Annotated in this window: 46 protein-coding genes and 1 pseudogene (2 of these 47 running past the window's edge); 26 read left to right on the top strand and 21 right to left on the bottom strand. The window is 72.7% G+C overall.

Annotated elements, in window-relative coordinates; genetic code table 11:
• Nucleotides 1–699, bottom strand: partial view of a polysaccharide pyruvyl transferase family protein gene (locus ABD998_RS10985; RefSeq protein ID WP_345439025.1) — the 5' portion only. Its footprint begins 357 nt before the window's first position; only the first 699 of its 1,056 coding nucleotides appear in the window; the start codon lies at nt 697–699; the stop codon falls past the left edge of the window.
• A gap of 380 nt (nt 700–1,079) precedes the next feature.
• Between ABD998_RS10985 and ABD998_RS10980 the strand changes: the two genes are divergently transcribed.
• The 5 genes from ABD998_RS10980 to ABD998_RS10960 all read left to right on the top strand — a co-directional run bounded on the left by ABD998_RS10980 (nt 1,080) and on the right by ABD998_RS10960 (nt 7,311).
• Nucleotides 1,080–2,105, top strand: a complete 1,026-nt coding sequence (locus ABD998_RS10980; protein ID WP_345439023.1) for a glycosyltransferase family 2 protein — start codon at nt 1,080–1,082, stop codon at nt 2,103–2,105.
• Between the two features lie 88 nt (nt 2,106–2,193).
• Entirely contained in the window at nt 2,194–3,192 is a 999-nt protein-coding gene (locus ABD998_RS10975) for a glycosyltransferase (RefSeq protein WP_345439021.1), read from the top strand.
• A gap of 9 nt (nt 3,193–3,201) precedes the next feature.
• Complete coding sequence (locus tag ABD998_RS10970) at nt 3,202–5,265, top strand: glycosyltransferase (protein ID WP_345439019.1); 2,064 nt, start codon at nt 3,202–3,204, stop codon at nt 5,263–5,265.
• A gap of 26 nt (nt 5,266–5,291) precedes the next feature.
• The gene (locus ABD998_RS10965) at nt 5,292–6,602 is read left to right on the top strand and encodes a UDP-glucose dehydrogenase family protein (RefSeq protein ID WP_345439017.1); all 1,311 of its coding nucleotides are present in this window, start codon (nt 5,292–5,294) and stop codon (nt 6,600–6,602) included.
• Between the two features lies 1 nt (nt 6,603).
• Nucleotides 6,604–7,311, top strand: a complete 708-nt coding sequence (locus tag ABD998_RS10960; RefSeq protein ID WP_345439015.1) for a YdcF family protein — start codon at nt 6,604–6,606, stop codon at nt 7,309–7,311.
• Between the two features lie 4 nt (nt 7,312–7,315).
• Here the strand turns inward: ABD998_RS10960 and ABD998_RS10955 are convergent, their stop codons facing one another.
• The 6 genes from ABD998_RS10955 to ABD998_RS10930 form a co-directional block, all read right to left on the bottom strand.
• A complete protein-coding gene (locus ABD998_RS10955; RefSeq protein WP_345439013.1) occupies nt 7,316–7,798 on the bottom strand; it encodes a hypothetical protein in 483 nt (160 codons plus the stop codon).
• Nucleotides 7,795–8,958: a CvpA family protein gene (locus tag ABD998_RS10950; RefSeq protein WP_345439011.1), complete on the bottom strand. Its 1,164-nt coding sequence runs from the start codon at nt 8,956–8,958 to the stop codon at nt 7,795–7,797. The genes ABD998_RS10955 and ABD998_RS10950 overlap by 4 nt, the downstream gene beginning before the upstream one ends.
• Before the next feature lie 96 nt (nt 8,959–9,054).
• The gene (locus ABD998_RS10945) at nt 9,055–9,234 is read right to left on the bottom strand and encodes a hypothetical protein (RefSeq protein WP_345439009.1); all 180 of its coding nucleotides are present in this window, start codon (nt 9,232–9,234) and stop codon (nt 9,055–9,057) included.
• A gap of 258 nt (nt 9,235–9,492) precedes the next feature.
• On the bottom strand, nt 9,493–13,368 hold the full coding sequence (rpoC, locus tag ABD998_RS10940; protein ID WP_345439007.1) for a DNA-directed RNA polymerase subunit beta': 3,876 nt from the start codon (nt 13,366–13,368) through the stop codon (nt 9,493–9,495).
• A 41-nt stretch (nt 13,369–13,409) separates the two neighbouring features.
• Nucleotides 13,410–16,910, bottom strand: a complete 3,501-nt coding sequence (gene rpoB / locus ABD998_RS10935) for a DNA-directed RNA polymerase subunit beta (protein WP_345439005.1) — start codon at nt 16,908–16,910, stop codon at nt 13,410–13,412.
• A 562-nt stretch (nt 16,911–17,472) separates the two neighbouring features.
• A complete protein-coding gene (locus ABD998_RS10930; protein ID WP_345439003.1) occupies nt 17,473–18,633 on the bottom strand; it encodes a benzoate/H(+) symporter BenE family transporter in 1,161 nt (386 codons plus the stop codon).
• Nucleotides 18,634–18,704: 71 nt separating this feature from the next.
• On the opposite strand from ABD998_RS10930, the gene ABD998_RS10925 reads away from it, so the two are divergent.
• The 3 genes from ABD998_RS10925 (at nt 18,705) to ABD998_RS10915 (ending at nt 20,652) form a co-directional block, all read left to right on the top strand.
• Entirely contained in the window at nt 18,705–19,112 is a 408-nt protein-coding gene (locus tag ABD998_RS10925) for a GIY-YIG nuclease family protein (RefSeq protein ID WP_345439121.1), read from the top strand.
• A gap of 60 nt (nt 19,113–19,172) precedes the next feature.
• Complete coding sequence (locus ABD998_RS10920; RefSeq protein WP_345439001.1) at nt 19,173–20,033, top strand: spermidine synthase; 861 nt, start codon at nt 19,173–19,175, stop codon at nt 20,031–20,033.
• Between the two features lie 91 nt (nt 20,034–20,124).
• Nucleotides 20,125–20,652: a hypothetical protein gene (locus ABD998_RS10915; protein WP_345439119.1), complete on the top strand. Its 528-nt coding sequence runs from the start codon at nt 20,125–20,127 to the stop codon at nt 20,650–20,652.
• 46 nt (nt 20,653–20,698) lie between these two features.
• Here ABD998_RS10915 and erm read toward each other — a convergent pair whose 3' ends face one another.
• Entirely contained in the window at nt 20,699–21,460 is a 762-nt protein-coding gene (erm, locus tag ABD998_RS10910; protein WP_345438999.1) for a 23S ribosomal RNA methyltransferase Erm, read from the bottom strand.
• A gap of 251 nt (nt 21,461–21,711) precedes the next feature.
• On the opposite strand from erm, the gene ABD998_RS10905 reads away from it, so the two are divergent.
• On the top strand, nt 21,712–22,206 hold the full coding sequence (locus ABD998_RS10905) for a SprT-like domain-containing protein (RefSeq protein WP_345438997.1): 495 nt from the start codon (nt 21,712–21,714) through the stop codon (nt 22,204–22,206).
• Nucleotides 22,207–22,231: 25 nt separating this feature from the next.
• On the opposite strand, the gene ABD998_RS10900 is transcribed toward ABD998_RS10905, so the two are convergent.
• Nucleotides 22,232–22,924 carry a response regulator gene (locus ABD998_RS10900; protein ID WP_345438995.1) on the bottom strand — a complete coding sequence of 231 codons (693 nt, stop codon included), beginning with the start codon at nt 22,922–22,924 and terminating at the stop codon, nt 22,232–22,234.
• Nucleotides 22,921–25,176 (bottom strand): sensor histidine kinase, encoded by a 2,256-nt coding sequence (locus tag ABD998_RS10895; RefSeq protein ID WP_345438993.1) that lies wholly within the window; start codon nt 25,174–25,176, stop codon nt 22,921–22,923. Before ABD998_RS10895 ends, ABD998_RS10900 begins: the two co-directional genes overlap by 4 nt.
• 139 nt (nt 25,177–25,315) lie before the next feature.
• Between ABD998_RS10895 and ABD998_RS10890 the strand changes: the two genes are divergently transcribed.
• A complete protein-coding gene (locus ABD998_RS10890; protein WP_345438991.1) occupies nt 25,316–26,734 on the top strand; it encodes a cation:dicarboxylate symporter family transporter in 1,419 nt (472 codons plus the stop codon).
• A gap of 207 nt (nt 26,735–26,941) precedes the next feature.
• Here ABD998_RS10890 and ABD998_RS10885 read toward each other — a convergent pair whose 3' ends face one another.
• A complete protein-coding gene (locus tag ABD998_RS10885) occupies nt 26,942–27,295 on the bottom strand; it encodes a nuclear transport factor 2 family protein (RefSeq protein ID WP_345438989.1) in 354 nt (117 codons plus the stop codon).
• A gap of 102 nt (nt 27,296–27,397) precedes the next feature.
• On the opposite strand from ABD998_RS10885, the gene ABD998_RS10880 reads away from it, so the two are divergent.
• Nucleotides 27,398–28,276 carry a LysR family transcriptional regulator gene (locus ABD998_RS10880; RefSeq protein ID WP_345438987.1) on the top strand — a complete coding sequence of 293 codons (879 nt, stop codon included), beginning with the start codon at nt 27,398–27,400 and terminating at the stop codon, nt 28,274–28,276.
• A 9-nt stretch (nt 28,277–28,285) separates the two neighbouring features.
• Here the strand turns inward: ABD998_RS10880 and ABD998_RS10875 are convergent, their stop codons facing one another.
• The gene (locus ABD998_RS10875) at nt 28,286–28,915 is read right to left on the bottom strand and encodes a 2-phosphosulfolactate phosphatase (RefSeq protein ID WP_345438985.1); all 630 of its coding nucleotides are present in this window, start codon (nt 28,913–28,915) and stop codon (nt 28,286–28,288) included.
• 159 nt (nt 28,916–29,074) lie between these two features.
• Between ABD998_RS10875 and ABD998_RS10870 the strand changes: the two genes are divergently transcribed.
• Entirely contained in the window at nt 29,075–29,575 is a 501-nt protein-coding gene (locus tag ABD998_RS10870; protein WP_345438983.1) for a GNAT family N-acetyltransferase, read from the top strand.
• A 4-nt stretch (nt 29,576–29,579) separates the two neighbouring features.
• Entirely contained in the window at nt 29,580–30,065 is a 486-nt protein-coding gene (locus ABD998_RS10865; protein ID WP_345438979.1) for a hypothetical protein, read from the top strand.
• Nucleotides 30,066–30,189: 124 nt separating this feature from the next.
• Here the strand turns inward: ABD998_RS10865 and ABD998_RS10860 are convergent, their stop codons facing one another.
• Together ABD998_RS10860 and add are read right to left on the bottom strand one after the other, a co-directional pair.
• Entirely contained in the window at nt 30,190–31,224 is a 1,035-nt protein-coding gene (locus tag ABD998_RS10860; RefSeq protein ID WP_345438977.1) for an ABC transporter substrate-binding protein, read from the bottom strand.
• Nucleotides 31,221–32,288 (bottom strand): adenosine deaminase, encoded by a 1,068-nt coding sequence (gene add / locus ABD998_RS10855; RefSeq protein ID WP_345438975.1) that lies wholly within the window; start codon nt 32,286–32,288, stop codon nt 31,221–31,223. The genes ABD998_RS10860 and add overlap by 4 nt, the downstream gene beginning before the upstream one ends.
• 61 nt (nt 32,289–32,349) lie before the next feature.
• On the opposite strand from add, the gene ABD998_RS10850 reads away from it, so the two are divergent.
• Nucleotides 32,350–32,925, top strand: coding sequence for a helix-turn-helix domain-containing protein (locus ABD998_RS10850; protein WP_345438973.1), 576 nt, complete (start codon nt 32,350–32,352; stop codon nt 32,923–32,925).
• A gap of 164 nt (nt 32,926–33,089) precedes the next feature.
• On the opposite strand, the gene ABD998_RS10845 is transcribed toward ABD998_RS10850, so the two are convergent.
• From ABD998_RS10845 to ABD998_RS10830, 4 genes are all read right to left on the bottom strand, one after another.
• On the bottom strand, nt 33,090–34,583 hold the full coding sequence (locus ABD998_RS10845) for an ABC transporter permease (protein WP_345438971.1): 1,494 nt from the start codon (nt 34,581–34,583) through the stop codon (nt 33,090–33,092).
• Nucleotides 34,580–35,425: an ABC transporter ATP-binding protein gene (locus ABD998_RS10840; protein ID WP_345438969.1), complete on the bottom strand. Its 846-nt coding sequence runs from the start codon at nt 35,423–35,425 to the stop codon at nt 34,580–34,582. Before ABD998_RS10840 ends, ABD998_RS10845 begins: the two co-directional genes overlap by 4 nt.
• A gap of 80 nt (nt 35,426–35,505) precedes the next feature.
• Nucleotides 35,506–36,141 carry a response regulator transcription factor gene (locus ABD998_RS10835; protein WP_345439117.1) on the bottom strand — a complete coding sequence of 212 codons (636 nt, stop codon included), beginning with the start codon at nt 36,139–36,141 and terminating at the stop codon, nt 35,506–35,508.
• A gap of 172 nt (nt 36,142–36,313) precedes the next feature.
• Complete coding sequence (locus ABD998_RS10830) at nt 36,314–37,564, bottom strand: sensor histidine kinase (RefSeq protein ID WP_345438967.1); 1,251 nt, start codon at nt 37,562–37,564, stop codon at nt 36,314–36,316.
• Between the two features lie 220 nt (nt 37,565–37,784).
• Here ABD998_RS10830 and ABD998_RS10825 point away from each other — a divergent pair, with 220 nt between their 5' ends.
• The 8 genes from ABD998_RS10825 to ABD998_RS10790 all read left to right on the top strand — a co-directional run bounded on the left by ABD998_RS10825 (nt 37,785) and on the right by ABD998_RS10790 (nt 45,578).
• Nucleotides 37,785–39,512, top strand: a complete 1,728-nt coding sequence (locus ABD998_RS10825; RefSeq protein WP_345438965.1) for a nitrite/sulfite reductase — start codon at nt 37,785–37,787, stop codon at nt 39,510–39,512.
• Complete coding sequence (locus ABD998_RS10820; RefSeq protein ID WP_345438963.1) at nt 39,509–40,252, top strand: phosphoadenylyl-sulfate reductase; 744 nt, start codon at nt 39,509–39,511, stop codon at nt 40,250–40,252. The genes ABD998_RS10825 and ABD998_RS10820 overlap by 4 nt, the downstream gene beginning before the upstream one ends.
• The gene (gene cysD, locus ABD998_RS10815; RefSeq protein ID WP_345438961.1) at nt 40,249–41,172 is read left to right on the top strand and encodes a sulfate adenylyltransferase subunit CysD; all 924 of its coding nucleotides are present in this window, start codon (nt 40,249–40,251) and stop codon (nt 41,170–41,172) included. The genes ABD998_RS10820 and cysD overlap by 4 nt, the downstream gene beginning before the upstream one ends.
• Nucleotides 41,172–42,482 carry a sulfate adenylyltransferase subunit 1 gene (locus ABD998_RS10810; RefSeq protein ID WP_345438959.1) on the top strand — a complete coding sequence of 437 codons (1,311 nt, stop codon included), beginning with the start codon at nt 41,172–41,174 and terminating at the stop codon, nt 42,480–42,482. The genes cysD and ABD998_RS10810 overlap by 1 nt, the downstream gene beginning before the upstream one ends.
• Complete coding sequence (cobA, locus tag ABD998_RS10805; protein WP_345438957.1) at nt 42,475–43,266, top strand: uroporphyrinogen-III C-methyltransferase; 792 nt, start codon at nt 42,475–42,477, stop codon at nt 43,264–43,266. Before ABD998_RS10810 ends, cobA begins: the two co-directional genes overlap by 8 nt.
• Complete coding sequence (locus ABD998_RS10800; RefSeq protein ID WP_345438955.1) at nt 43,263–44,615, top strand: FAD-dependent oxidoreductase; 1,353 nt, start codon at nt 43,263–43,265, stop codon at nt 44,613–44,615. The genes cobA and ABD998_RS10800 overlap by 4 nt, the downstream gene beginning before the upstream one ends.
• On the top strand, nt 44,612–44,932 hold the full coding sequence (fdxA, locus tag ABD998_RS10795) for a ferredoxin (protein ID WP_345436258.1): 321 nt from the start codon (nt 44,612–44,614) through the stop codon (nt 44,930–44,932). Before ABD998_RS10800 ends, fdxA begins: the two co-directional genes overlap by 4 nt.
• Before the next feature lie 202 nt (nt 44,933–45,134).
• Nucleotides 45,135–45,578 (top strand): RrF2 family transcriptional regulator, encoded by a 444-nt coding sequence (locus tag ABD998_RS10790; protein ID WP_345438953.1) that lies wholly within the window; start codon nt 45,135–45,137, stop codon nt 45,576–45,578.
• A 30-nt stretch (nt 45,579–45,608) separates the two neighbouring features.
• Here the strand turns inward: ABD998_RS10790 and ABD998_RS10785 are convergent.
• Together ABD998_RS10785 and ABD998_RS10780 are read right to left on the bottom strand one after the other, a co-directional pair.
• Nucleotides 45,609–46,518 (bottom strand): annotated as a pseudogene (locus ABD998_RS10785) (sulfite exporter TauE/SafE family protein).
• Between the two features lie 89 nt (nt 46,519–46,607).
• Nucleotides 46,608–47,231, bottom strand: a complete 624-nt coding sequence (locus ABD998_RS10780; protein WP_345438951.1) for an NUDIX hydrolase family protein — start codon at nt 47,229–47,231, stop codon at nt 46,608–46,610.
• Between the two features lie 106 nt (nt 47,232–47,337).
• Here ABD998_RS10780 and ABD998_RS10775 point away from each other — a divergent pair, with 106 nt between their 5' ends.
• A complete protein-coding gene (locus tag ABD998_RS10775; protein WP_345438949.1) occupies nt 47,338–47,976 on the top strand; it encodes an alpha/beta hydrolase in 639 nt (212 codons plus the stop codon).
• A gap of 427 nt (nt 47,977–48,403) precedes the next feature.
• On the top strand, nt 48,404–50,011 hold the full coding sequence (locus ABD998_RS10770; RefSeq protein WP_345438947.1) for an ATP-binding cassette domain-containing protein: 1,608 nt from the start codon (nt 48,404–48,406) through the stop codon (nt 50,009–50,011).
• A gap of 46 nt (nt 50,012–50,057) precedes the next feature.
• On the opposite strand, the gene ABD998_RS10765 is transcribed toward ABD998_RS10770, so the two are convergent.
• Entirely contained in the window at nt 50,058–52,592 is a 2,535-nt protein-coding gene (locus ABD998_RS10765; RefSeq protein ID WP_345438945.1) for a hypothetical protein, read from the bottom strand.
• 158 nt (nt 52,593–52,750) lie between these two features.
• On the opposite strand from ABD998_RS10765, the gene ABD998_RS10760 reads away from it, so the two are divergent.
• Both ABD998_RS10760 and ABD998_RS10755 read left to right on the top strand, forming a co-directional pair.
• A complete protein-coding gene (locus ABD998_RS10760) occupies nt 52,751–57,340 on the top strand; it encodes an ATP-dependent helicase (RefSeq protein WP_345438943.1) in 4,590 nt (1,529 codons plus the stop codon).
• On the top strand, nt 57,340–57,486 hold the 5' end (the start) of the coding sequence (locus ABD998_RS10755) for a DNA-formamidopyrimidine glycosylase family protein (protein ID WP_345438941.1). It continues 633 nt past the right edge of the window; the window shows 147 of its 780 coding nt (coding positions 1–147); it begins with the start codon at nt 57,340–57,342; the stop codon falls past the right edge of the window. Before ABD998_RS10760 ends, ABD998_RS10755 begins: the two co-directional genes overlap by 1 nt.

Raw genomic sequence — 57,486 nt, 5'->3', positions numbered from 1 at the left:
CCAGCGCACGCCGGCCCATCCGCCGATCGCGCCCCAGTCGGTGACGCGCACGGGCCCGTCGCCGAGCCATCCGCCGCCGACGGCCGCGAGGCCGGATGCGCTCTCGTGGTCGGAGCGCGCGATGACGAGCACGTCGCCGTCGCGGCGGGGGCCCGCGTCGGCCGGCGCATCCCATCCCAGCGCCATGTCGGCGCAGAAGCGCACCTGGGCCGACGGCAGCTGCACGCGCGCCCGCTCGATCGACTCGTCGTCGCGCAGCAGGACGAGGGCGTCGGGGTGAGCCACGAGCGCCGCATCGGCGCGGGCGGCGCTCTCGTCCGAGGAGAACAGGATCGACTGCGGCAGCTGGACGATGCGGTAGTCGGGCAGCTCCGCGAGGATGCGCTCGCGATGCGCCTGGTGGCCCGGCCAGAGGTCGCCGAAGTTTCCGCCGCCGTGCAGCAGCACGACGCCGTGCGGCATCGCGGCGCGCACGTCCTCGGCGCGGTAGCCCCCGATGTCGGACGTGTACGCGACGCGGATGCCGATGTCGCGCAGGTAGGCGATCTCGCCCGCCCAGATGAGCGAGTCTCCGACGTTGCGCTGGTTCGGCATGTCGAGGAGCGCGACCTCGCGCACATCGCCGATCGCCTCGAGCAGCGTCTGCCGTGTGCGCGCTCTCAGCGCCTCGAGCCGGCTCCGATCGCGGCCTGTCAGCATGTGCTCTCGTTTCTCCGGTGGGGCGGGATCCGATGGGCGCGTCGCAGGACGCGAAGTGCCGCATCGCGCCCGTCGATCCCCGACCATACACACACCCCGCAACCGGGCAACGGGCGAAACGGCCGAACTACCCATGCCGACAGTGAGACACGATGCCCCGGTCAGAGGCATTTTTCCGGCTTGTATGAATTCCGATATCCGGGCATCTACCCTGCGCAGTTCTGCCGTTACGTGTTCGTTAACCAATGGAAAATCTCGTCGCGGACCGGGGTCGCATCGGGCTACGGTGCCAACCACACGGGGGTGTCGCCAACGACGTGCCGGGCCCCACGGATTCGAGCCGGATCATCCGACGGAGAACGCCGAGGAGGAAGAGCACGATGAACACGCATGCCGCGACAGCACCGGACGGAGCAGGGCGGGCGTCCCTGCGGACATCGCCCAGGGCGACCGTCGTCGTGCCCTGCTTCAACGGCGAGGAGTTCGTGGCGTCCGCCGTCGAACGGCTGCTGCGCCAGACCGCTCCGGCGCGCATCGTCGTGGTCGACGACGGATCGTCGGACGGCTCAGCCGACGTCGCCCGCGCCCTCGCCGACGTCCACGACAGCGTCGAGGCGATCGTGCTCCCCCGCAACGGCGGCGTCGCGGCGGCCCGCGAGGCCGCCGTCGCCGCCGCGTCGGGAGAGTTCGTCTGGTTCATCGACATCGACGACGAGTGGCCGGACGACGCCCTCGAGCGCATGATCGGCGCCGCCGACCGCTACGACGCCGACGTCGTCTGCGCCGCTGCCGCCGTCGTCGCCCCGGGGCGAGCCACGCGGATGCTGCAGTCGAGCGCCAGCCCCCGCGTCCTCGCCGCGCGATCGGCCCTCGCCGAGCTGCTGACGGGCGAGCTCACGGGCCACCTCTGGAACAAGCTCTTCCGACGGAAGCTGGTGGCACGCGTGCCGTTCACGCGGATCGCCCAGCACTCCGATCAGGCGATCGTCGCCCAGGCGCTCGCCGAGGCGACCCGCGTGGCGGTCGTGCCGGGGACGGTCTACACCTACCGCCTGCGGGAGGGGTCGATCATCCGCTCGAACCCGCGGCGTGCCGAGGCTCTGCGCGTGCTCGGCGACGTCGTCGGCGACGCGGCCGAGCGCGTGGGCCTCCGCGGCGGCGTGGAGCACCGCTACTACGAGGCGCGGTACCTGCACCTCTCCGGATTCAAGGACGCGACGTCCGGCGCCTACCCGGCCGCCGACGCCCGCGCCCTCCTCGCCGACGTCCGATCGCGCATGAGCCCGGCCCATGTGCGGTCGCTCCTCCGGAAGGGCGACGCGCGGCGCGCGGCGCTCTACACGGCCGGATGGGCCTGGCCCGCCCTGCTGCGGCGTCTCCTCGACCGACCAGGCGCCCGCCTCTAGACCCGAACTCGACTCGACGACCCGAACTCGACGACCCGATCCATGCCCCCGCACACCGATCCGCGAGACGACAAGGAGACCGATCACGATGGCTGGTCTGAGAGTCCCCCTCCCCCCGCTCACCGAGGAGAGGCCGCGCAAGCTGATGCTCGCGGCCTCGACGGGCGGGCACATCGCGCAGCTCGTCCGCCTGGCGCGCGGCCTCGGCGCCGAGGACGACTCCCTCTGGGTGAGCTTCGACTCCCCGCAGACGCGGTCGCTCCTGGCGGGCCGGCGCACGCTCATGGTGCCGTACATCCGACCGCGCGACTGGCAGTCGACGCTGCTCGCGCACCTCGTGGTGCGGCACGCCCTCGCCGACGAGAGCTTCGATGCCGCCGTCAGCACGGGCGCCGCCCTCGCGCTCGCCGCGCTCCCCGCAGCGCGCATGAAGGGCATCCCCTCGCTCTACATCGAGAGCGTGTCGCGCGTCGACGGGCCGTCGATGACGGGGCGGATGCTGCACGCCTCGCACGCCTTCGACGTCCGTTCGCAGCACCGCACATGGGCCCGCGGCCGCTGGGGCGTGCACCCCAGCGTGCTCGAGACGTACACGACGGTTCCGCGGCTCTACTCGCCGTCGCACCCGCTGCGCGTGTTCGTCACTCTCGGCACCATCAAGGGCTACCGGTTCGACTCGCTCGTCGACGCCGTGCTCGCCTCCGGCATCGCGGGCGACCAGACGACGTGGCAGCTCGGCTACACGCCCCGCGACGATCTGCCCGGCCGCGTCCACACCCACATGGCCAGCGAGGATTTCGACCGCGCGGCGCGCGAGGCGGACGTCGTCATCACGCATGCGGGCGTCGGCACGATCATGGGACTGCTCGAGATGGGCATCTACCCCGTCGCCGCCGTGCGCCGGCAGGCCCGCGGCGAGCACGTCGACGACCACCAGGCGCAGATCGCCCGCCTCATGAACGAGGCGGGCATCGGCGTCGCCGTCGAGACGGACGAGCTCGACGCCGCCGTGTTCGAGCGCGCCGCGGCGCTGCGGGTGATCTCCGGCACTGCCGACACCGCCGACCTGCCCCGATTCGCCGGCTGAGAGGACCCCGTGATCGAGATCTACGTCCCCGCGATCGGCCAGTACGACAACATCGGCGACGTCATCCTGCGACGCCGTCTGATCCGCTGGCTCCAGCCGCTCGGCCGGCTGCACGTCTTCGTGGGCGACTCCCCCGCGGGATACGCCGAGGCGCTCGGCCTCGCCGACGACGACATCGTGTACCGCAGCTTCGCCGCGTTCTACCGCGACGCCGTGCGCGACGCGGTGCGCGGCCGCGCCTCGTACGTCTTCAAGCCGGGGGAGATCCAGATCACGCTCGCCGGCCTCAAGGAGCATGTGAGCCTCGTGCCCCTGCAGCTCCTCGTCCGGGCGCGCGGCGGTGCCGTCGTCCGCGTCGGCGCGGGCTCGCGGGGGTTCCGCCCCCTGGCCCGCGCGCTCATGCTGCCGTCGCTCTCGCTGACGGACCTCACCGTGTGGCGCGACCACCGCACGGCGCGGTTCCTGGGGACGGGGGGCGTCGGCCCCGACCTCGCCTTCGCCGAGGGCTCCGACCATCCGCGCGGCGACGAGGAGCGGACGCTGCTCGTCGTGTCGATGCGCGGCGACCGCCCGGTGCCGCCCGATGCGTGGTTCGACGGTGTGCGCGCGGTCGCCGAGCGGCGCGGGCTCGAGGTCGTCGCGATCGTGCAGGTGGAGCGCGATCGGCTGCACTCCGCGCTGCTCGCCGAGCGCCTCGGCGGACGGGTGCATCCCTGGCCGGACGCCGACCACGGCGGGCACGAGCTCGCCCTTCGCGAGCTCTACCGGCGCGCAGCCGTCGTCGTGAGCGACCGGCTGCACGTGCTCATCGCGGCGGTGACCGAAGGCGCTCCCGCCGCAGCCGCGCTCGTCGACGCGTCCGACAAGATCGACCGGCACTTCCGCGCCGCGTCGCTGCCCGATGTCAGCCTGCCGATCGCCTCGCGGCCGGCGGAGGAGGTCGACCGCTTCGTCGACGCGGCGGCCGACGACTGGCCGCGCTTCGCGCGAGGACTCGAGACAGCGCGCGCCGAGCTCGAGGGCATCCGCGAGTCGGTCGAGCGCGTCCTCGCCCAGCCGCCGTCGCGTCGGCGCACCGTCTGGCACCTCGGCCGGCGCGGGGACGTCGCCGGAGGGATGACGCAGGTCGTCAACGCGTTCATCGCCTGGCCGTTCGAGGCGTCCCGCGTGCGGCTGCTCACGACGCGCGACGGCACCACGGGCCCGAGGGCCGTCCTGCTCTACCTGGGCGCCCTCGCGCGGCTGCCCTTCCTCGGCGCCCGGCGGAGCACCGTCGTCGCCGTGCACCTCTCGCAGGGAGGATCGTTCGTGCGCGAGGGGAGCCTGGAGCGGTTCGCGGCGCTCCTCGGCTACCGGACCGTCGTGCATCTGCACGGCAGCAGCTTCGTCGACTACGCCGAGCGTCATCCCGCCCGCGTGGCCGGAGTGCTGTCGCGCGCCGACGCGATCGTCGCGCTGAGCGCCGAGACGCGCGACGCCGTGCTGCGCCTCGTGCCGACGGCGCGGGTCGAGATCGTCCCCAACGCCGTGCCCACCGGCACGACCCGCGGCAAGGAGCGGATGGTCGTCTTCGGCGGCTCCGTCGGCCGCCGCAAGGGCGTCGACGTGCTCGTGGAGGCCTGGCGGCTGCTCGGCCCCGTCGACGGATGGACGCTGCACATCGCCGGCCCGCTCGCCGAGCCCGACGTCGTCGTCGATGCGCCGGAGGGCGTCGTCGTGCACGGGGCGCTCGCCCACGACGCGCTGCTCGCCCTGCTCGAGCGCTCGGCGATCGCCGTGCTGCCCTCGCGCGACGAGGCGATGCCCATGTTCGTGCTCGAGGCTCTCGCGCGGCGCAACGCCGTCATCGCGAGCGAGGTGGGCGGCGTGCCATCGCTGCTCGACGGGGGCGCGGGAGCCCTCGTCCCTCCCGGCGATATCGCTGCCCTCGCCGCGGCGCTCCGCCGCCTCGTCGACGACGACGACGCGCGCGCGGCGCTCGCCGACGCGGGGTACGCGCGGTTCGACGAGCAGTTCTCCGCGCGCTCCGTGTACCCGCGCGTCGAGGGCCTCTGGCTCAGCGTCCTGTCCTGATCCCCTCCCCTCTCTGAAGGAGCGCAATGCGACTTTCCGTCACCGGCTGCGGCTATCTCGGCGCCGTGCACGCCGCGGCCATGGCATCGATCGGGCACGAGGTCGTCGGCATCGACGTCGACGTGCGCAAGATCGACGCCCTCTCGCGGGGCGACGCTCCGTTCTTCGAGCCCGAGCTGCCCGAGCTGCTGCGCGCGGGGGTGGATGGGGGCACGCTGCGCTTCTCGACCGACGCGGCGGAGGCGCGCGGCGCGGCCGTGCACTTCATCGCGGTCGGCACACCGCAGCGGAAGGACGGCCATGCCGCCGACATGACGTACATCGATGCGGCGGTCGACGCCCTGCTGCCGCACCTGCAGCCCGGCGACATCGTCGCGGGCAAGTCGACGGTGCCCGTCGGCACCGCCGCCCGGCTCGCCGAGCTCATCGCGCCCACGGGCGCCGTGCTCGTGTGGAACCCCGAGTTCCTGCGGGAGGGCTGGGCCGTGGTCGACACGATCTCGCCCGACCGGCTCGTCGTGGGGGTGCCCGCAGGGCCCGAGGGCGAGCGGGCGGCCGACGTGCTGCGCGAGGTGTACCGGCCGGCGGTCGAGCGCGAGACGCCCTTCCTCGTCTCCGACTACGCCACGGCCGAGCTCGTGAAGATCTCCGCCAACGCCTTCCTCGCGACGAAGATCAGCTTCATCAACGCGATGGCCGAGATCGCCGAGGTCACGGGCGCCGACGTCACGCAGCTGGCGGACGCCATCGGGCACGACGCGCGCATCGGCCGGCGGTTCCTGTCGGCGGGGATCGGTTTCGGCGGCGGCTGCCTGCCGAAGGACATCCGGGCATTCGCGGCGCGGGCGGAGGAGCTCGGACGGGGCGAGTCGGTCGCCTTCCTGCGCGAGGTCGACGCCATCAACCTGCGACGGCGCGAGCGGGCCGTCACCCTCACGCGCGAGGCGCTCGGCGGCGATGTCGTCGGCAAGCGGGTCGCCGTCCTCGGCGCCGCGTTCAAGCCGCACAGCGACGACATCCGCGACTCGCCCGCCCTCGATGTCGCCGTGCGGCTCAAGGGGCTCGGCGCCGACGTCGTCGTCACCGACCCCGCCGCCGTCGAGAACGCGCGCCGCGCCCATCCGCAGCTCGCGTACGCCGACGCGCGCGACGATGCGCTGCGGGGCGCCGAGGCGGTCGTGGTCGTCACCGAGTGGGACGAGTACCGCCGGGAGCTCGATCCCGCCCACGCCTCGTCTCTCGCGACGGGCCGCGTCGTCGTCGACGGGCGAAACTGCCTCGACGCCGACGCCTGGCGTGCAGCGGGATGGGACTACCGCGGACTGGGGAGGCCCTGACGTGTCGGGCGCGACCCTCGAGCCGCTGTCGGCCGTCCCGGGGACCCGCCGGCGCACGCCCCCCGATCCTGTGCCGTCCGCGGGCGGTCCGCCCGGGCCCGGTTCACCGCGGGGTGCGGCATCCGGGTCGCGCCGTCGGCGTCCGCGACGGCGTCTGACGCCGCGACGGCTTGTCGCGCGCATCGTCGGATGGGCCGCCGCGGCGGGTCTCGTCGTCGCGCTCGCCGGGCTGCCGCTCTACGTCTTCCCGCCCGTCGACGAGATGCCCGCAGAGACCGACCTCGTGTACGTCATCGGCCCGCCCACGGTGCAGCGCACCTCGGCCGAGCGGGCGCTGCACCTGGAAGGCGTCTCCGACCTCGCGCTCTACTCCACGTCCGACCACGGCGGGTGGAGCGCCGAGGCGCTGCCCGTCTGCGAGGAGGAGGGCGTGGTGTGCGCGCACCCCGAGCCGTACACGACGAAGGGCGAGGCGATGTTCCTCACGGACTTCGCCGCCGAGCACGGAGTCGCGTCGACGGTCGTCCTCACCTTCACGCCGCACGTCGCACGCACGCGCTACATCTTCGACCGCTGCTACGAGGGCGACGTCACCGTCGTCGCCGTCGACCAGAAGCTCAACGTGCTCGAGTGGATGTATCAGTACGCCTACCAGACGGCGGCGTTCGTCAAGGCGATCGCGACCCCATGCGACGCGCTCGACGAGTGACGGCTCACTCCTCGCCGTCGCGTTCCCACGGCCAGCGCGGCGGGCGCGCCTGCGTGCGCCGGACCGCGATGCCGGCCCACGCCGCGATCGCCGCGGCCAGCGCGATCGCGAGCACCTGCCATCCGATCACGACCGCCCCGACGGCGGCGGTCGCCGCCGCGAGGTCGGCGCCGAACACGAGGGCGAGCAACCACAGCGCGGCGGCATAGCCCACCACGACGGCGAGCACGACGCCGACGGTCGCCGGGTATCGCGGTCGGGCGGGCCGAAGGACGGGGAGCAGGGCTCCGCCGAAGACCGCCACGCTCGCGACGACGGCGAGCACCCCCGGGACGATCTCGATGCCCGGCGTGGCGATGACGTCGGACGAGGTGAGGAGGCTGCCGAAGCCGAGCAGGCACACGACGAGTGCCCCGTACCCGGAGACGGCGAAGGCGAGGAGCATCCCCGTCGGGAGCCCCTCGCCTTCGCGACGCGGCCCGGTCACGCCGACAGCTGCGGACCGGCCTCGAGCGTGCGCTCGTACTCCTCCTGCGCCTCGGCGTTCTGCGCGGAGACCTTCGCGCCGCGGCGAGCGGCCCAGGCGCCGAACCAGATCGTGATCTCGCGCGCGATGACGAACGCGGCGATCGCGACAGGAGACACGAGCGCCGTCACGACGAGAGCCTGGCCCTGGTCGGGGCTGAGCATCCAGAACGGAGCGGCGAAGAGCTGGCCGAGCAGGTGGCCGCCGTACGCGATCACGCCGACGAAGAAGCCCAGCGTCACCCAGGTTCCCCAGCGGGCGCGGTTGACGAGGGCGCCGAGCAGCCAGAACCCGAGCCAGAACACGATGACGGGCACCCACAGCGAGGCGCTCGTCGCGAGCTGCACCGCCACGGTGCCGATCGTCGACAGGTCGACCTGGCCGAGGAAGGCCAGCCAGCCGATCGTCGCGGCGGCGTACAGGACGGCGAACACGAGGGCCGCGACGAGGCCGATGAGGCCGGCCGCCCCGCGGTTGCCGCGCACCTTGGGCGGCTCCGGCGCCTGCACGAAGATCGGCTGCGGCGCGGCGGGGGCGACGGCGGCCGCCGGCACCACCGGCTCGCTCGCGGTCACGGCCGGCTCCGGGTCGGCCACGGGCTCCGCCGTCGAGAACGTCTTCGTCTCCGCAGGCTCGAACCACGGGTCGCGGCGCGGCGCGGTCTCGACGTCGGCGGGCTCCGGCGCCGTGAGCGGCGCGCCCGTCGCCGCGGCGTGCCGGCGCTCGAACTCCTCCAGCTCCGCGGCGAGGGCGGCGTAGTCGGGCTCGCCGTCGCCGTCGTTGTCGACGGGGGTCGAGGAGGTGCCGGCGGGCGTCGCGTCGGCGGGCGTGGCGGCGGCTGCGGGCGCTGCGGCGGGCTCCGGCTCGGCATCCGCGGCGGCCGCGGGGGTCGCCTCGGGCTCGCGGGACGCCGTCGACGGGAGCACCTCGTCTGGCGTGTCGGCCGCCGCAGACCGCTGCTCGGGCTCCGAGGGGGACGCGTCCGACGCGTCCGCGTGATGGACGTCGTGCGCGTCTGCCGCGGTCGCGGACTCGACGGCGTCGGTCGAGTCGACGTCCGCCGACTCCTCGATGGGATCGCCGGTGCGCGGGTCGCGTGCCGAACCCTGGGCGTCGCTCATCAGAAGCACTCCTCACAGCGGGGACTCTCCCCTGCCGTGAGGATATCCGGCCGTTCCGGCGCGTCGACGGAGCCTCGCCGCGGAATGTCGCGGATGTCAGGCCGGCTCGGGGGTGATCGAGCGCAGCCAGTCGAAGAAGTACTGCACGGCCCCGGCGATCCAGTCGCCGACGAGATGGAGGGAGGGGAGGGCGATCCACACGATGCCCGCGATCACGGCGAGCACGATCATGCCCACGATCCATGTCGCCGCCGTGCTCCGTCCCCCGATCGCCATGGGTCCAGGGTAGGACCGTCCGCACCCGCCGCGCCGTCCGACGCCCCGTCATGTCGGGCATCACCCGTACCGCGAATCGGACCCGTGGGCCAGGAGCCATCTGGAGTGACCGGCACGCGCACACCCGCCCCGGCCATCCGAGACGCGGCCGCGTCCGCCGCCGCGACGCGACCCCTGTCGCGCGCCCCGGCCATCCGCCCGCAGACGCCGAGAGGCCCCGGGGCGGAACCCCGGGGCCTCTCGCGACTGCGCGTCAGGTCAGTTGTAGCTGCCCGGCGTGAAGTCGTCGGTCGTGAACGCGTCGAAGTCGACGAACGAGTAGTCGCCCTCCGCGTACGCGCCGTCGGACGCGAAGATGCGGTTGGGGTACCGCTCGGTCTTCGCCTCCTCCGTCGCCTCGACCACGACGTCCCGGTACTTCGAGAGCCCGGTGCCGGCGGGGATGAGCTTTCCGATGATGACGTTCTCCTTGAGACCGATCAGCGGATCGCGCTTGCCCTGCATGGCAGCCTCGGTGAGGACGCGCGTCGTCTCCTGGAACGACGCGGCCGACAGCCACGACTCCGTCGCGAGCGACGCCTTCGTGATGCCCATCAGCTCCGGACGACCCGACGCGGGGCGCTTGCCCTCGGCGATCGCCGCACGGTTGATGTCCTGGTAACGGCGCATGTCGACCATCTCGCCGGGCAGCAGGTCGGTCTCGCCGTGGTCGACCACGGTGACCTTCCGCAGCATCTGGCGCACGATGACCTCGATGTGCTTGTCGTGGATCGGCACACCCTGCGAGCGGTACACGCCCTGCACGCCGCTCACGAGGTACTTCTGCACCTCGCGGGCGCCCTGCACGCGCATGATCTCCTTCGGGTCGCGCGTGCCGACCTGGATGGAGTCGCCCACCGTGACGTGCTGGCCGTCCTCGACGAGGAGGGTCGCACGCTTCAGGACCGGGTACACGACCGGCTCATCGCCGTTGTCGGGCGTGAGGATGACCTTCTTCTGCTTCTCGGTCTCCTCGATCGTGATGCGGCCGTCCGCCTCCGCGATGGGCGAGGCGCCCTTCGGGGTGCGGGCCTCGAACAGCTCCTGCACGCGGGGAAGACCCTGCGTGATGTCGTCCGCCGACGCCGAACCACCGGTGTGGAACGTGCGCATCGTGAGCTGCGTGCCGGGCTCGCCGATCGACTGGGCCGCGATGATGCCGACGGCCTCGCCGATGTCGACGAGGTTGCCCGTCGCGAGCGAACGACCGTAGCAGCGGGCGCAGACGCCGACGGCCGAGTCGCAGGTGAGCACGGAGCGCACCTTGATCGAGCTGACGCCGGCCTCGACGAGGGCGTCGATGAGCACGTCGCCGACGTCCTGTCCGGCCTGGGCGAGGACGGTGCCGTCCTCCGCGACCACGTCGACCGCGAGGCTGCGGGCGAACACCGAGTTCTCGACGTTCGCGTCGCGCACCAGCTCGCCCGAGGCGTCTGCCGCGGCGATCGGGTACTCGAGGCCCTTCGACGTGCCGCAGTCCTCCTCGCGGATGATGACATCCTGCGAGACGTCGACGAGACGACGCGTGAGGTAGCCCGAGTCGGCCGTACGGAGGGCCGTGTCGGCCAGACCCTTGCGGGCACCGTGCGTGGCGATGAAGTACTCCGCCACCGACAGCCCCTCGCGGTACGAGGAGATGATCGGGCGCGGGATGATCTCGCCCTTCGGGTTGTTCACGAGACCGCGGATGCCCGCGATGTTCCGGATCTGCAGCCAGTTACCACGTGCACCCGACGACACCATGCGGTTGATGGTGTTGTCCTCGGGGAAGTTGGCGCGCATCTCCTTCTGGATCTCGTCGGTCGCCTCGGTCCAGATGCGGACGAGCTCCGTGCGGCGCTCCTCGTCGGTCGTGAGGCCCTTCTCGTACTGAGCCGTGACCTTGGCGGCCTGCTGCTCGTACTTCGCGACGATCTCGCCCTTGTTGGGGGGCGTGAGGATGTCGCTCAGCGCGACCGTGACACCCGAGCGGGTGGCCCAGTAGAAGCCGGCGTCCTTGATCTTGTCGAGCGTCTCGGCGACGACGACCTTCGGGTACTCCTCGGCCAGCTTGTTGACGATCTGCGAGAGCTTGCCCTTGTCGGCCTGCTCGCGCACGAAGGGGTAGCCCTTCGGCAGCTGGTCGTTGAAGATCGCCTGGCCGAGCGAGGTGTCCACGAGGCCGCGGGCCTCGTAGTCCTCGGGCGCCTGGCCCTCGAGGAAGGTCAGGCCGGGGACCTTGATGCGGACCTTCGCCTGGAGGTCGAGCGTGCCCTCCTCCTTGGCGAGCTGCGCCTCCCACACGGAGCCGAACACGCGACCCTCGCCGACCGCGCCGTTCTTCAGCGTGGTCAGGTGGTGCAGGCCGATGATCATGTCCTGCGAGGGCAGGGTCACCGGACGGCCGTCCGAGGGCTTCAGGATGTTGTTCGAGGCGAGCATGAGGATGCGCGCCTCGGCCTGGGCCTCGACCGACAGGGGAAGGTGCACGGCCATCTGGTCGCCGTCGAAGTCGGCGTTGAACGCCGCGCAGACGAGCGGGTGGAGCTGGATGGCCTTGCCCTCGACGAGCTGCGGCTCGAACGCCTGGATTCCCAGACGGTGCAGCGTGGGGGCGCGGTTGAGGAGCACGGGACGCTCGCGGATGATCTCCTCGAGCACGTCCCACACCTCGGGCCGCGTGCGCTCGACGGCGCGCTTGGCGGCCTTGATGTTCTGCGAGTGGCCGAGGTCGATGAGGCGCTTGATCACGAACGGCTTGAACAGCTCGAGCGCCATCTGCTTGGGCAGACCGCACTGGTGGAGCTTGAGCTGCGGGCCGACGACGATGACCGAACGGCCGGAGTAGTCCACGCGCTTGCCGAGCAGGTTCTGGCGGAAGCGGCCCTGCTTTCCCTTGAGCATGTCGCTCAGGGACTTCAGAGCGCGGTTGCCGGTGCCCGTGACGGGGCGACCGCGGCGGCCGTTGTCGAACAGCGCGTCGACGGCCTCCTGCAGCATGCGCTTCTCGTTGTTCACGATGATCTCGGGCGCGCCGAGGTCGAGCAGGCGCCGCAGACGGTTGTTGCGGTTGATCACGCGGCGGTAGAGGTCGTTCAGGTCGCTCGTCGCGAAGCGGCCGCCGTCGAGCTGCACCATGGGGCGAAGCTCCGGCGGGATGACCGGGACGACGTCGAGCACCATCGCGGCCGGCGACATGCCGGTGGCGAGGAACGACGACACGACCTTGAGGCGCTTGATCGCGCGGATCTTGCGCTGGCCCTTGCCCTCGGCGATCTGGTTGCGCAGCGACTCGGCCTCCGCGGCCAGGTCGAACTCGGCGAGACGGCGCTGGATGGCCTCGGCGCCCATGTGGGCGTCGAAGTACTGGCCGAAGCGGTCCTGGAGCTCCTGGAAGACGTCGTCCTCCGCCTTGAGCTCGCCGACCTTGAGGGAGCGGAACTCCTCCCACATGCGCTCGAGCTTCGCGACCGACTCGTCCGCGCGCTTGCGGATGAGGGCCATCTCCTTCTCGGCCGCGTCGCGGACCTTCTTCTTCTGGTCGGCCTTGGCGTCCTCGGCCTCGAGAGCGGCGAGCTCCTCCTCCAGCTTCTGGAGGCGGGCGGCGATGCGGGCATCGCGGCGGTCGCCGAGGTTCTTGATCTCGAGACGCAGGTTGTTCTCGTGAGTCGGCATGTCGCGGTGACGCGCCTCCTCGTCGACCGAGATCACCATGTACGCGGCGAAGTAGATGACCTTCTCGAGGTCCTTCGGCGCCATGTCGAGGAGGTAGCCGAGGCGCGAGGGCACGCCCTTGAAGTACCAGATGTGCGTGACGGGCGCGGCGAGCTCGATGTGGCCCATCCGCTCGCGGCGCACGGAGCTCTTGGTGACCTCCACGCCGCAGCGCTCGCAGACGATGCCCTTGAAGCGCACGCGCTTGTACTTGCCGCAGGCGCACTCCCAGTCGCGGCTGGGGCCGAAGATCTGCTCTCCGAAGAGGCCGTCCTTCTCGGGCTTCAGCGTGCGGTAGTTGATGGTCTCGGGCTTCTTGACCTCGCCGAAGGACCAGCGACGGATGTCGTCGGCGGTGGCCAGGCCGATGCGAAGCTCATCGAAAGTTGTTGCGTCGAGCAATTGATTCTCCTGTTTGGAAATCTCTGTGTCGGCTGACCGGGTCAGATCTCGTCGATCGAGGCGGACTCGAAGCGGCTCGAGATGTTGATGCCGAGCTCCTCCGCTGCGCGGAAGGCCTCGTCATCGGTGTCGCGGAGGTTGATCGCCTGGCCGTCTGCCGAGAGGACCTCGACGTTCAGGCAGAGCGACTGCATCTCCTTCATGAGCACCTTGAACGACTCGGGGATGCCGGGCTCGGGGATGTTCTCGCCCTTGACGATGGCCTCGTACACCTTCACGCGGCCGAGGATGTCGTCCGACTTGACGGTGAGGAGCTCCTGCAGCGCGTACGCGGCACCGTAGGCCTCGAGGGCCCACACCTCCATCTCGCCGAAGCGCTGACCGCCGAACTGAGCCTTTCCGCCCAGCGGCTGCTGCGTGATCATCGAGTAGGGGCCCGTGGAGCGCGCGTGGATCTTGTCGTCCACGAGGTGGTGCAGCTTCAGGATGTACATGTAGCCGACCGAGATGGGAGCCGGGTAGGGCTCGCCCGTGCGGCCGTCGAACAGCTGCGCCTTGCCGGAGCTGCCGATCAGGCGGTCGCCGTCGCGCGTGACGTTCGTCGAGTCGAGCAGACCCGCGATCTCCGCCTCGTGCGCGCCGTCGAACACGGGCGTCGCCACCTTCGTGCCGGGGGCGACCTCGCGGGCCTCCTCGGGCAGGTGGATGGCCCACTCGGGCTCGCCCTCGATCTTCCAGCCCTGCTTGGCGATCCATCCGAGGTGCGTCTCGAGCACCTGGCCGAAGTTCATTCGACCGGGGATGCCCATCGGGTTCAGCACGACGTCGAGCGGAGTGCCGTCCGCGAGGAACGGCATGTCCTCGACGGGGAGGATCTTCGCGATGACGCCCTTGTTGCCGTGACGGCCGGCGAGCTTGTCGCCCTCCGTGATCTTGCGCTTCTGGGCGATGTAGACGACGACACGGCGGTTGACGCCCGAGCCGAGCTCGTCGTCGCCCTCCTCGGCGTTGAACTCCTTGACGGCGATGATCGTGCCCTGCTCGCCGTGGGGCACCTTGAGCGACGTGTCGCGGACCTCGCGGCTCTTCTCGTTGAAGATCGCGCGGAGCAGGCGCTCCTCGGCCGAGAGCTCGGTCTCGCCCTTGGGGGTGACCTTGCCGACGAGGATGTCGCCGGGGCGGACCTCGGCGCCGATGCGGATGATGCCGCGCTCGTCGAGGTCCTTGAGGAGCTCAGGGCTGACGTTGGGGAGGTCGCGCGTGATCTCCTCCTTGCCGAGCTTGGTGTCGCGGGCGTCGACCTCGTACTCCTCGATGTGAATCGAGGTGAGGGTGTCGTCCTTCACCAGGTTCTGGCTGAGGATGATGGCGTCCTCGAAGTTGTGGCCCTCCCACGACATGAACCCGACGAGGAGGTTCTTGCCGAGCGCGAGCTCGCCGTTCTCCGTCGCGGGGCCGTCCGCGATGACCTCGCCGACCTCGACGCGCTCGCCGACGTTGACGATGGCGCGCTGGTTGTAGCAGTTGCCCTGGTTCGAGCGGTCGAACTTGCGCAGGAAGTAGTCGCGGCGTCCGCCCTCGTCCAGCTGGACGGAGACGTAGTCGCTCGTGACATCCGACACGACGCCCGCCTGGTCGGCGATGATCGAGTCGCCCGCGTCGACGGCCGCGTAGCCCTCCATGCCCGTGCCGACGAGCGGCGACTCGGCGACGAGGAGCGGGACGGCCTGACGCTGCATGTTCGCGCCCATGAGGGCGCGGTTCGCGTCGTCGTGCTCGAGGAACGGGATGAGCGAGGTGCCGACCGACACCATCTGGCGCGGCGAGACGTCCATGTAGTCGATCTCGGCGGCCGTGATGAGGTCGACCTCGCCCGAGCCACCGCGCTGGCGCGCGAGCACGCGCTCGTCGGCGAAGGTGCCGTCCTGCGCGAGCACCGCGTTCGCCTGGGCAACGTTGAAGCGCGTCTCCTCGGCGGCCGTCAGGTAGTCGATGTCGGTCGTGACGCGGCCGTCGACGACGCGGCGGTACGGCGTCTCGATGAAGCCGAACGCGTTGATGCGCGCGAACGACGCGAGCGAGCCGATGAGGCCGATGTTCGGGCCTTCCGGCGTCTCGATGGGGCACATGCGGCCGTAGTGCGAGGGGTGCACGTCGCGGACCTCGACGCCCGCGCGGTCGCGCGAGAGGCCGCCGGGGCCGAGCGCCGACAGGCGGCGCTTGTGGGTCAGACCCGCGAGCGGGTTGTTCTGGTCCATGAACTGCGACAGCTGCGAGGTTCCGAAGAACTCCTTGATCGCGGCGACGACGGGGCGCACGTTGATCAGGGTCTGCGGCGTGATCGCCTCGATGTCCTGCGTGGTCATGCGCTCGCGGACAACGCGCTCCATGCGCGACAGGCCCGTGCGGACCTGGTTCTGGATGAGCTCGCCGACGGCGCGGATGCGGCGGTTGCCGAAGTTGTCGATGTCGTCGACCTCGATGCGCAGGTCGACGATCTCGCCGCCCTTGCGGACGCCCTCGAACGTCTCGTCGCCGCGGTGCAGGCGGACGAGGTACTTGATCGTCGCGACGATGTCCTCGACCGTGAGCACCGAGTCGCCGAGCGGCTTGTCGATGCCGAGCTTCTGGTTCAGCTTGTAGCGGCCGACCTTCGCGAGGTCGTAGCGCTTGGGGTTGAAGTAGAAGTTGTCGAGGAGCGAGCGCGCGGCCTCTGCGGCCACCTGCTCGCCCGGACGCAGCTTGCGGTAGATGTCGCGGAGCGCCTCCTCCTGCGTGAGGATGGTGTCCTTCGCGAGCGTCTCCTCGATCGAGGCAATGCCGGCGAACTCCTCGAGGATGTCGTCGCTCGAGAGGCCGAGTGCCTTGAGGAACACCGTGACCGACTGCTTGCGCTTGCGGTCGATGCGGACGCCGACCTGGTCGCGCTTGTCGATCTCGAACTCGAGCCAGGCGCCGCGGCTGGGGATGATGCGCGACGAGACGATGTCCTTGTCGGAGGTCTTGTCTGGCGTCTTGTCGAAGTACACGCCGGGCGAGCGGACGAGCTGGGACACGACGACACGCTCGGTGCCGTTGATGATGAACGTGCCCTTGTCGGTCTGCAGCGGGAAGTCGCCCATGAAGACCGTCTGCGTCTTGATCTCACCGGTCTGGTGGTTCATGAACTCGGCCTCGACGTAGAGCGGGGCCGCGTAGGTCTTGCCGCGGTCCTTGCACTCCTCGATCGTGTACTTCTCGGGCTCGAGGTAGGGGTTCGTGAACGAGAGCTGCATCGTCTCGCTCAGGTCCTCGATGGGCGAGATCTCCTCGAAGATCTCGTCGAGGCCGCTCCGCTCGGGCACGTCCGTGCGGCCGGCGGCCTTGGCCTCGGCGACGCGCGCCTTCCAGGCCTCGTTGCCGACGAGCCAGTCGAACGACTCGGTCTGCAGCGCCAGCAGGTCGGGGACCGTGAGCGTGTCGGAGATCTTGGCGAACGAGAGGCGGGATGCTCCGCGTCCGTTCTTCGGTGTGGTGGTGGATGCGTTGCGCGCAGCAGCCAAGGGGAAAACCTCCATGAGCCCCGCTCGCGGGGCCGCTAGATTCCTTGTCGACAGGTGAGGTGCGCCGACGGTCTATCCTGTGAATCGCACGCCGCTATCTGCGGGGAGTCACGGGATCCAGCCGACCACCATATGAAGGCATGGAAAACCCATCGGAGCGCAAATATCGACTATAGCCGCTCTGACGCGCCACGGCAAGCCGGATCCTTGACCTCGGCGCGCCCCTCGGGTATAACCGCGCGCGGCCGGCGCCCGGCGGCGCTGTTCGCGCTTCGTGCTTCGCGCTCGCTTCGTGCTTCGCCAGTGCGGATGTCGGGCCCGCGCCGCTTCGCCAGTGCGGATGTCGGGCAGGAGACTCCGAATGACTCACATCCGCACTGGCGAGCGCATCCGCTGAAGAGGCGACGTCCGCCCGCGCCGCTTCGTCAGTGCGGAAGTCGGGCAAAGGCCCCCGAATGACTCACATCCGCACTGGCGAATCGGCGAGTGACGCACATCCGCACTGGCGAATCGACCGCCGCGCACCCAACGCCGCGCACCCACTCACCCACCGGGCCCGGCGTCAGCGGCGGATGGCGAGGGCCGCGTGGACGACGATGCCGGCGGCGAGCGCCCAGAACGCCGCGCCGATCCCGAACGCCGACACCCCGCTCGCGGCGACGAGGAACGTGACGACGGCGGCCTCCCTGTCGCCGCGCTCCGCGCTCGCGACCGCGCCCGTGAGCGAGGCGCCGAGCGTCGGGACGAGCGCGAGCCCCGCGACGGCGGCGAGCACGGCAGGCGCCGCACCCGTGAGCGTCGTGAGCGCCGTCGCGATCGCGGCGAGTCCGAGGTACACGACCGCGGCGACGCGCACCGCGCGCCAGCGCTGCCCGGCGTCCGGATGGGCGTCGGGCGACGCGGCGAGCGCGGCCGTGATGGCGGCGAGGTTGATGGCGTGGCCCCCGAACGGCGCGCCCGCGATCGTGCCGATGCCCGTGACCGCCATCGACTCGCGCCACGGCGCACGGTAGCCGAACGACGACAGCACGGCGACACCCGGAACGTTCTGGGAGGCCATCGTCACGACGTAGAGCGGCAGCGCGATGCCGACGACGGCGCTCGCCGACAGCGTCGGCGCGGTGAGGTCGAGGACGGGCAGGACGGGCCCCTCCGCTCCCCCGCCGAGGACGGCGTGCACGCCCAGCACGGCGAGGCCGACCGCGAAGGCGGCCGGAGACGCCCCGCGCGGCGCGACGCGCAGCAGCACAAGCCAGACGACGACGATCGGGAGCACGGAGAGCGGGTCGTCGACCACCCCGCGGACGGGCGCGAGGCACAGCGGCACGAGCACGCCGGCGAGCATCGCCTGCGCGATCGGCGCGGGGATGGCCGCGACGAGGCGCGCGAGACGCGGCCAGAGGCCGGTCAGGACGATGAGCGCACCCGCGACGGCGAAGGCGCCGACGGCGGCCGGCCATCCGCCCTCCGGCACGGCGCCCGCCGCGAGGAGCGCCGCGCCCGGCGTCGACCAGGCGAGCACGATGGGAAGGCGCGTGCGCCGAGCGAGCCACAGCATCCCGAGAGCCTGCGTCAGGCACAGCGCAACGAGGCCGCTCGCGGCCTGCACGGGCGTCGCGCCCACGGCCTGGAGGCCCGCGAGCACGACCGCCGATGAGCTCGCGAACCCGACGAGCGCGGTCGTGACGCCCGCGAGCACGACGCGGCCGCGATCATCCGTCATGCCGCCAGCGTAGGGGCGCGCGGTGTCGCGGATGTTTCGATGTCGGCGGTCGGCCGTAGCCTGCCGTCGTGATGGGGATGGCCGTGTCGTGCGCGTTCTGCGGCGAACCGGACCGCGTGCGCGTCGGCGGGCGCGCGGCGTGCGCCGCGTGCGGGTGGGTCGTGGGCGACGTGCCCGACCACGACCTGCCGCCGCCCCGCGTCGAGGTCGTCTACTACCTCCGCTATGCCGATCGCATCAAGATCGGGACGACCGCCGATCCGCGGCGGCGGCTGAAGGCGATCCGGCACGACGATCTGCTCGCGTTCGAGCGCGGCGGGCGACCGGTGGAGCAGGCACGGCACGCGCGGTTCGCCCACCTCCGGGAGGGCGGCGAGTGGTTCACGGCGGCGCCGGAGCTGCTCGCGCACATCGCCGCGCTCGGCGGCGAGCCGTGGCGGCGGCACACCCGCTGGCTCGCGGCAGCCTACCGGCGGTGACAGGCGCCGCGCGCCCGGGCCGACGCGACGCGAGCAGGCTCGACGCGAGAGGATGGGCGCATGGGACGGCAGCGACGCGACGCGCACGACGAACCGCAGGCCAGGCTGTCGGATGGCGCGATCGCCCGCATCGCACCGGGCGAGTTCGGCGGCGGCTGGGAGCTGATCGTCGACGGCACGCCGCAGTCGCACGTCGATCTCGACGACCCCTCCCATCTCCACTTCGAGTACGTGGCGCGCATGGGAGCCGTCATCGACCAGCTGCCCTCAGGGCCCCTCACGGCCGTGCACCTCGGCGGCGGAGGGCTGACCATCCCCCGCTACATCGCCCACACCCGACCCGGGTCGCGCCAGCAGGTGGTCGAGCTCGAGCAGGCGCTCGTCGACCTTGTGCGCGAACATCTCCCCCTGCCGCGCGGAGCGGCCATCCGCGTGCGCATCGGCGACGCTCGCGCCGGCGTCGCACGCCTCCCCGACAGCATGACGGGGTCGGTCGACCTGCTCGTCTCCGACGTGTACTCGGGCGCGCAGACGCCCGCGCACCTCACGACGATCGAGTTCTACCGCGAGGCGGCGGCCCTCCTCGCCCCCGCCGGCGTCCTCCTCGTCAACGTCGCGGACGGGGCGGGGCTCGCCTTCGCACGACGTCAGGTGGCGACCATCCGCGAGGTGCTGCCGCACGTCGTCGTGCTCGCCGAGGTGCAGGTGCTGAAGGGCCGCCGGTTCGGCAACCTCGTCGTCGCGGCGTCCGCCGCCCCGCTCCCCACCGAGTGGCTGCCCCGTCTCATGGCGGCGGGCCCGCATCCCGCGAAGGTGGCCGAGGGGCGCGAGATCGACGCCTTCGTGCGCGACGCCGTGCCCGCGACCGATGCCGACGCGACGGCGTCGCCCAAGCCATCGGCGACGCTCTTCGACCGGTGACTCCGATCCCGACGTGCCCGGTGTGCCGGTCGGGATGATCGCGCGACGGCATGCACACTGGATGGGCGACCGCGCGGAAGGGACCAGGGAATTGAGCTTCATCCACGGATACGACCCCGAGACCCTTCGAGAGATCGTCGACCCGGCCGAGTGCCGCGAGCGCCTGGCGGAGATCGGCGTGCAGCGCAGCCTGCCTGCGCTCCTCGAGAGGGTGTGGCTGCTCAAGGTGCTCGGCGAGCTCGACGAGGCGCTGTCCATCGCCGAGCAGGCCGTGCGCGTCGCGCGGATGGCCGGCACCCGCAAGGACCTCCTGCGCGCCCGCGTGCTGCACGCCACCGTCCAGCAGTTCCGCGGAGCGTACTCCGCGGCCGAGCACGAGCTGTCGACGTGCGTCGAGGAGGCCGAGGGGCAGGGCTGGGCGGGCATCGCCGCCTTCGCGCTGCAGCACCGCGGCAAGACCCGGTTCGATGCCGGCGACTCCGAGGGAGCACGTCGCGACTTCAAGCGCGTGCTGTTCCTCCGACAGGAGATGAACGCACCCGACGATCAGCTCGAGGCGACGATGGCCGCCGTCGAGGCCGCCGAGCTGCGACGCTCCCGCTCGGCCGTCGCCAGCTGACGTCTCCGTGCGGAGAGCCCGTCGCACGGGCCCTCCGCAGAGGCGCTCACCGGCGGGCGGCCTCCCACAGCGCGGCCCACGCCTCCGGGCCGAGGTCCCGCGGAAGGGCCCGCGGATCCACACCCGCACCGCGCAGCGCCCGCGCGAGGTCGGCGCGGCGCGCCCCGGTCGCGCGGTGCGCGATGTCGGCGACGCCCTGTCCTCGACCGGCGAAGACGAGGCCCGCGAAGCGCTCGTAGGCGCGGCGGTGCGCCGTCGCGACGAGAGGTCGCGGACGGCGCGAGATGGACAGGAGACCGCCGTCGACGGCGGGGCGCGGCACGAACCCCGCCGCAGGCACGCGACCGTGCAGCGCGAAGCGGAACCACGGAGCCGCTTGGGCGGTCATGAGCGTCGCCCCGCCCACCCCCGCGCGCTTGCGCGCGACCTCCCACTGCGTGAGCAGGATGGCGTCGCGCCAGCCGGGCCGTCCGAGGAGGCGGCGCAGGATCGGGGTCGTGAGGTGGAACGGCACGTTGCCGACCACCACCGGCACGTCGAGCGGATGGCGCAGCACGTCGCCGTGCACGACGCGCACGTCGCCGATCCGAGCGAGCCCGGGCAGCCGGGTCTCGTCGATCTCGAGCGCGGTGACGGGCCGCCCGAGGCGCGCGAGCCGTCGAGTGAGGGCGCCGTCGCCGGCGCCGATCTCGAGGACGGGGCCGTCCGCGGCGTCGACGAGACGGACCATCCGCTCGATGGTGGGCGTGTGGATGAGGAAGTTCTGTCCGAGTTCATGGCGTCCGCCATGACGGGAACGGGGTCGCATGCGAGCACTCCTGAAGACGATTCGGAGCACCCGGGCATCGGGTCGGGATGACGCGCGTCCGGGTGCGGAGACATCCGGATCGACGGCGCGCGGCGGAAGCGAGGCGCGCCGTCAGGCGCGGCGCTCGCGAACAGCCCAGAAGCACACCGCCGGTGCGCTGCACAGAGTTCCCATGGCCAACAGCGTAGGCCGGGACGCGCCGCACGTCGAGCTGGGCCGGGCTGTCGGCGGTCGCGCCTAGCATCGCTAGCATGTCGGATCTGCAGCGCGTCGAGCGATGGGCCGAGGCGCTCATCGCCCACCACCTCGACGAGTCGTGGACGTTCGGCTTCGACAACGCCAAGCGCCGTGCCGGCCAGTGCGACTACACGCGACGCCGCATCACGGTGTCGCGCTACCTCGCCGCACGCTACGACGACGACGTCAACCACCAGACGCTGCTCCACGAGGTCGCGCACGCCCTCGCCGGACGCGCGGCGGGCCACGGCCCGCAGTGGAAGCGGATCGCGCGCGAGCTCGGCTACGTCGGCGGCACGACGCACGACGGCGAGACCGCGACGGAGCTCGCTCCCTGGGTGGGCTCGTGCCCATCCGGTCACGTCGTCTACCGGCACCGCCGCCCGACGCGGGCGTCATCGTGCGTGCGGTGCGCGCCCACGTTCGACCGCCGGTTCCTGCTCAGCTGGACGCGGCGGGAGATCACGGCCGCCGACCGCCGCGCCGCGATGACGCCGCGCGATCCGTAGCGCGCGGCCTCATGGTCCGGCCGGGCTAGGCGCCCTTGCGGCGGTACTCCAGCTCGGGCCGGCCTCGGCCGCCGTGCCGGGGCGAGCGGATGGCCGTGCCCCCGTCGGCGAGGAACTCCAGATACCGACGCGCCGTGACGCGCGACAGCCCCAGCGCCTCCGCGACCTCGCTCGCCGACCGCCCGTCGGTATCGAGCAGGGAGCTCACGGCGTCGAGCGTCTCGGGTGAGAGCCCCTTCGGGAGCCCGGGGGTGTTCGACGTGCGCAGCGCGGCGAACGCCGTGTCGACCTCGCGCTGGCTGAGCGACGTCGCAGACGACCGCATCCGCTCGGCGTACTCCCGGTACGCGCGCAGCTTCGCGGCGAACACCTCGAACGTGAACGGCTTGATGAGGTACTGCACGACGCCGACGGCGACCGCCTCGCGGACGGCGTCGAGCTCGCGGACCGCGGTCACGGCCACGACGTCGACGACGATGCCCGCGGCGCGCAGCTCGCGGCACAGCTCCAGACCGTGGCCGTCGGGCAGGTTGAGGTCGAGCAGCAGGAGGTGGATGCGGTCCCTCGTGCCGTAGGCGTCGCGGATGGCACGGCGCGTGTCGGCGACGGTGTGCGCTGTGCCGGCGAGCGCGAAGCCTGCCATCCGCTCGACATACGCACCGTGCGCCGCCGCCGTGCGCGGATCGTCCTCTACGACGAGCACCCGGATGGCGGTCATCGCCCGTCCTCCTCGGCGCCCGCTCGGGCGTCGCCCGGCCTCGCCTCGCCCGCCGCGTCGCCGTCCGGCTCATCCGCATCCGGCTCTTCCGAGTCCGACTCCAACTCGCCCGACCCTCCCGTGCCGGTCCCCACCTCGCCCGACCCTCCCGTGCCGGTCCCCACCTCGCCCGAGTCGCAGTTTCCGTCCTCAACCGGCGCCCCCAGGACGGGAACTGCAACCTGGGCGAGAGACGAGCCGACCTCCACCTCGCCCGGGTCGCTCTTCCCGTCCTCAACCGGCGCCCCCAGGACGGAAACCGCGACCTGGGCGAGAGACGAACCGACCTCTGCCTCGTCCGACCCCACCTCGTCCGGGTCGCGCTTTCCGCCCTCAACCGACGCCCCCAGGACGGAAACCGCGACCTGGGCGGAAGGGCGGGCCGACGGAGGAGCGGAAGGGCGGATGGACGGAAGCACGGACGGGCGGGGCAGCGTCACGGTGAACACGGCGCCGCCCTCGCGGGTCCGGGTGATCTCGACCGCGCCGCCGAGGCCCTCGACCGTCTGCCGGACGAGCGCCAGCCCGTATCCGTGACCCTGGCCGTCCTCTCGCTTCGTCGAGTAGCCGCGGGCGAAGACGCGCTCGCGGTCGCGCGGGACGACCCCGTCGCCGCTGTCGGTCACCTGGAACACGATGCCGCCGTCCTCCGCCTCCCCGAGGTACACCTCGATCCACGCGCCCGTCTCGCCCGTCCGACGCGCCCTCGACGCCGCCGCGTCGATCGCGTTGTCGACGAGATTGCCGAGGATGGTCACGACGTCGGCGGGCGGGATCCCCTGCGTCCCCGGCGGCAGGTGCGTCTCGAAGTGCATCTCGACGGCGCGCTCGTGCGCCTGCGCCGACTTGCCGAGGAGGAGCGCCGCGATGACGGGCTCGTCCACGGCGTGCAGCACGCGATCGGCCAGCCGCTGGCCGACCGCGCGCTCCGCCGCCGCGAACCCGAGCGCCTCGTCGGAGCGTCCCAGCTCGATGAGCGAGGCGATCGTGTGCAGCCGGTTGTCGAACTCGTGCGCCTGGGCGCGCAACGCGTCCGAGATCGTCCGCACCGACGACAGCTCCCCCGTCACACGCCGCAGCTCCGTGCGGTCGCGCAGGGTGACGATCTCGGCGCTCCTCCCCGACACCACCACCTCGGATCGCGTCACGAGAAGCTCGCGACCGCCGACCCGCACGACGTCGTCCGGGCCGTCGATCGCGGAGCGCGCCGACGCGCCCAGCTCGTCCAGGTCGAACGGGGGCGTCCGCGCGCTCGCGAGCAGGACGCCGGCCTGGTCGTTCGCGAGCACCACACGCCCGGGGCGCCGGATGGCCGCGCCCGCGCCTGCCGTGCCCACACCGCCCACGCCCCCGCCATCCGCGCCCCAGCCGCCCGCGACTGCCGCGCTCCCGCCATCCGCACTCGCGCCGCCCGCGCCATCCGGGCCCGCTCCATCCGCGCCCCCGCCATCCGGGCTGGGGCGCTCGACCAGGACGAGTCCCTCCTCGAGCGAGTGGAGCACAGCCTCGTGCGCCGCGAACAGCCGCGCGAGCTCGTCGGGATCCCTTCCGTCGGTCATGCGGTACAGCCTGCGGAACAGCAGGATGGTGGCGGCCGCTCCCAGCCCGACGATCGCGAGCGTCGCGAGACCCACGATCTGCAGGCGCACGAGGATGGCCCCCGTCACGTTGTCGAGCGTCACGCCCGCCGACACGAGCCCGACGATGCGGCCATCCGCCTCGACCGGCGTCACCGCGCGCAGCGACGGGCCGAGCGTCCCCGCGTAGACCTCCGTGAAGGTCCCGCCGTCGAGGGCGGGGGCGATGCTGCCGAGGAACTCCCCGCCGATGCGCGCACGGTCGGCGTGCGTGTAGCGCGTGCGATCGGTGTCCATGATCGTGATGTAGTCGACGCCCGTCGCGGCGATGATGCGCTCGACATACGGCTGCAGCGCCGCCGACGCCCGGGCGACCGATGCGTCCCGATCCGGGTCGTCGTGTGCCGCCGACACGTCGTCGACGATCGTCGGCTCGCTCGCCAGGGTGAGCACGAGCGAGGTCGTCTGGTCCTCGGCATCCGCGAGCGCCGCCGCGCGCGCATCCCACGCGAGCGCGGCGAACACGAGCGCGCCGCCGACGAGCAGCACGGCCGACTGCACGCCGAGCACCCGCGCCGCCACGCTGCGCCGCCGCGCCCGCGGGCGACGCGCGTCCGGGGCGCCGCGTCGTGCCATCCCCCCATTGTGTCGGGCGGCGGCGCTCCATGACCCTCGCAGCCCGCGAACACTATGCACGCAACAGGGCACAGCCATCCCGCCCCGCGCACGATGGACCCCGCGTCGACCCGATCGGCGCCCCGAAGGAGGAGACCCCATGGCAACGACGCCACAGGCCGCGCAGCGTCGACGCGGCATCGACAAGCAGCACTGGCTCTACATCGCGGTCATCATCGCGGTCGCCGCCGGCATCGCCGTCGGCCTCATCTGGCCCGACTTCGGGTCGTCGCTCGCGTGGATCGGCAAGGCGTTCGTCGCGCTCATCAAGATGATGATCGCGCCCGTCATCTTCTGCACGATCGTGCTGGGCATCGGCTCCATCGCGAAGGCCGCCACGGTCGGGAAGGTCGGCGGGCTCGCGCTCGGCTACTTCCTCGTCATGTCGACGTTCGCCCTGTTCATCGGCCTCGTCGTCGGCAACATCATCCACCCCGGCGAGGGCCTCGCGCTCAGCAACCCCGGCTACGAGATCGAGGGGGAGGCGGAGACGACCACCGACTTCCTCATGGGGATCATCCCGACCACGCTCTTCTCGCCGCTCACGGGCGAGTCGGTGCTGCAGGTGCTCTTCGTCGCGCTCCTCGTCGGCTTCGCGGTGCAGCGGCTGGGCGCGAAGGGAGAGCGCATCCTCGAGGGCGTCCGCCTCGTGCAGGCGGTCGTGTTCCGCGTGCTGACGATGATCCTCTGGGTCGCGCCGATCGGCGCGTTCGGCGCCATCGCAGGCGTCGTCGGCGACACCGGATGGGGTGCGGTCGTCGCGCTCGGCACGCTCATGGTCGGCTTCTACGTGACGTGCATCCTCTTCATCGGCGTCGTCCTCGCCGCCGTGCTGTGGTTCGTCGCTCGCATCAACATCTTCTCGGTCATGAAGTACCTCGGCCGCGAGTACCTGCTCATCGTCAGCACGTCGTCGTCGGAGTCGGCCCTCCCGCGCCTCATCGCGAAGATGGAGCACCTCGGCGTCTCCAAGCCCGTCGCGGGCATCACGGTGCCGACGGGATACTCGTTCAACCTCGACGGCACGGCGATCTACCTCACGATGGCGTCGCTCTTCATCGCGACCGCGATGGGCACTCCGCTGTCGGTGCCGGAGCAGATCGGCCTGCTCGTGTTCATGATCATCGCGTCGAAGGGCGCGGCGGGCGTGACGGGCGCAGGCCTCGCGACCCTCGCGGGCGGCCTGCAGACCTACCGACCCGACCTCGTCGACGGCGTCGGCATCATCACCGGCATCGACCGCTTCATGTCGGAGGCGCGCGCGCTCACGAACTTCACGGGCAACGCCGTCGCCTCGATCGTCGTCGCCACGTGGACGCGCGAGTTCGACCGCGACCAGGCGCGCCAGGTGCTGCGCGGGGAGCTTCCGTTCAACGAGAAGACGATGACCGACGACCACGACGCGCCCGACTTCTCCCACCTGCCCGAGCTGCCCGCCGACGGCCAGGGGCCCTCGCCCATCTCCACGGTCATCCGCACCGACGACGGCGACAGGACGCGCGAGCGCGCACGGCGCTGACGCCTCCTGAGCGGGGCGGCCCCGGTCGGATGACCGGGGCCGCTTCGACGTCAGGGACGGATGCGCTCCAACGAGAGGCTGAGGTCATGGCCCTCGGTGAGCGGCATGCGGCATGCGCATCGATCCTCGTGACCGTCGTCGTCAGCGTCGTGTGGTTCCTGATCGTCGCTCGCTCCGCCTTCGCCTCCGCCGTCGCGCCGAGCCGGGTCAGCCCCGCGCGGCGAGGATGCCGCGCGGATCGAAGGCGACCCGGATGCGGGTGATCAGCCCGCCCTCGACCTGCATCCAGTTCGCGGTCGGCACGGGATCGGCGACGGTCGTGTGCAGGTCGAACCAGGTGATCACGCTCGAGCCCTCGGCGAGGCGCTCGCGTACCTCGATCCGCTCGAGCACCTGCGCCATGCCCTCCAGGCCGGCGATGCATTCGTCTGCTCCCTCGATCGCGGCGAGGGGGCCGATGAAGCTGACGTCGTCGGCGAGCAGCGAGCGCAGGCGGACGAAGTCGCGCCCCTGCCAGGCGACGAGGTAGTCCTCGGCGAGCTCGGAAGCGGTGGCGGTCATGGGCGTTCTCCTTCAGGTCGGTCCGGCTGTCGCCATCCAGCCTCGCGCGGACCGCGCGAACACTCAAACAGATGGTTCTTATAGGTGCTAGCATCCACGGTGATGGAGATCGGGCAGCTTCGCTACTTCGTGGCGGTCGTCGACCACGGGTCGTTCACGGCGGCGGCGCAGCGGCTGCACGTCAGCCAATCGGGGATCAGCGCCCAGCTGGCGAAGCTCGAGCGCGAGCTCGGCCACGACCTGCTCGTGCGCGGCCCGCGCACAGTGCGGCTCACGCTCGCCGGCGAGACGCTGCTCGCCCGCGCCCGCGACGCGCTGCGCGCCGTCGACGGCGTGCGCCAGACCGCCGACGAGCTGAGCGACCTGCTGCAGGGCAGGGTGCGGCTCGGGATGATCGCCGGCTGCACGATCCCGTCCTTCCTCGACGCGGTCGCCGGGTTCCATCGGCAGCATCCCGGCGTCGTCGTCGAACTCGTCGAGGACACCTCCGACCGCCTGCAGCGGCGCACGGCCGACGGGGAGCTCGACCTGGCGCTGCTGTCGCACGCGGGGCCCGTGGCCGAGGGGCTCGCCGTGCGGCCGGTCAGCGACGAGCGGCTCGCCGTGATCGCCCCGGCAGGCCACCGCCTCGCGGGCGGCCGGCCACGGCTTGCCGACCTCCGCGACGAGACGGTGCTGTGCATCCCACCGGGAACGGGCGTCCGCAGCGCCTTCGAGCAGTCGTGTGCGCGCGTCGGAATCGAGCCGAGGGTCGACCTCGAGGGCTCGAACCCCGAGACCCTGCTCGGGCTGACCGCCCGCGGGCTCGGCGTCTGCGTGCTCGCGGAGTCGATGGCGGCGGGCACCGATCTCGTCGCAACGCCGATCGCGGATGCCGAGGTGCATGCCGGGCTCGCCCTTGCGCTGCGCGACGGCGACCGGCAGCGCGCTACCCGGCGGCTCTTCGACCTGCTCGCCGAAGCCCTGGCTCCGCGCGGCTGACGGCCCGGCTCAGAGCGCCGCGAACACCCCGTCGCGCAGGACCGGCACGACGTCGAGGTCGTCGATCGCCGCCGCGGCCTTGACATCGGCGTGACGCTCGTCGCCTTCGAGCTCTCGGCCCGACCCGCTCGCCGTCATGAGGTGCTTCACAGCGCGGCGCAGCGCACGGAACGACTCGGCCGTCGACACCGCCTCGGGCGAGGAGTGGTCGATGCCGAGGTCGGAGAGGGCCGCGATCACGGCGCCCGCGCCGAGGAGGTCCTCGACCGCGAAGCGCACGCCGTCGGCACCCTTCTCGCCCGCCGCGATCACGGCGATGCTCGTGCGGCCTCCGCGCGCGTGCTGCTCGGCCATCACCGCGCGCGCGACAGCGGCGGCGTTCCGGAGCGCTCCGGCGACCACGACGGGGTCGTGCGCGAGCTCGGATGCGGCGATCGCGACCGCGGCCCCGTTCGCCGACACCGCGTGCGCATCGGAGAGCACGACGTGATCGCCGACCGCGGCGGCCGCCACGACGTTCGAGCCGAACCGGATGACGTCGACGACGATCACGACGTCGGAGGCCGCGAGACGGCGCAGTCCCTCGACCCCCCAGTCGAAGCGCACCTGATACGAGGACTGGTCGAACGGGGATGCCATCCCCCCATTGTCGCGGATCGTCCGCAGCTCCCTGCGATGCGCCCCGCCATCGCGGACGACACCTGCACGACGGGCGACGCGCGAACCAGGAGCGCGCGCCGACGGAGTCGCCGTGACACCGCGTTTGCGCGGCGAGGGCCGGTCGGGCAGGGTGGCCGGATGGCGCAGATCAGACGGGCGGGACCGCGCGATGCCGAGGGGCTCGCGTTCGTGCACATCCGCACGTGGCGCATCGCCTACGCCGGCCTGCTCCCTGCCGAGACGCTCGCGCGCCTGTCGCTGCCGGCGCGCACGCGCCGCTGGGAGCGCATCCTCCGCGAGGACGCGAACCCGACATGGGTCGCCGTCGAGGGCGGGCGCATCGTCGGCTTCGCGTCGTCCGGCCGCGGACGCGACGCCGAGCCGCCCGCAGACCGCGAGCTGTACGCGCTCTACCTCGATCCCGACCACCACGGCTCCGGCATCGCCGACGACCTCATCGACGCGGCGGTCGGCGAGGCCGCCGCGTCGCTCTGGGTGCTCGCCGGCAACGAGCGCGCCATCCGCTTCTACGGCAAGCACGGCTTCGCGCTCGATGGCGCGGAGAAGGTGGAGCAGGCCGCCGACGGCACCCCCATGCACGAGCAGCGGATGGTGCGGCGCGGCCGGGTGGCAGACTGACGCCATGCGCATCCTGCAGAAGCTCGTGCTCGACTGCGACGTCGACGCCGCCTGGCGGGCGCTGCACTCCCCCGCCGTGCTCGCCGAGCTCTACGGACCGCTCGTGCGCATGCGGCCTCTCGGCGCCGATCCGATGCCCCTCGAGTGGAGCTCGGGCGACGACGCCGCCGTCGCGCTCCAGACGGGTCCGCTGACGATCGGCACGCAGCTCATCGCGACGGTCGACCGGTCGAAGGGAGATGTGCGGATCCTCCGCGACGCGGGCACGCCGCTCACCGGCCCGCTCGCCTCCCTCGACGTGTGGGATCACCAGATGGCGGTGTCGGCGACGGCGGATGGCCGCACCCTGTGGCGCGAGCGCCTCACGATCGGCGGCGGCGCGGCCCCGCTCCTCTGGCTGCCGCTGTGGGCGATCTGGCAGGTGCGGGCGGTGCGCCTGCGGCGCCTCGCCCGCACCTGGGCGTTCGACCCGCCTGCGGCCGAGGCCTGACACGGCGGGCGCCGCGCGCGAGTGTGCGGTTCGCGCCCGCTCTCCCGCGCGAGTGGGCGGTTCGCGCCGCTCCCGCGCCCGGAAAGCGGAGGTTTCCACCCACCCGCGGCAGGGAGCATCCGCTTCAGCCGAGCAGGTCGGGGTTCTCCTCGTAGACCTCCTCGAGCAGGCTGAGGTCGAACAGGTCCGACGCCTCCAGCTCGATGCCGGCACGCGCCAGGCTCTCGACGGTCTGCTCCTGCAGCTCCTCGGAGATCGTGAACAGGCCGTTCGACTCGGTCTCGTCCGTGACGATGAGCTCGTTCGTCGCGATCATGCCCGCGAGCGTCTTGTCGGGGTCGAGCCCGAGGTCGGCGCCGTACTCCTCGAGAGCGAGCCGCGCCCCCTCGTCGGGGTCGTCGAGCGCGTCCTGCCATCCGCGGATCTCCGCGACGAGGAAGGCCTTGAGCTTCTCCCGCTCGGTCGCGAGCGTGTCGTGCGACACCGAGAACGTCTCCGCGACGAACGGCATCCCGTTGTCGGCGAACGGGAGGTTCGCGGTCTCGAGCCCGAGCATCTCGACCGAGATCGCCTCGTTCGTGAGGTAGGCGATGAACCCGTCGACCTCGCCGTTCACGAGCGGGGCGGGGTCGTACTGCACCGGCACGATCTCGAGCTCGTCCTCGTCGATGCCGTTCGCCGCGAGGAACGCGCTGAAGAGCGACCGGTTCGAGTCCTGCACCCCGATCCGCTTCCCGACGAGGTCGGCAGGGGTCGCGATGCCGGCCCCGTCGGCCAGCGACAGCACCGTGAACGGGTTCTTCTGCAGCGTCGTCCCGATGATCGTGATCGGGGCGCCCTCGTTCGCGACGGCGGCGCCGGCCGACACGGCGTCGTTGATCGCGACGTCGACCGTGCCGCCCGCGAGCTCCGCGACGCCAGTGGACGGGCCGGGCACGAGGTTCACCGACGAGAATCCCGCCTCCTCGTAGTACCCCTCGGAGTCGGCGAAGTACTCCCCCGCGAACTCCTCGTTCTTGATCCAGCTGAGCTGCACCGAGAGCTCGCCGAAGTCGGCGTCCTCCGCCTCGGCGGCGGGCTCGGATGCGGAGCATCCGGACAGGGCGAGCGCGGACAGGGCGAGCGCCGGGAGGGCGGCGCGGGTGAGGCGGATGGTCATGATGCGGTCGCTCCGGTTTCTGCAGGGGTGAGGGTGGTGCGGAGATCATCGATGGCGGCGTCGACCCTGGCGCGCAGCGCGGCGCGGTCGGCCTCGTCGAGCCACGCGGCCTCGACGCCGTTGCGGCTGAAGCGCGCGAGGTCGTCGAGCCCGTAGCCCAGCGCATGCGCGAGCACGCGGTAGTCGTTCGTCGGATCGGTGCCGAACATGGGCGGGTCGTCGGAGTCGATCGTCACGACGAGGCCCGCGTCGACCATCTCGCGGATGCGGCGGTGGCTGCCGTCGCCGCTGCCCGAGTAGCGGCCGATGTCGCTCGAGACGGGCGTGCAGGTGAACGGGATGCGCTCCTCGACGCATCGGCGCGTCATCGCCTCGTCGTCGACGACGTGGTACCCGTGGTCGACGCGCGTGCAGCCGAGCAGGTCGAGCAGCGTCTCGATGTGGTGCGGCGGCCCCGATTCGGAATGGGCCGTGCGCTCGAGACCGGCCGCGCCGGCCATCCGGAACGCCTTCCAGAATCGCTCCGGCGGCCCGATCGCCTCGGAGTAGTCGAGGCCGATGCCGAGCACGTCGTCTGCGCGATGCGCGACGACGGTCTCGACGAGCTCGACGGCCGAAGCGGCGGTGTCGTTGCGGTTGAGGCCGACGATGAGCGCCGAGCGGATGCCGGTGTCGACCTCGGCGTCGCGCATCCCCGCGCGCACCCCCTCGAGGATGGTCGGGTACGGCACACCGGGGTGGCCGGGCGGGCTGAGGAAGATCTCGCGGTAGAGCACGTTGTGGGCGGCGCCGCCCTCTGTGAGCGACTCGTACGTCACGCGCCGGAAGTCGTCGACGTCGCGGATGACGGCACCTACGACGTCGAGGACGCGGAGGAACTCGTCGAGGTCCTCGTAGCTGCCGTGGTCGAAGAGGTTCTCCGCCGTGCGCCCGCCGTCGAGCGGCACCCCGTGCTTGCGGGCGAGATCGACGACCGTCGCCGCCTGCACCGATCCGATGAGGTGGCAGTGGAGACTGACCTTCGGCAGCCCTCGCACGATGCGCTCGACGTCATGAATGCTCACGGCATTCATATAACGTGATCACGATGTCGAGAGCATTCGGCGGGTGTTACGGAGGCATGACATGACGGACGCGGCCGACGCCGATCTCGGCGGCCTCATCGGGACCGAGATCCGGAGGCTGCGGCGCGCCGCCGGGCTGTCGACACGCGAGCTCGCCGCGCGCGCCGACATGAGCCAGCCGTTCCTCAGCCAGATCGAGCGCGGGGCGAGCGCGCCGTCGATGGCGTCGGTGTACCGGCTCGCCCGCGCGCTCGACGTGCGGCCCGGCGACCTCCTGCCCGCCGTCCATCCGCTCGACGTGCGCGTCGTCCGCGCGGGCGAGGGCGAGCGCCTGCCGGTGTCGGACCATCCGCAGGCCGCCGCCGGACGCGCGCTGCTGCTGCGGAACGTCTCGGCGCTCGAGGTCGTCGAGTACGACTTCGGGCCTGACGACGAGATCGCGGAGTGGTTCGAAGCGCCCGGCGAGAGCGCCCTGTACGTCGTCGCGGGCGCCCTCGAGATCGACATCGTCGGCGCGGGCACGTACGCGCTCGGCACGGGCGACTTCATCCACTTCCCCGCGGGTGCCCGCGACCGCTGGCGGCACATCGGCGCCGAGCGGACGCGCGTGCTGTTCACGACGTCCGTCCCGCGCTGAGCCGAGGGCTGGCCGCGGGGACGTGGGCCGCCGACGCGCGAGTGGGCGGTTCACGCCGCTCACCCGCCCGGAAAGCGGGGGTTTCCGCCCACTCGCGCGACGCGCCATCCGGAAAGCGGCCGATTCCCCCCACCCGCGGCAGCCGGGCCATCCCGCGCCGCGCCTCAGTCGGCGGCGAGCGCCTCGACCGGTGCGACGGAGGTCGCGAGCCGCGTCGGCGCGACGGCGGCCGCCACCGTCAGGACCGCCATGGCCGCGACGATGGCGAGCACGGGCGCCCACGGCACGGCGGGCATCACGAGCGAGCCGGACGGTCCGCCGGGGAAGGCGGGCACCGACCCCAGGAGCGACTGCGCGCCGGCCCACCCGTACGCGACGCCGAGCACGAGCCCCGTGACGAGCGACGCGAGCGTGATGTGCGTCGCCTCGAGCAGCACGACGCCGCGCACCTGCGCCGCCGACAGCCCGAGAGCGCGCAGCAGGCCCAGCTCGCGACGCCGCTGCACGACGCCGATCGTGAGGAGGTTGACGAGCCCGACGGCGGCGATGACGGCGGACACCGCGACGAGCACCATCATGATGTTCGCGAACGTGTCCATGATCACGACGAAGTCGTCGTCGAGCTCGCCGCCGGCATTCGCCGTGAGCACCGACTTCGCAGTCTCGGTGGCGACGGCGAACATCGTCACGAGGGTGACTCCCATGACGACGCCGATCGACATGCGGCTCGACCGCTCGGGATGGCGCAGCGCGTTCTCGGCGGCGAGGCGCGCGGTCGCCGACGACCCGAACCAGCGCCCCACCATCCGCAGAACGGGCGGCATGATGCTCGTCGCCCCCAGCACAAGACCCGTGAACGAGACGAGGCCGCCCGCGAACGCCGGGAGGATGCCGAGCGGAGTGAGGAGCCCTCCGACGATCCCGACTCCGAGCAGCGCCGCGCCGACGGCGAAGAGCACCACCGCGAGCACGTTGCGCGCCGGCCGGTGCGCGACGGACGCGTGCGTGCGCTCCACGGATCCGGCGAGCGCCTGCAGGGGCGTCACGTCGAGCACGCGGCGCGAGCCGACCCAGGCGGCCGCCCACGTCGTCAGCGCGACGATCGCCGCGGGCAGCGCGAGCACGGGCCGCAGCACCGCGTAGCCGTGGTCGGCGACGTCGAGGAGCGCGTCGCCGACCGCGATGCCCGCCGTGGAGAGCGCGATGCCGCCCACGAGCCCGATCACGGCGCCGACGACCCCGACGACGAGCCCCTGCCGGCCGACCTCGGTCCGCTGCGAGCGCGCGGATGCGCCGATGAGCCGCAGGAGGGCGATGCGGCGCACGCGGCCCGCAACGATCGTCGAGAACGTGTTGGCCGTGACGACCGCCGCGACGTACATCGCGACGGCGGTGAGGAGCACGCTCAGCAGACCCACCACGAACGCGAGAGTCTCGGAGTCGCCGATGTACGGGTCGTCCTGCAGCACGGCGCCGATGTAGCCCGTCGTCGAGACGAGCGTCACGCCGAACGCGGCCGACAGCGCCGAGACCAGCACGCTCGCACCCATCCCCCGCTCGCGGAGGAACAGGAGGCGGCCGGCCCCCGCGGGGCGGGCGGGCCGGCTCGGGTGAGCGGATGGCGCGGTGCCCGCGGGCGCGGATGCGACGGCGCTCATCGCACGGCCCCTTCCGTCTCGGGCGCCGAGGGAGCGGAAGCCGTCCGCGCGGGGCCCGCAGGGAGCCCCGGAAGCGCGCCCGCGCCATCCGCCTCGGCCGCGAGCATGTGCGCCGAGATCTGCTCGGGAGTCTGGCGCGGCTTGTCGGCGACGATACGGCCGTCGCCGAGGAACAGCACGCGGTCGGCGTAGCTCGCGGCAAAGGGGTCGTGCGTCACCATGGCGATGCTCTGCCCGTGCTCGCGGCTCGCGGCGGCGAGGAGCGCCAGCACCTCGCGGCCCGTGCGAGAGTCGAGGTTGCCGGTGGGCTCGTCGGCGAACAGCAGGTCGGGGGCCGTGGCGAGCGCGCGGGCGATCGCGACGCGCTGCTGCTGCCCTCCGCTCAGCTCGTGCGGGCGGTGGCGCAGGCGGGGCGCGAGCCCGAGGGTCTCGATGAGCCCGTCGATGCGGGCGCGCTCGCCCGCCGTCGGCCGCCGCCCATCGAGGTCGAACGGGAGGAGGATGTTCGCCTCCACGTCGAGCGTCGGAACGAGGTTGAACGCCTGGAAGACGAAGCCGACTCGGCGGCGGCGCAGAAGCGTCAGCTGCTCGTCCCCGAGGCCCGTGATCTCGGTATCGCCGATCCAGGCGCGGCCCGAGGTCGGCGCGTCGAGTCCGGCCATGATGTGCATGAGCGTCGACTTGCCCGAGCCCGACGGACCCATGACGGCCGTGAACTGCCCGCGGCGGATGCCGACGCTGACGCCGTCGAGCGCGCGGACGCCGTTCTCCCCTGTGCCGTAGTGCTTGCTGAGCTGCTGCACGCGCGCCGCGAGCCCCATGTCGGTGGTCGTGATCTCCATGCCTCCGACGCTAGGGACCGGGCCCCGTCGCGGGCGTCGCCCGCCCGGCTCATCCCGCTACATCGGGAGGATGATCTGCGCTACGCCAGCCCGTGCTCGAACGCGAACACGACGAGCTGCACGCGATCGCGCAGCGCGAGCTTGGCGAGGATGCGGCTGATGTGCGTCTTGACGGTCGCCTCCGAGAGGAACTCCCGCTGCGCGATCTCCGCGTTCGACAGGCCCCGAGCGGCGAGGGCGAAGATCTCGCGCTCGCGGTCGGTGAGGTCGCCGAACGCCGCGGGCACGGGGCGCGGCGCGTCCGCGAAGTGCGCGAACAGCTCGCGCGTCGCCGATGCCGCGATGACCGACGACCCCGCGTGCACGGTGCGGATGGCCGCCAGGAGGAACTCGGGGTCGGCGTCCTTGAGGAGGAACCCGCTCGCGCCCTCCCGGATGGCGCGCGCCGCCGCCTCGTCGAGGTCGAACGTCGTCAGCATGACGACGCGCGGCGGATCGGGCTGCGCGAGGATGGCCGCCGTCGCGGCGAGCCCGTCCATGACGGGCATGCGGATGTCCATGAGGACGACATCGGGCCGCGTCTGCGCCACGACGGCCAGCGCCTCCTGCCCGTCGCCCGCCTCCCCGACGACCTCCAGGTCGGGCTGCGAGGCCACGACCATCCGGATGCCGGCGCGGAACAGCGCCTGATCGTCCACGAGCACGACCCTGATCATCCGCTCCCCCTCGCTCATCTTCTCCAGCCTGTCACGCCCCCTCGCCCAACGGATATCCGTTGCACCAGAGCCCACCCGATTCCGCGTTATCCGGTGGCCTCTCGTCAGACGGATATCCGTTGGGCGAGATCGAAGGGGCACCATCTCGTCGCGGCCCATGGGCGATGCGCGGTCACGGGGTGCCGGTCTCGACCGGGAGCGTCGCCTGCACGAGCCAGTGGGCGCCGTGCGGGCCGGCGTCGAGCCGCCCGCCCGCGAGCTCGGCGCGCTCGCGCATGCCGACGAGACCGTGGCCTCCCGAGGCGGGAGCGGCGTGCAGCAGCTTGCCCGTGTCCGCCGACGACGCCGCGGGGCGCACGGCGTTGCGGACAGACAGCGCGACGCTGCCGGGGAGCCACGCGAGCACGACGTCGACAGGGCCGCCGTCGCCGTGCCGGAGGGCGTTGGTCGTCGCCTCCTGCAGGATGCGGTACACCGCGAGCTGCACGGCGGCCGGCGGCTCGCCCTGCGGCGCGGGGTCGACGGTGACGCGCAGGTCGACGCCCGCCGCGCGCACGTGCGCGTACAGCTGCTCCAGGTCGGCGATCGTCGGCTGCGGACCCTCCCCCTGCCGGTGCCGCATCTGCGTGAGCAGCATGCGCACATCCGACAGCGCCGAGCGCGCCGTCTGGCTGATGGTCGACAGGGCGGCCGTCGCGGCGTCCGGATCGGCGCGCGCGGCGTAGCGGGCGCCGTCGGCCTGGGCGATGACGACGGCCAGCGAGTGCGCGACGATGTCGTGCATGTCGCGCGCGATGCGCGAGCGCTCCTCCTCCGCCGCCGCACGCTCCTCGGCCTGCACCTGCGCACGGCGCGTCTCCCTGCCGCGCAGCACGACGCGGAAGAGCGCGCCGAGGGTCCAGGCGAGCAGCAGGCTGAACAGCATCGACCCGAAGACGAGGACGAGGTAGAACACGACCTGCAGCGGCGACGAGCCGTCGACGACGCCGAACGAGAAGAAGTCGATCCCCGCACTCGGCGCCACGAACAGGAGGTAGACCGCGACGCACACCGACCCCGCGAACGTCGATGCGAACCCCAGCCAGAACACGAGGCGCGACCCGTACGCCGCCGTCGCGAAGAGCACGACGAAGATCGCGAGGTTCGCCGCCATGGGGCCCTGCCCGGTCGCCATCTGGAAGAAGGCCCCGATCCATGCGACCGCGAGCGACAGCGGCGGCGAGACGCGGCTCAGCAGGAGCGCCGCGACCATGACGACGACCGTCACGAGATTCGCCGCGAGCGAGAACCCGTCGTAGTAGACCGGCAGGAGCGCGACGGCGAACAGCGCGAAGAAGCCGGCCGTCACGCCGTCGACGACCCACTGGCCGCCGCTCACGGGGCGGAGCAGCCGGTGCCAGCGGGTGCGGAGGTCGGATCGCATTCCCCCCACGGTACGGCGGGCCGCCGCAGCCGGCATCCGCCTCGCGATGTATCCGGCTGGCACGCGCGAGGGATGATCGCACGCGCGCGGTGCCCACGGCGTCACGTGACGCCGTGTGACGGAGTGTGTCGCGCCGTGTGACGGTCTGTTGCGCGACATCGCATGGCGACTCCACGGCGCTTCGTATGCTCGACCGACACCGAGCGACCGGGAGACCGTCATGACCCTGAGCGAGACCGGCGCGCAGGCCGCGACCGCGCGCGGCGCGCGCATCCGCCCGCCCCGGCCATCCAGCAAGCCCAACGGGCAGTGGAAGGTCGACGGCACCGAGCCGCTCAACGCGAACGAGCAGTTCAAGCAGGACGACAGCGGCCTCAACGTGCGCGAGCGCATCGAGAAGGTGTACGCGCAGGGCGGCTTCTCGTCGATCGACCCCACCGACCTGCACGGCCGCTTCCGCTGGTGGGGGCTCTACACGCAGCGCAAGCCGGGCATCGACGGCGGCAAGACGGCCTCGCTCGAGCCGCACGAGCTCGAGGACGAGTACTTCATGCTGCGCGTCCGCATCGACGGCGGGCAGCTCACGACCGAGCAGCTGCGCGTCATCGGGGGCATCTCGACCGACTTCGCGCGGGGCACCGCCGACCTCACCGACCGGCAGAACATCCAGCTGCACTGGGTCGAGGTCGAGAGCATGCCCGAGATCTGGCGGCGCCTCGAGTCCGTCGGGCTCTCCACGACCGAGGCGTGCGGCGACGTGCCGCGCGTCGTCCTCGGCTCGCCCGTCGCCGGGATCGCGTCCGACGAGCTCATCGACCCGACGCCGCAGATCGACGAGATCACGTCGCGCTTCATCGGCGACCCCGAGCTCGCCAACCTGCCCCGCAAGTTCAAGACCGCCATCACGGGCCACCCCAGCCAGGACGTCGTGCACGAGATCAACGACGTCGCGTTCGTCGCGGTCGACCATCCCGAGCACGGCGTCGGCTACGACCTGTGGGTCGGCGGGGCGCTGTCGACGGTGCCGCGCCTCGGCGAGCGCCTCGGCACCTGGGTCGCGCCCGACCAGGTCGCCGACGTCTGGTACGGCGTCGCGCGGATCTTCCGCGACTACGGCTACCGGCGCCTGCGGAACAAGGCGCGGCTGAAGTTCCTGCTCGCCGACTGGGGACCGGAGAAGTTCCGCGACGTGCTCGAGACGGAGTACCTCGAGTACCGCCTCGCCGACGGCCCCGCGGCACCGAAGCCCGCGACCCCCGGCGACCACGTCGGCGTGCACCGGCAGAAGGACGGCCGCTTCTACGTGGGGGCGACGCCCATCGTCGGGCGAATCTCGGGACAGCAGATCGCCGACCTCGCCGACCTCGTCGAGGCGCACGGATCGACGCGCCTGCGCACCACGCCGCACCAGAAGATCGTCGTCCTCGACATCCCCGAGGACCGCGTCAAGTCGTTCATCGCCGGCCTCGACGCCCTCGGACTCAGCGCCCGGCCCAGCCTCATCCGCCGCGGCACGATCGCGTGCACGGGCATCGAGTACTGCAAGCTCGCGATCGTCGACACGAAGGACACCGCGCGCGCCGCGGTGCTCGAGCTCGAGAAGCGCCTCGGGGGCGCCGATCTCCCCGCGCCCCTCAGCCTGCACGTCAACGGCTGCCCGAACTCGTGCGCGCGCATCCAGACGGCCGATATCGGCCTCAAAGGCCAGATCATCACCGACGACGAGGGCAACCAGGTCCCGGGCTTCCAGGTGCACCTCGGCGGCGGGCTCGCGTCGAGCGACCGCGCGGAGGCTGGCCTGGGCCGTACCGTCCGCGGGCTCAAGGTGGAGGCCACCGGCATCGCCGACTACGTCGAGCGCATCGCGACCCGGTTCGCGGGCGACCGCGACGGCGACGAGACGTTCGCCCAGTGGGCGCACCGCGTCGACGAGGAGGCGCTGCGATGACCGTGTCCCTGGCCCCGCGCATCGCCGCGCGCCGCTCTGCCGAAGAGCTGGAGGCGCTCGCGCTGCGCGGCGCCGGCGAGCTCGGCAGCCTCACCGACCACGAGGCGAGCCCCGCGGAGGTCGTCGACTGGGTCGCGCGCAACTTCGGGATGGGCGCCGTCGCCGTCGCGTGCTCGATGGCGGATGCGGCGCTCCCTCATCTCGTCGCCGAGCAGCTGCCGGGCGTCGACGTGCTGTTCCTCGACACGGGCTACCACTTCGTGGAGACCGTCTCGACACGCGACGAGGTCGCCCGCTCGCTCGACGTGCGCGTCGTCGACGTGCTGCCGGAGCAGACCGTCGCCGAGCAGGACGCCGCACTCGGCGCCGACCTCTTCGCCCGCGATGCTGCGCGATGCTGCGCGCTGCGCAAGGTCGCCCCGCTCCACGACGCCCTGCAGGGCTACGAGGTGTGGTTCACGGGCGTGCGCCGAGACGAGGCGCCCACCCGCACCGGCACGCCGCTCGTCTCGTGGGACGCCAAGAACGGCCTCGTCAAGGTCAACCCCGTCGCCGCCTGGACCTGGGACGACCTGCAGGCCTACGCCGCGCGACACAAGGTGCCCATGAACCTCCTCCTGAACTTCGGCTACCCGTCGATCGGCTGCCGGCCGTGCACGCGGCCCGTCGCCGAGGGAGAGGACCCCCGCTCCGGCCGCTGGGCCGGGCTCGACAAGACCGAATGCGGACTCCACACATGAGCGACACCCTCACGACGCCGCCGGCCACGCGCCTGTCGACCCTCGACCTGCTCGAGGCCGAGGCCATCCACGTCATCCGCGAGGTCGTCGCCGAGTTCGAGCGCCCCGTGCTGCTCTTCTCCGGCGGCAAGGACTCCGTCGTCGTCCTCCACCTCGCCGCCAAGGCGTTCCTCCCCGGGCGCGTTCCCTTCCCCGTGCTGCACGTCGACACGGGCCACAACTTCCCCGAGGTCATCCGCTTCCGCGACGAGACCGTCGAGCGCCTCGGGCTCACCCTCGAGGTCGCGCGCGTGCAGGACTACCTCGACGACGGCCGCCTGCTCGAGCGCGCCGACGGCACGCGCAACCCGCTGCAGACGCAGCCGCTGCTCGACGCCATCGCCGCCGGCCGTCACGACGCCGTCTTCGGCGGCGCCCGCCGCGACGAGGACAAGGCTCGCGCCAAGGAGCGCATCTTCTCGCTGCGCGACGAGTTCGGCCAGTGGGATCCGCGCAACCAGCGCCCCGAGCTGTGGAGCCTGTACAACGGGCGCCACACTCCGGGGCAGCACGTGCGCGTCTTCCCCATCTCGAACTGGACGGAGCTCGACATCTGGCGCTACATCGAGCGCGAGGGCATCGCGCTCCCGCCCCTCTACTTCGCGCACGAGCGCGAGGTCTACCGCCGCGACGGCATGTGGATGGCCGTGGGCCCGTTCTCGGAGCCGCGCGCCGACGAGCGGGTCGAGACGCGCACGGTGCGCTACCGCACCGTCGGCGACATGAGCTGCACGGGCGCCGTCGAGTCGGCGTCGGCGCACGTGTCCGACATCGTCGCGGAGGTCGCCGTCTCCACCCTCACCGAGCGCGGCGCGACGCGCGCCGACGACCGCATCAGCGAAGCGGCCATGGAAGACCGCAAGAAGGACGGGTACTTCTGATGACCGCCGCGCCCACCCTGTTCCGGTTCGCGACGGCGGGCTCCGTCGACGACGGCAAGTCGACCCTCGTCGGCCGCCTGCTGCACGACTCCAAGGCCATCCTCGCCGACCAGCTCGAGCAGGTGACCCGCACGTCCCGAGAGCGCGGCTTCGCGTCGTCCGAGGGCATCGACTTCGCGCTCCTCACCGACGGACTGCGCGCCGAGCGCGAGCAGGGCATCACGATCGACGTCGCGTACCGGTACTTCGCGACCGCCGCGCGCAGCTTCATCCTCGCCGACTGCCCGGGGCACGTGCAGTACACGCGCAACATGGTCACGGGCGCGACGACGGCCGACGCCGTCGTCGTGCTCATCGACGGCCGGAAGGGCGTGCTCGAGCAGACCAGGCGGCACCTCGCCGTCACGGCGCTGCTGCGCGTGCCGCACGTCGTCGTCGCCGTGAACAAGATCGATCTGCAGGACTACGCCGAGGAGGCCTTCCGCCCCGTCGAGGAGCAGGTGCGCGCCGTCACGACGGAGCTCGGCCTCGGCGACGTGCACGTCGTGCCGGTGTCGGCGCTCGAGGGCGACAACGTCGTCGAGCGGTCGCCGCGCACGCCGTGGTACACCGGCCCCGCGCTCCTCGAGCTGCTCGAGACGCTTCCCGCGACCGACGCCGAGGAGCGGGAGCAGGAGCCGTTCCGCCTTCCCGTGCAGCTCGTGCTGCGGCCGCAGGGCGGCCTGTCGCCCGCGCTCGTCGCCGACGACCCCGGCGCCGTCGAGCGGCTCCGCGACTACCGCGCATCCGCCGGCCGCATCGCATCCGGCGCGGTGCGGGTCGGCGACCGCGTGCAGGTGCTCCCCGCCGGCATCACGACCACCGTGACGGCCGTGGAGATCGCCGGCGTCGCGGTCGACGGGGCGGCCGCCCCGCAGTCGGTCGCGGTGCAGCTGGCCGACGACGTCGACGCCGCACGCGGCAGCGTGCTCGTCGCCGACGGAACCCTGCCCTCGCTGTCGAAGGAGATCGACGCGCAGCTGTTCCTCCTCGACGAGCGCCCGCTCGCCCGGGGGGCGCGCGTGATCGTCAAGCACGGCACGAAGGCCGTGCAGGGCATCGTCGACGAGATCGTCGAACGACGCGACCTCGACTCGCTCGCCCACGTGCCGGCGGACGAGCTGCGCGTGAACGAGATCGGCCGTGCCCGCATCCGCCTCGCGGAGGCCCTGCCGCTCGAGCCGTACGCCGTCTCCCGGCACTCCGGTTCGTTCCTCGTCATCCGCCCCGCCGACGGCCACACGATCGCCGCGGGCACGGTCCGTGGCTGAGCGCTCCCGCGAGGGGCGCGTCACGCTGGTCGGCGCCGGGCCGGGCGACGCCGGACTGCTCACGGTGCGGGGACTGCGCGCGCTCGAGCGCGCCGATGTGATCGTCGCCGACCGGCTAGGCGCGCGCGCCGTGCTCGCGGGGCTCGCCGCCGAGGGCGTGCGCATCGAGGCGGAGGTCGTCGACGTCGGCAAGGATCCCGGACGCCATCCCGTCACGCAGGACGAGATCTCCGGGCTCCTCGTCGACCTCGCCCGTGCCGGTCGCGACGTCGTGCGCCTCAAGGGCGGCGACCCGTTCGTGTTCGGCCGTGGCAGCGAGGAGCTCGCACTGTGCCGCGCCGAGGGCGTCGCGGTGGAGGTCGTTCCCGGCGTCACGAGCGCGACGTCCGTTCCCGCCATCGCGGCCATCCCCCTCACCCACCGCTCCCTCGCGACGTCGTTCACTGTGCTCTCCGGGCACGACCAGATCGACGACGTCGGCGGAGGGCGCGACCACACGGTCGTCCTCCTCATGGGGGTCGGGACCCTCGCGCATTCCGCGCATGTGCTGGGAGCAGGCCGCCGCGGCGGCGACTGCCCGGTGGCCATCGTGGAGGATGGATACGGGCCCGGCCAGCGCGTGACCTTCGGCACGCTGCAGACCATCGCGCACGAGGCCGCCCGGCGGAAGGTGCGCAATCCCGCCGTCGTCGTGATCGGCGACGTCGTCACCCTCAGCCCTCTTGCACCATCCGAGCTCGTCGACGCCGTGCGTCGCGACTCCGACAGAAAGGCAGCACTGTGAGCCTCGACAACCTGCGCGTCGCCATCGTCGGCGCCGGTCCCGCCGGCATCTACGCCGGAAACCTCCTCGCGAACGCCGTCGAGGAGGCGGGCGGATCGGTCGCGATCGACCTGCTCGAGTCGCTGCCCTCACCCTACGGCCTCATCCGCTACGGCGTCGCGCCCGACCATCCCCGCATCAAGGGCATCGTGAACTCGCTGCAGGAGATGCTCGACTCCGGCCGCATCCGCTTCCTCGGCAACATCGAGGTCGGCCGCGACGTGTCGCTCGACGAACTGCAGGAGCGCTACCACGCCGTCATCCTCGCGACCGGGGCCATCCGGGACGCCGCGCTCGACATCCCGGGCATCGACAAGGCGGGGTCGTACGGAGCCGCCGACTTCGTGGCCTGGTTCGACGGCCACCCCGACGTGCCGCGCACGTGGCCGCTCGACGCACGGGAGGTGGCCGTGATCGGCAACGGCAACGTCGCCCTCGACGTGGCGCGCGTGCTCGCGAAGCTCCCGGAGGACCTCCGTTCCACCGAGGTGCCCGACAACGTGCTCGAGGGCCTCGAGGCGTCGGCCGTGACCGACGTGCACGTCTTCGGCCGCCGCGGCCCCGCCGACATCAAGTTCACGCCGATCGAGCTGCGCGAGCTGGGCGAGGTGAACGGCGTCGACATCGTGCTCGACGAGGCCGACTTCGAGGGCGTCGACCCCGCCGCGGCCCCCAACAACCAGATGAAGATCATGCTGCGCACGATGAACTCGTGGCGCGGCAAGGAGCCGACGGGCGCCACCCGACGCCTGCACCTGCACTTCTGGCACGCGCCGGCCGAGATCCTCGGCGACGAGCGCGTCGAGGGCATGCGGTTCGAGCGGACGCGCATCGAGGACGGCCGCGTCGTCGGCACGGGCGAGTTCGCGGAGTACCCGCTGCAGGCCGTGTACCGCGCCGTCGGGTACTACGGCACGCGCGTCGAGGGCGCCCCCTTCGACGTCGCGCGCGGCGTCATCCCGAACGTCGAGGGCCGCGTCGACGGCGTCTCCGGGCTGTACGCGACGGGATGGATCAAGCGCGGCCCCATCGGGCTCATCGGCCACACCAAGTCGGACGCCATGGAGACGGTCGCGCATCTCGTCGAGGACGCGCAGGCCGGAACGCTGCCGGCGCCCGCCGCGGACGACGTCGTGGCGCTGCTCGACGAGCGCGGCGTCGCGTACACGACGTGGCAGGGATGGCTCGCCCTCGACGCCCACGAGCGCTCGCTCGGCGAGACGCACCGCCACCAGCGCGAGCGCGTCAAGGTCGTGCCGCGCGACGAGCAGGTCGAGATCTCGCGCTCCGGCGCGCTCACGCGGTCATGACGTACGTCATCGCCCTGCCCTGCGTGGACGTCAAGGACCGCGCCTGCATCGACGAGTGCCCTGTCGACTGCATCTACGAGGGCGAGCGGTCGCTGTACATCCACCCGGACGAGTGCGTCGACTGCGGCGCCTGCGAGCCGGCGTGCCCCGTCGAGGCGATCTACTACGAGGACGACCTCCCCGACGAGTGGCAGGACTACTACAAGGCCAACGTCGAGTTCTTCGACGACCTCGGATCGCCCGGCGGCGCGTCCAAGGTCGGCGTCGTCGACAAGGACCACCCCCTCATCGCGGCACTCCCCCCGCAGGGCGAGTAGGCCCCGCAGGGCGAGTAGCGCCCAGGTCGCCGTTCGCGGCCCCGAACGGCCGTTACAGGACGGAAACTGCGACCTGGGCGAGAGGGTAACCTCGCCCAGGTCGCAGTTCGCGGCCTCTAACGGCCGGTACAGGACGGAAACTGCGACCTGGGCGAGAGACACTTTCCCGGCCAGGCTCGGCGCCGCGTGCCATGATCGGGGAATGCGCATCTCCGCCCGGGCCGAGTACGCCGTGCGCGCGGCCGTCTTCCTCGCCCGCGCACCGGGGCGCCTGTCCTCACCGCGGATCGCGGCGGACGAGGACATCCCCGCCAAGTTCCTCGAGGGCATCCTCACCTCCCTCGTCCGCGCCGGCATCGTCGCGAGCCGCCGCGGGGCGAACGGCGGCTACGAGCTCGACCGCCCCGCCGGCGCCGTCACCGTCGCCGACGTCATCCGCGCCGTGGACGGCCCGCTCGTCTTCGTGCGCGACCAGCGTCCGTCCGATATGGCGGAGGAGGGTGCGCTCCTCCAGCTGTGGGTGGCGCTGCGCGCGAACGTCCGCAGCGTGCTCGAGGGAACGACCCTGGCCGATCTCGCGGCCGAGCGGCTTCCGCCCGACGTGGCGGCGCTGACGTCGGACCCCGTGGCGTGGGAGAACCCGTGACCCGTCGTCGCCCGAGGGTCTGATCCCGTCTCAGTCGACGAGCGCCGGCTCCGCGGCCGCGGCCTCGGCAGTCCCTGCACGCTCCGCGCGCCGCGCACGGCGGTGGGCGCGGATGGACCATGCCACGGCCGCGATCCAGACGACGGCGATCGCGGCGAGCACGACGCCGAGCGTCGCATCGGGCGTCTCGATCGACCGGAGGATGGTCCGGGTGTTCGTCAGCACGATCAGCCCGCCCACGAGGGAGCCGAGGATGCGCGGCGGCAGCTTGCGCACCAGCCACGCGGCGAGCGGCGCCGCCGCCGGCGAGGAGCGCGACCACCCAGCCGAGGTCGAAGCCGCCCGTCCCCAGCCCGATGAGGAAGCCGACCGAGGCCGCGATCGCGACGAGGAACTCGCTCGTGTCGATCGTGCCGATCACCTTGCGCGGCTCGAGGCGCCCGCTCGAGAGCAGGGCGGGCGTGCCGACAGGGCCCCACCCGCCGCCGCCCGAGGCGTCGAGGAATCCGCCCACGATCCCGAGCGGTGCGAGGAACGCGAGCGGCAGGGGCTTGTCGCTGCGGCGCTTCGGCAGCCCCTTCACGGTGAAGCGCACGAGGATGTACGCGCCCAGCGCCAGCAGGATGCCGCTCGTCACCGGCGCGGCCGCCTCGGTCGAGAGCCCCGACAGGAACGTCGCTCCCGCGAAGGCGCCGACGGCGCCGGGGACGCCGATCTTCAGCACCGTCTTCCAGTCGACGTTGCCGAAGCGCCAGTGCGAGATGCCGGAGGCGAGCGTCGTCCCGATCTCGGCGAGATGCACCGACGCGCTCGCCGCCGCCGGGGCCGCGCCGATCGTCAGCAGCAGCGTCGTCGACGTCACTCCGTACGCCATGCCGAGGGCGCCGTCGACGAGCTGGGCGGCGAAGCCGATCACGGCGAGGAGGACGAGTGTCTGCATGCCGACGACGCTAGGGTGTTCCCCCACCGGCGGGGTAGGAGATTACGGACGGCCGTAACACGCAGGCGTCACGGAGTGTCACACAGCGGTCAGCGCAGCGCCCCGACCGATGCCAGCGCGAGGCGGACGAGCGATCCGCGGCCGCCCTCCATCTCGGCCGACAGCGCGTCGCTCGCAGCTTCCGCCGGCGACATCCACGTGACCTCGAGCGCGTCCTGCCGCGGCTCGCACGTTCCCGTGACCGGCACGACGAAGGCGAGCGAGACGGCATGCTGCCGGTCGTCGTGGAACGCCGTGACCCCGGGGAGGGGGAAGTACTCCGCCACCGTGAACGGCACGGGCGACGGCGGCAGGAGCGGGAACGCCATCGGTCCGAGGTCGTTCTCGAGGTGGCGGAACAGCGCGTCGCGCACGGTCTCGCCGTAGCGGACGCGCCCGGAGACGATCGTGCGCGTGATCTCGCCGACGCTCGTCGCGCGCAGCAGGATCCCCACGTCGGTGACCTGGCCGACGCCGTCGATGCGCACGGGAACCGCCTCGACGTAGAGCATCGGGAGGCGGCGACGCGCGGCCTCGAGCTCGAAGTCGCTGAGCCATGCGGGGTTCGACGACCCGCCCGGCACGGCCCCGAGACCGCTCGCGCCCAGATCGGACGGGAGCCGAGGCTCGTCGGGGAGCTCTTCGGGATCGGGATCCGGGGTGCGCACGGCCATGCGTCCTTTCTACCCTCTGCCGCCGACGATCCGCGCACCCGCACCGCGCGCGGGCGGGTGCGCGTCCCGGCGAGCGGGCGGCCGGAGCGTGCGCCACCATGGAGGGATGGACACCACGCCCGCCCTGGACGCCGCCGCCGTGCGCTGGCACGGCGAGGACGACGGCCGCCCCGTCGTCGTGCTGCTGCACGGCTACGGCTCCGACGAGACCGACCTGATCGCGCTCGCCCCGCTGCTGCCGGACGGCTTCGCCTACGCCGCCGTCCGGGCGCCGCTGCCCATGCCGTGGCCGCAGCCGGGTCACGCCTGGTACCCCATCGAGGGGCTGGAGAGCCGCGATGCCGCGCGCACGACGGAGGCGGCGCACCGGCTGCTGGAGTGGGTCGAGACTACGCTCGGCGCCGACAGGAGCGTCGGCCTGCTCGGCTTCTCGCAGGGCGGCGCGATCTCGCTGCAGGCCATGCGCCTCTCCCCCGCCCGGTTCGACTTCGCGGCGAACCTGTCGGGCTATGCGACGCCCGGCGTGCTCCCCGGAGACGCCGCGCTGGCGGACGCCCGCCCGCCCGTGTTCTGGGGGCGCGGCACGCACGACACCGTCATCCCCGAGCCTCTCGTCGCGCACACGACCGACTGGCTGCCGGGTCATGCCGATCTCGTCGGCCGGATCTACCCCGGCCTCGGCCACGCGGTGTCGCCCGCGGAGCTCGACGATCTGCGCGTGTTCCTCGACAAGCGCCTGCGCTGACCCTCGGCGCCGGCCAGAGCGGGCCGAGTCGCCGCCGCCCCCGCGGCGGCGCTCGGCTCCGGAGGCGAGCGGGAACGCGATCCCCATCGCGATCCCGAGGGCGAGCCCTGCGCCCGTCCGCCTCCGTGTCCCTCTGACTCTTCGACGCTACGGGGCGGCACCTCGGGGCGCCTCCCCCGCGCGACGGATTCCTCCCGCGGCGCGTGCGACCAGGGGAGGATGTGTGTACAGTGGTCGGGTCCTGTTCCCGAGGTCTGGAGACGACGTTGAAGACGATCGACGCTTCCGCGCTCACGCGCTGACCCGTCGACGCTCGCGTTCTCCCTCGGAACATCCCGCCGGCCCTCCCGGGCCCTGCGAGCCGCTCGCCTGAAGGCGAGCGTCCGGTGTCGGTGCATCCCATCTGCACATCGACCGGAAGTCGCCCATGCCCGCTCTCACTCTCGATCACGTCTCCTTCGCGTGGCCGGACGGATCCGTCGCGCTCGCCGACGTGTCCGGCACGTTCGGCCGCGGCCGCACGGGCCTCGTCGGCCGAAACGGCTCCGGCAAGTCCACCCTGCTGCGCCTCGCGGCCGGCGAGCTGACGCCGACGTCGGGGCGCATCGTCGCCGACGGCGACGTCGCGTACCTGCCGCAGCGCCTGGCGGTGGATCCCGCCCGTCCGGTCGCCGACCTCCTCGGCATCGCCGGTCCGCTCGCCGCCGTGCGCGCCATCGAGGCGGGCGACGTCGACCCGGCCCACTTCGACGCCGTCGGAGACGACTGGGACGTCGAGGCGCGCGGACGCGCGGCCCTCGCCGAAGCAGGGCTTCCCGGCGACGCGCTCGACCGCACCGTCGGGATGCTGTCGGGCGGCGAGGCCGTGCTCGCAGCGCTCACGGGCATCCGCCTGCGCGGCGCCGCGATCACGCTGCTCGACGAGCCGACGAACAACCTCGACCGCGACGCCAGACTGCGGCTGCACGACATCGTGCGCGGATGGCGCGGCGCGCTCGTCGTCGTATCGCACGACACCGAGCTGCTCGAGCTCATGGACGACACGGCGGAGCTGTACGCCGACGAGCTGACGGTGTTCGGCGGCCCCTACTCGCAGTGGCGCTCGTGGCTGGACGCCGAGCAGGATGCGGCGGCGCAGGCCGAACGCGACGCCGAGCGCGCGCTCCGCAGGGAGAAGCGCCAGCGCATCGAGGCGGAGGTGAAGCTCGCCCGTCGCGCGCGGACGGCGCGCAGGGCCGAGGCCGAGAAGCGCGTTCCCCGCATCGTGGCGCACGGCAGGCGGATGGCCGCTGAGGTGTCGGCGGGCCGGCTCGGCGTCGAGATGCGCGAGAAGGAGTCGTCCGCCCGCGACGCGCTCGACGCCGCAGGGCTGCGCGTCCGCGACGACGACGCCATCCGGATCGATCTGCCCGACCCCGGTGTCCCGGCCACGCGGCGCATCGCGACCCTCCGCGATGCGGAGCGGTCGTGGGTCGTGCAGGGGCCGGAGCGCGTCGCGCTCACGGGACCGAACGGCGCGGGGAAGTCGACGCTGCTGCGCGCCCTCGTCGGCGCAGGCGGCGGGCCGGCGCTCGGCGCAGTGGGCGGCACGCTCCACGTCGACCACGCGGCGTACCTGCCGCAACGGGTGGACGACCTCGACGACGACGCGAGCGTGCTCGACGCGGTGCGCGCGTCGGCGCCGCACACGCCGGATCGGGAGCTGCGGAACCGGCTCGCCCGGTTCCTGCTGCGCGGCGCCGTCGTCGACCGCTCCGTCGGCAGCCTGTCGGGAGGGGAGCGCTTCCGCGTCGCGTTGGCACGGCTCCTGCTCGCCGACCCGCCGCCACCGCTCCTCGTCCTCGACGAGCCGACGAACGACCTCGACATCGACACGGTCGCGCAGCTGCTCGACGCGCTGAGGGCCTATCGGGGCGCGGTGCTCGTCGTGAGCCACGACGACGCCTTCCTCGCCCGGCTCGATCCCGATCTCGTGCTGGAGCTGCGCGACGGGGTGCTCGCCGAGCGCGAGCTCGCCCCTGTGAACGGGGCGTAGCCCGTCGGGTCCGGGCGGCGACGCGCGCGCCGCCGCCCGGATGCTCTCACCACCAGTAGCCGTCGGTGGTGATCGTCACCTCGTCGCCGTCGATCCCGATGTCGCCCGAGAACGAGATGTCCACCTCCTCGGAGACCTCCTCCTCGTCGTCGGAGAAGAAGCCGGTGTCAATGTAGGTGGCGATCGCGGTGCCCCCGCTCGCGCGGAAGCCGGTGCCGTCCTCGGAGATCTCGACCGATGGATACGACTCCACGGCCCACGTCACCTCCGTGTCCGACGGGTAGACGTACACCGCGAACGGGCAGCCCTCCGGATCGCCGACGGTCTGCTGGGCGCAGCCGTCGACGTATGCCGTCATCTGCGCGTCGATCTCCTCCTGGAGGACGGCGGTCGGCTCGAACGCCACGTCGACCGGCGTCCCGAACGACAGCGGCCCTGCCGAGACGGCCGTGACGGGATCTGCCTCGAAGAACCGCGTGGCCACGGGCGAGACCTCGTACACGCCCGGATAGACGACGGCGGTTCCGTAGCCGTACTCGTCGAGCGGGACCTCGATGCCGCCGATCTCGACGGCGCCGCCGCTCGCGACCACCGCCACCTCGGAGACGAGCGGAGAGGCGACGCGCCAGCTCTCGAGGACGAGCCACTCGTTGTCCTGCCGCTCGACGTCGAGCGTCGCGCTCTGCTCGACGCCGTCGAGACGGTATGCGACGTCGGCGTAGCCCGTGTCGCCCACGACCGAGACCTCGACCTCCACATCGGAGATCCGCTCGGTCGCGGCACCGAGCACGGCGTCGACGAGGAATCCGCGTTCGGCGTTCGCGATGTCGGGGTCGACGAGCGCCGTCGCCGCCTCCGCGCGCCCCTCCGCGATGAGCCCCACGTACTGCTCGACGGCCGCCTCCGGCCCGCGGCCGGCGTTGACGGCGGACACCGCCACGGCACCGGCGATGCCGAGCACGGCGATCGCCCCCGCCGCGATGCCGGTCGCGACGAGCGCCCTCTTCGTCCTGGGGCTGAGGGGAGCCGGCGGTGCGGGCGGTGCCGGTGGCGCCATCGCATCCGCAGGCGTCCCCGTCTGCGGACCTCCCGCCACCCAGGCGGCCGCGGCGGAGCGGCCGACGACGACCTCGAGGAGCCGCGGCGACAGCCCGTAGACGACAGCGGGCAGCACCTCGGCGCCCAGCGAGATCGCGGCCGCCCAGGCGAAGAGGACGGGAACCGACCACCAGGCGAGGGAGAGCGAGGCCCGCGCATCGCCCGCGAACATCATCGCGTCACCGGAGCCTGCCGCGGACGCACCGAAGAAGAGGAACCCGAACAGCACCCAGCCCGCGAGCACGCCGACGGGCAGCTGCCAGGTGCGCGCGAGATCGACGGCCGTCGTGCGGGCGCGGCGCACGCCGATCCGGAGCGCGGCGACGAGGGCGGCGGCGATCGCGGCGACGACGGCGAGCCATGCCCACCACTCTCCGATGCCGAACACCGTGATCGCGTCGCTCGTCGCTCCGAACGCACCCGCTCCCGCCGATGCCTCCGCACCGCCCAGCTGGGCGAGCACGGCGACGAGAGCGGCGGCGTTGACCGACATCAGGATGAGGAGGGGGATGGCCGAGGCCGCGTCCTCGCGGATCGCCACGATCGCCCCCGCGATGATCGCGAGCGGCACGAAGACGGCGGAGAAGACGGCGGTCGCGGTGAGCGGCTCCCGTGCGACGGCGGGCAGCCCCGCATGCACGCGCGCGATCGTCGCCGCGGCGCGCTCGGCAGGCGCCGCCCTCGACGCGAGCCAGCGGCCGAGCAGCCCGGCGGCGGTCAGGAGCACCGTGGCGACCGCCACGAGCCGGAGACCCGCGCTCGTGATGAGCACGGAGACGCCGCCCTCGTCGACCCTGGGCGCGGAGATCGCGACGAGAGCGAGCAGGATGAGAGCCGCGACGAGCGCGGCGGCCGCGCTGGCGACGGCGCGAGCCCAGACCGTCCCGGTCGGCTCGCGCCGCTCCGCACGCCATGACCACCACGCGGCTGAGACGAGGACGCCCGCCGTGAGCAGGAGCGGGAAGATCCACGCCGAGCCCGACCCCGATGCCGAGAACAGGCCGGCAGCCCCGTCGGCGCTCACCGAGACCTCGCCGCCCAGGACGAGTCCGGCGCACACGAGGACGAAGCCGAGGAACGATGCGAAGTCGCCGTCCCACGCGTCCGCCGAGCCGCCCCCGAAGGAGCTCACGGCGTCGGCGGCCGGGGCCAGGGCGGCGAGCGCGAGCAGCAGACCGGCGACGAGCGTCGACACGACAGCCGCCGCGGCTGTCGTCAGCACGCCCACGACGAGCGATCGCGGCAGCGGCGGGGCGGCGCGCTGTGTCGCGGGGGCCGCCGCCGTCGGTCCGTATCCGGGCGGGAACGGAGGCGGCGGGCCGACCGACGCCGGCCCGGCCACAGGGCCCGCCAGGGGAACGTACGGCCCATCCGGCGGAGCGGATGGCCCCGTCTGCGGAACGGATGGCCCCGTCTGCGGAACGGAGGGCTCGGCCGCGTCCGGCTGTGCGCCCTCGACTCTGCGCTCGTCGTTCTCCGGCATCTGGTTCCCCCCTCGTGCATGGTCTGCGACCTCCAGACATACCGGTCTGCGCCGACACGGCGCAAACACGGTGTCGCGAGCTGTCGCGCGCGTCCACCTGCTCGGCCGTCCGCGCAAGCCCCCCGCCCGATGTCGGCGGCCGGGGGCAGGATGGACGGGTGGATGTTCTGGAGCGGTTCGCGGAGGCGACACGGGAGTGGTTCCGCGGCGCCTTCCACGAGCCCACGGCGGCGCAGGCGGGTGCGTGGGAGGCGGTCTCGAAGGGACGGCATGCGCTCGTCGTCGCCCCGACGGGCTCGGGCAAGACCCTGTCGTCGTTCCTCTGGGCCATCGACCGCGTCTTCCGCGCGAAGGCCGACGACCCTGCTGAGCGCACGCGCATCCTCTACGTGTCGCCGCTCAAGGCGCTCGGCGTCGACGTCGAGCGCAACCTCCGCTCGCCGCTCGTGGGCATCGCCCAGGCCGCCCGCCGCCTGGGCGTGGCGTCACCCGAGGTGAGCGTCGGCGTGCGTTCGGGCGACACCCCGTCTGCCGACCGCCAGCGTCTCGTACGCCATCCGCCCGACATCCTCATCACGACCCCCGAGTCGCTGTACCTCATGCTCACGAGCCAGGCGCGCGACACCCTGCGCGATGTGCACACCGTGATCGTCGACGAGGTGCATGCCGTCGCCGCGACGAAGCGCGGCGCCCACCTCGCCGTCAGCCTCGAGCGCCTCGACGAGGTGCTCGAGACCCCGGCGCAGCGCATCGGCCTGTCGGCGACCGTCCGTCCCATCGACGAGGTCGCGCGGTTCCTGGGCGGAGCCGCGCCCGTCGAGATCGTCGCCCCGCCGGCGTCGAAGACGTTCGAGCTCACGGTGACGGTGCCCATCGACGACATGCAGAACCCGCCTCCGGCCGCCGGTGCGACTCCGCCCCCGGGGGGCGCGGACGACGGCGACGAGGACGGCGAGTGGTTCGCACCGGAGACGACGGAGATCACGGGGTCGGTCTGGCCCCACGTCGAGGAGGCGATCGTCGACCGTGTGCTCGCCCACCGGTCGACCATCGTCTTCGCCAACTCCCGCCGCCTCGCCGAGCGGCTCACGGGCCGGCTCAACGAGGTCTACGCCGAACGGCTCGGCCTCGACCTGCCCGATCCCGCCGTGCCGGCCGCCATGATGGCGCAGGCGGGGCAGACCGCGGGCGCCGACCCCGTGCTCGCCAAGGCGCATCACGGCTCGGTGTCGAAGGAGCAGCGCGCCGTCGTGGAGGAGGAGCTCAAGTCAGGCGCGCTGCGCTGCGTCGTCGCGACGAGCAGCCTCGAGCTGGGCATCGACATGGGCGCCGTCGACCTCGTCGTGCAGGTCGAGGCGCCGCCGAGCGCCGCGAGCGGCCTCCAGCGGGTGGGGCGCGCGGGCCATCAGGTCGGCGAGATCAGCCGAGCGGCGCTGTTCCCGAAGCATCGCGGCGATGTGCTGCACACGGCCGTGGTCACGGAGCGGATGCTGCACGGTCAGATCGAGGCCATCGCCGTCCCGCAGAACCCGCTCGACATCCTCGCCCAGCAGACCGTCGCCGCCGCGGCGCTCGGGGAGATCGAGGTGGAGCGCTGGTACGAGATCGTGCGGCGCAGCGCCCCGTTCCGCGCGCTCCCCCGCAGCGCCTTCGAGGCCACGCTCGACCTGCTCGCCGGGCGCTATCCGTCCGACGAGTTCGCCGAGCTCCGCCCGCGCGTCGTGTGGGACAGGGACGCCGGCACGATCGCCGGGCGCCCCGGCTCGCAGCGGCTCGCCGTCACAAGCGGCGGCACGATCCCCGACCGCGGCCTCTTCGGGGTCTTCATCGCCGGCGAGACGCGCAACGCGCGCGTCGGGGAGCTCGACGAGGAGATGGTCTACGAGTCGCGGGTCAACGACGTCTTCACCCTCGGCACGACGAGCTGGCGCATCGTCGAGATCACCCACGACCGCGTGAACGTCCTCCCCGCGTTCGGCCAACCGGGCAAGGTGCCGTTCTGGCACGGCGACGGCCTCGGGCGCCCCGCCGAGCTCGGCGAGGCGCTCGGACGGTTCTCGCGCGAGATCACGGCAGCCGACCCGGCCAAGGCGCAGCAGCGGCTCATCGACGCGGGCCTCGATGAGAAGGCGAGGGCGAACCTGCTCGCCTACCTCGCCGAGCAGCGCGAGGCCACGGGGACGCTCCCCACCGACCGGTCGCTCACAGTCGAGCGAGGGCGCGACGAGGTCGGCGACTGGCGCATCATCCTGCACTCCCCGTACGGCATGCACGTCCATTCGCCGTGGGCCCTCGCCGTGAGCGCCCGCATCCGCGAGCGGCTCGGCGTGGAGGGATCGGCCGTGGCGAGCGATGACGGGATCATCGCGCGCATCCCCGACACGGAGGCCGAACCGCCCGGGGCCGAGCTCTTCGTCTTCGACGCCGAAGAGCTCGAGCAGATCGTCACGGACGAGGTGGGCGGATCGGCGCTGTTCGCCTCGCGCTTCCGCGAGTGCGCGGCGCGCGCCCTCCTCATGCCGCGCCTCAACCCCGGCAAGCGCATGCCCCTGTGGCAGCAGCGGCAGCGCTCGGCCGCCCTCCTCGAGGTGGCGCAGCGGCATCCCACGTTCCCCGTGATCCTCGAGACCCTGCGCGAGGTCCTGCAGGACGTCTACGACGTCCCCGCCCTCCTGCGCGTCACGCGCGCCATCGCCGAGCGGCGCATCCGCCTCGTCGAGACCGAGCCGTCGCAGCCGTCGCCCTTCGCGCGCGACCTGCTGTTCGGCTACGTCGGCGCGTTCATGTACGAGGGCGACTCGCCGCTCGCGGAGCGGCGCGCGGCCGCGCTCTCCGTCGATCCCGCGCTCCTCAGCGAGCTGCTGGGGCGCGTGGAGATGCGCGAGCTCCTCGACCCCGACGTGCTCGCCCAGTACGAAGCCGAGGTCCAGCGGCTCGCTCCCGACCGCCGGGCTCGCGGTCTCGAGGGCGTCGCCGACCTCATCCGCGTGATCGGGCCGCTCCGCACGGCCGAGGTGCGGGAGCGGCTCGAGGACGGCGACGCCGAGAACCACGTCGCCGCGCTCATCGAGGCGCGCCGCGCCATCCGCGTGCAGGTCGGCGGCGAGGAGCGCATCGCCGCCGTGGAGGACGCCGGGCGGCTGCGGGATGCGCTCGGCACGGCGCTGCCCGTGGGCATCCCGGTGGCGTTCCTCGAGCCGCTCGCCGACCCGCTCGGCGACCTCGTGTCGCGCTACGCCCGCGCGCACGGCCCGTTCACGACCGACGCCGTCGCGACCAGGCTCGGCATCGGCGCCGCCGTCGCCCGCCATGCTCTGCAACGGCTGGAGGCGCAGGGGCGGCTCGCGAGCGGGTTCTTCCTGCCCGAGCGCGAGGGCGCCATCTCCGACGAGATCGAGTGGTGCGACGCCGAGGCGCTGCGACGCATCCGGATGCGCTCGCTCGCGGCCCTCCGCGGCAGCGTGGAGCCCGTCCCACCCGATGCGTTCGCGCGCTTCCTCCCCGACTGGCAGCATCTCCGACGCCCCCTCGAGGGAGTGGACGGCGTCGTCGCCGTCGTCGAGCAGCTCGCGGGGGTGCCCATCCCCGCGAGCGCCTGGGAGGCGCTCGTCCTCCCCTCGCGGGTCCGCGACTACTCCCCCACGATGCTCGACGAGCTCACGGCGACGGGCGAGGTGGTGTGGTCGGGGCACGGCGCTCTGCCCGGCAGGGACGGCTGGGTCGCGCTGCACCCGGCCGACGCCGTGCCGTTCACGATCGCCGACGGCACGGGCGACATCGCCGACGGCTCGCTCGAGGCGCAGCTCGTCGCGGCGCTCGACGGCGGCGGCGCCTACTTCGCGGGCCAGCTGCGCGCCATGACGGGTGCAGAGAACGAGCAGTCCGTCGTCGAGGCGCTGTGGACGCTCGTGTGGGCGGGCCGCGTGACGAACGACACCTTCGCACCCCTCCGCACGCTGCTGGGCGGCGGGTCTCAGAGCCACAAGACGGCCAGGCGCACGCCCCGCGCGCGCCTCTACCGCGGCGCCACGTTCCGCCCCTCCGGTGCCGGGGCGACGGCCGCGCCCCCGCGGCCCCCCGCCCTCGGCGGGCGCTGGTCGCTGCTCCCCGCCGCCGAGCCCGATGCCGCCGTGCGCGCGACCGCGAGCGCCTCGCTGCTGCTCGACCGCTACGGCGTCGTGACGCGCGGGTCGGTGCAGAGCGAGCAGGTGCCGGGAGGGTTCGCCCAGGTGTACCGCATCCTCGCCGGCTTCGAGCAGGCGGGTCACTGCCGCCGCGGCTACCTCATCGAGCAGCTCGGGGCGGCCCAGTTCGCCGCGTCGTCGACGATCGACCGGCTGCGCCGGTTCGCCGCCGTGCCCGAGCCCGCACCCCTGCACGCCGTCACGCTCGCGGCGACCGATCCCGCCAACGCCTACGGCGCCGCGCTGCCGTGGCCCGCGATCGACGGGGTGAAGCACCGTCCCGGCCGCAAGGCGGGAGGGCTCGTCGTGCTCGTGGACGGCGCCCTCGTGCTCTACCTCGAACGCGGCGGTCGCACGGTGCTCCAGCTCTCCGACGACGAGGAGGTTCTCGACGCCGCGGCGCGCGACCTCGTCTCGACCGCGCGGGCACGGCGGCTCGAGACCCTCACCGTCGAGCAGGTGAACGGCGCGTTCGTGTTCGGCACGGCGCTCGGCCGGGCGCTGCGCGCCGCCGGGTTCGTCGAGTCGACGAAGGGGCTCACCCTGAGACGGGAGCGCGGCTGATGCCCGAGGGCGACAGCGTCCATCGCGCGGCGCGACGCCTGCACGTCGCGCTCGCCGGCCGCGCCGTCACGCGGTTCGACCTGCGTGTCCCGAAGGCGGCCACCGCCGACCTCCGCGGCGAGACCGTGCACGGGGTCGTCGCGCGC

This window comes from Microbacterium gilvum, assembly GCF_039543865.1.
Lineage (GTDB): Bacteria > Actinomycetota > Actinomycetes > Actinomycetales > Microbacteriaceae > Microbacterium > Microbacterium gilvum.
The sequence above is the reverse complement of the archived record's forward strand: the minus strand, read 5'-3'. Positions and strand labels throughout refer to the sequence as shown.

What these genes read in the sequence shown, in the direction of transcription:
- ABD998_RS10835 (WP_345439117.1), bottom strand. Translation starts at nt 36,141, where the DNA reads ATGATCAGGGTCGTGCTCGTGGACGATCAGGCGCTGTTCCGCGCCGGC.
- ABD998_RS10845 (WP_345438971.1), bottom strand. Translation starts at nt 34,583, where the DNA reads ATGAGCGCCGTCGCATCCGCGCCCGCGGGCACCGCGCCATCCGCTCAC.
- ABD998_RS10770 (WP_345438947.1), top strand. Translation starts at nt 48,404, where the DNA reads ATGCCCGCTCTCACTCTCGATCACGTCTCCTTCGCGTGGCCGGACGGA.
- ABD998_RS10900 (WP_345438995.1), bottom strand. Translation starts at nt 22,924, where the DNA reads ATGACCGCCATCCGGGTGCTCGTCGTAGAGGACGATCCGCGCACGGCG.
- ABD998_RS10870 (WP_345438983.1), top strand. Translation starts at nt 29,075, where the DNA reads ATGGCGCAGATCAGACGGGCGGGACCGCGCGATGCCGAGGGGCTCGCG.
- fdxA (WP_345436258.1), top strand. Translation starts at nt 44,612, where the DNA reads ATGACGTACGTCATCGCCCTGCCCTGCGTGGACGTCAAGGACCGCGCC.
- ABD998_RS10905 (WP_345438997.1), top strand. Translation starts at nt 21,712, where the DNA reads ATGTCGGATCTGCAGCGCGTCGAGCGATGGGCCGAGGCGCTCATCGCC.
- ABD998_RS10885 (WP_345438989.1), bottom strand. Translation starts at nt 27,295, where the DNA reads ATGACCGCCACCGCTTCCGAGCTCGCCGAGGACTACCTCGTCGCCTGG.
- ABD998_RS10865 (WP_345438979.1), top strand. Translation starts at nt 29,580, where the DNA reads ATGCGCATCCTGCAGAAGCTCGTGCTCGACTGCGACGTCGACGCCGCC.
- ABD998_RS10775 (WP_345438949.1), top strand. Translation starts at nt 47,338, where the DNA reads ATGGACACCACGCCCGCCCTGGACGCCGCCGCCGTGCGCTGGCACGGC.
- ABD998_RS10825 (WP_345438965.1), top strand. Translation starts at nt 37,785, where the DNA reads ATGACCCTGAGCGAGACCGGCGCGCAGGCCGCGACCGCGCGCGGCGCG.
- ABD998_RS10925 (WP_345439121.1), top strand. Translation starts at nt 18,705, where the DNA reads ATGGGGATGGCCGTGTCGTGCGCGTTCTGCGGCGAACCGGACCGCGTG.
- ABD998_RS10780 (WP_345438951.1), bottom strand. Translation starts at nt 47,231, where the DNA reads ATGGCCGTGCGCACCCCGGATCCCGATCCCGAAGAGCTCCCCGACGAG.
- ABD998_RS10830 (WP_345438967.1), bottom strand. Translation starts at nt 37,564, where the DNA reads ATGCGATCCGACCTCCGCACCCGCTGGCACCGGCTGCTCCGCCCCGTG.
- ABD998_RS10890 (WP_345438991.1), top strand. Translation starts at nt 25,316, where the DNA reads ATGGCAACGACGCCACAGGCCGCGCAGCGTCGACGCGGCATCGACAAG.
- ABD998_RS10765 (WP_345438945.1), bottom strand. Translation starts at nt 52,592, where the DNA reads ATGCCGGAGAACGACGAGCGCAGAGTCGAGGGCGCACAGCCGGACGCG.
- ABD998_RS10975 (WP_345439021.1), top strand. Translation starts at nt 2,194, where the DNA reads ATGGCTGGTCTGAGAGTCCCCCTCCCCCCGCTCACCGAGGAGAGGCCG.
- ABD998_RS10920 (WP_345439001.1), top strand. Translation starts at nt 19,173, where the DNA reads ATGGGACGGCAGCGACGCGACGCGCACGACGAACCGCAGGCCAGGCTG.
- erm (WP_345438999.1), bottom strand. Translation starts at nt 21,460, where the DNA reads ATGCGACCCCGTTCCCGTCATGGCGGACGCCATGAACTCGGACAGAAC.
- ABD998_RS10875 (WP_345438985.1), bottom strand. Translation starts at nt 28,915, where the DNA reads ATGGCATCCCCGTTCGACCAGTCCTCGTATCAGGTGCGCTTCGACTGG.
- ABD998_RS10895 (WP_345438993.1), bottom strand. Translation starts at nt 25,176, where the DNA reads ATGGCACGACGCGGCGCCCCGGACGCGCGTCGCCCGCGGGCGCGGCGG.
- ABD998_RS10860 (WP_345438977.1), bottom strand. Translation starts at nt 31,224, where the DNA reads ATGACCATCCGCCTCACCCGCGCCGCCCTCCCGGCGCTCGCCCTGTCC.
- ABD998_RS10945 (WP_345439009.1), bottom strand. Translation starts at nt 9,234, where the DNA reads ATGGCGATCGGGGGACGGAGCACGGCGGCGACATGGATCGTGGGCATG.
- ABD998_RS10820 (WP_345438963.1), top strand. Translation starts at nt 39,509, where the DNA reads ATGACCGTGTCCCTGGCCCCGCGCATCGCCGCGCGCCGCTCTGCCGAA.
- ABD998_RS10930 (WP_345439003.1), bottom strand. Translation starts at nt 18,633, where the DNA reads ATGACGGATGATCGCGGCCGCGTCGTGCTCGCGGGCGTCACGACCGCG.
- cysD (WP_345438961.1), top strand. Translation starts at nt 40,249, where the DNA reads ATGAGCGACACCCTCACGACGCCGCCGGCCACGCGCCTGTCGACCCTC.
- ABD998_RS10790 (WP_345438953.1), top strand. Translation starts at nt 45,135, where the DNA reads ATGCGCATCTCCGCCCGGGCCGAGTACGCCGTGCGCGCGGCCGTCTTC.
- ABD998_RS10950 (WP_345439011.1), bottom strand. Translation starts at nt 8,958, where the DNA reads ATGAGCGACGCCCAGGGTTCGGCACGCGACCCGCGCACCGGCGATCCC.
- ABD998_RS10980 (WP_345439023.1), top strand. Translation starts at nt 1,080, where the DNA reads ATGAACACGCATGCCGCGACAGCACCGGACGGAGCAGGGCGGGCGTCC.
- ABD998_RS10880 (WP_345438987.1), top strand. Translation starts at nt 27,398, where the DNA reads ATGGAGATCGGGCAGCTTCGCTACTTCGTGGCGGTCGTCGACCACGGG.
- ABD998_RS10965 (WP_345439017.1), top strand. Translation starts at nt 5,292, where the DNA reads ATGCGACTTTCCGTCACCGGCTGCGGCTATCTCGGCGCCGTGCACGCC.
- ABD998_RS10840 (WP_345438969.1), bottom strand. Translation starts at nt 35,425, where the DNA reads ATGGAGATCACGACCACCGACATGGGGCTCGCGGCGCGCGTGCAGCAG.
- ABD998_RS10810 (WP_345438959.1), top strand. Translation starts at nt 41,172, where the DNA reads ATGACCGCCGCGCCCACCCTGTTCCGGTTCGCGACGGCGGGCTCCGTC.
- ABD998_RS10850 (WP_345438973.1), top strand. Translation starts at nt 32,350, where the DNA reads ATGACGGACGCGGCCGACGCCGATCTCGGCGGCCTCATCGGGACCGAG.